The sequence below is a fragment of the Hymenobacter nivis genome, assembly GCF_006439025.1.
GTDB classification, from domain to species: Bacteria; Bacteroidota; Bacteroidia; order Cytophagales; family Hymenobacteraceae; genus Hymenobacter; species Hymenobacter nivis_A.
In genome coordinates this window covers 1-57,671 of the sequence record NZ_RCYZ01000002.1, presented here as the reverse complement: position 1 = coordinate 57,671, position 57,671 = coordinate 1, and the positions used below count along the sequence as shown (strand labels likewise).

At 66.1% G+C, this 57,671-nt stretch carries 42 protein-coding genes (1 of these 42 running past the window's edge); 27 read left to right on the top strand and 15 right to left on the bottom strand.

Annotated elements, in window-relative coordinates:
• The 4 genes from EAH73_RS04620 to uvrB form a co-directional block, all read left to right on the top strand.
• A protein-coding gene (locus EAH73_RS04620; RefSeq protein WP_140465349.1) for a PorT family protein crosses the window boundary here: on the top strand, positions 1-1,131 show its 3' portion. Its footprint begins 525 nt before the window's first position; only the last 1,131 of its 1,656 coding nucleotides appear in the window; the start codon falls outside the window, past its left edge; it ends in the stop codon at positions 1,129-1,131.
• Positions 1,132-1,171: 40 nt separating this feature from the next.
• Positions 1,172-2,176, top strand: coding sequence for a hypothetical protein (locus EAH73_RS04615; protein ID WP_140465348.1), 1,005 nt, complete (start codon positions 1,172-1,174; stop codon positions 2,174-2,176).
• 45 nt (positions 2,177-2,221) lie between these two features.
• Positions 2,222-2,587: a DUF6970 domain-containing protein gene (locus EAH73_RS04610; RefSeq protein WP_140465347.1), complete on the top strand. Its 366-nt coding sequence runs from the start codon at positions 2,222-2,224 to the stop codon at positions 2,585-2,587.
• Between the two features lie 107 nt (positions 2,588-2,694).
• Entirely contained in the window at positions 2,695-4,740 is a 2,046-nt protein-coding gene (gene uvrB / locus EAH73_RS04605; RefSeq protein ID WP_140465346.1) for an excinuclease ABC subunit UvrB, read from the top strand.
• Between the two features lie 235 nt (positions 4,741-4,975).
• Here uvrB and EAH73_RS04600 read toward each other — a convergent pair whose 3' ends face one another.
• From EAH73_RS04600 to EAH73_RS04585, 4 genes are all read right to left on the bottom strand, one after another.
• A complete protein-coding gene (locus tag EAH73_RS04600; protein ID WP_161599452.1) occupies positions 4,976-5,629 on the bottom strand; it encodes an immunoglobulin-like domain-containing protein in 654 nt (217 codons plus the stop codon).
• 25 nt (positions 5,630-5,654) lie between these two features.
• Entirely contained in the window at positions 5,655-7,157 is a 1,503-nt protein-coding gene (locus EAH73_RS04595; RefSeq protein ID WP_140465344.1) for a SusD/RagB family nutrient-binding outer membrane lipoprotein, read from the bottom strand.
• A gap of 19 nt (positions 7,158-7,176) precedes the next feature.
• On the bottom strand, positions 7,177-10,362 hold the full coding sequence (locus EAH73_RS04590; protein ID WP_140465343.1) for a SusC/RagA family TonB-linked outer membrane protein: 3,186 nt from the start codon (positions 10,360-10,362) through the stop codon (positions 7,177-7,179).
• 631 nt (positions 10,363-10,993) lie between these two features.
• Positions 10,994-11,452: a hypothetical protein gene (locus EAH73_RS04585; protein ID WP_140465342.1), complete on the bottom strand. Its 459-nt coding sequence runs from the start codon at positions 11,450-11,452 to the stop codon at positions 10,994-10,996.
• A 779-nt stretch (positions 11,453-12,231) separates the two neighbouring features.
• On the opposite strand from EAH73_RS04585, the gene EAH73_RS04580 reads away from it, so the two are divergent.
• From EAH73_RS04580 to EAH73_RS04570, 3 genes are all read left to right on the top strand, one after another.
• Complete coding sequence (locus EAH73_RS04580; RefSeq protein WP_140465341.1) at positions 12,232-15,609, top strand: SusC/RagA family TonB-linked outer membrane protein; 3,378 nt, start codon at positions 12,232-12,234, stop codon at positions 15,607-15,609.
• 48 nt (positions 15,610-15,657) lie between these two features.
• Positions 15,658-17,109, top strand: coding sequence for a SusD/RagB family nutrient-binding outer membrane lipoprotein (locus EAH73_RS04575; RefSeq protein ID WP_140465340.1), 1,452 nt, complete (start codon positions 15,658-15,660; stop codon positions 17,107-17,109).
• A gap of 112 nt (positions 17,110-17,221) precedes the next feature.
• A complete protein-coding gene (locus EAH73_RS04570; protein WP_140465339.1) occupies positions 17,222-18,589 on the top strand; it encodes a sigma-54-dependent transcriptional regulator in 1,368 nt (455 codons plus the stop codon).
• 159 nt (positions 18,590-18,748) lie between these two features.
• Here EAH73_RS04570 and EAH73_RS04565 read toward each other — a convergent pair whose 3' ends face one another.
• Positions 18,749-19,060 carry a hypothetical protein gene (locus tag EAH73_RS04565; protein WP_140465338.1) on the bottom strand — a complete coding sequence of 104 codons (312 nt, stop codon included), beginning with the start codon at positions 19,058-19,060 and terminating at the stop codon, positions 18,749-18,751.
• A gap of 414 nt (positions 19,061-19,474) precedes the next feature.
• Between EAH73_RS04565 and kdpF the strand changes: the two genes are divergently transcribed.
• The 8 genes from kdpF (at position 19,475) to EAH73_RS04525 (ending at position 30,543) form a co-directional block, all read left to right on the top strand.
• A complete protein-coding gene (kdpF, locus tag EAH73_RS24010) occupies positions 19,475-19,555 on the top strand; it encodes a K(+)-transporting ATPase subunit F (RefSeq protein WP_193560192.1) in 81 nt (26 codons plus the stop codon).
• Positions 19,556-19,598: 43 nt separating this feature from the next.
• Positions 19,599-21,305, top strand: coding sequence for a potassium-transporting ATPase subunit KdpA (gene kdpA, locus EAH73_RS04555; protein ID WP_140465337.1), 1,707 nt, complete (start codon positions 19,599-19,601; stop codon positions 21,303-21,305).
• Positions 21,306-21,397: 92 nt separating this feature from the next.
• Positions 21,398-23,443: a potassium-transporting ATPase subunit KdpB gene (gene kdpB, locus EAH73_RS04550; protein ID WP_140465336.1), complete on the top strand. Its 2,046-nt coding sequence runs from the start codon at positions 21,398-21,400 to the stop codon at positions 23,441-23,443.
• Between the two features lie 79 nt (positions 23,444-23,522).
• Complete coding sequence (gene kdpC / locus EAH73_RS04545) at positions 23,523-24,089, top strand: potassium-transporting ATPase subunit KdpC (protein ID WP_140465335.1); 567 nt, start codon at positions 23,523-23,525, stop codon at positions 24,087-24,089.
• Positions 24,090-24,289: 200 nt separating this feature from the next.
• On the top strand, positions 24,290-25,456 hold the full coding sequence (locus EAH73_RS04540) for a porin (RefSeq protein ID WP_140465334.1): 1,167 nt from the start codon (positions 24,290-24,292) through the stop codon (positions 25,454-25,456).
• 18 nt (positions 25,457-25,474) lie between these two features.
• Positions 25,475-27,451: a KUP/HAK/KT family potassium transporter gene (locus tag EAH73_RS04535; protein WP_140465333.1), complete on the top strand. Its 1,977-nt coding sequence runs from the start codon at positions 25,475-25,477 to the stop codon at positions 27,449-27,451.
• A gap of 39 nt (positions 27,452-27,490) precedes the next feature.
• Complete coding sequence (locus EAH73_RS04530) at positions 27,491-28,663, top strand: sensor protein KdpD (RefSeq protein WP_140465332.1); 1,173 nt, start codon at positions 27,491-27,493, stop codon at positions 28,661-28,663.
• A 134-nt stretch (positions 28,664-28,797) separates the two neighbouring features.
• Positions 28,798-30,543, top strand: coding sequence for an ATP-binding protein (locus EAH73_RS04525; RefSeq protein ID WP_140465331.1), 1,746 nt, complete (start codon positions 28,798-28,800; stop codon positions 30,541-30,543).
• A gap of 59 nt (positions 30,544-30,602) precedes the next feature.
• Here the strand turns inward: EAH73_RS04525 and EAH73_RS04520 are convergent, their stop codons facing one another.
• The 3 genes from EAH73_RS04520 to EAH73_RS04510 all read right to left on the bottom strand — a co-directional run bounded on the left by EAH73_RS04520 (position 30,603) and on the right by EAH73_RS04510 (position 36,873).
• Positions 30,603-31,277 carry a porin family protein gene (locus EAH73_RS04520; RefSeq protein WP_161599451.1) on the bottom strand — a complete coding sequence of 225 codons (675 nt, stop codon included), beginning with the start codon at positions 31,275-31,277 and terminating at the stop codon, positions 30,603-30,605.
• 184 nt (positions 31,278-31,461) lie between these two features.
• On the bottom strand, positions 31,462-33,762 hold the full coding sequence (locus tag EAH73_RS04515; protein ID WP_140465329.1) for a PAS domain S-box protein: 2,301 nt from the start codon (positions 33,760-33,762) through the stop codon (positions 31,462-31,464).
• Between the two features lie 66 nt (positions 33,763-33,828).
• Entirely contained in the window at positions 33,829-36,873 is a 3,045-nt protein-coding gene (locus EAH73_RS04510; RefSeq protein WP_140465328.1) for a CheR family methyltransferase, read from the bottom strand.
• A 202-nt stretch (positions 36,874-37,075) separates the two neighbouring features.
• Between EAH73_RS04510 and EAH73_RS04505 the strand changes: the two genes are divergently transcribed.
• The gene (locus EAH73_RS04505) at positions 37,076-38,095 is read left to right on the top strand and encodes a chemotaxis protein CheB (RefSeq protein WP_161599450.1); all 1,020 of its coding nucleotides are present in this window, start codon (positions 37,076-37,078) and stop codon (positions 38,093-38,095) included.
• Positions 38,096-38,113: 18 nt separating this feature from the next.
• On the opposite strand, the gene EAH73_RS04500 is transcribed toward EAH73_RS04505, so the two are convergent.
• Positions 38,114-39,355, bottom strand: a complete 1,242-nt coding sequence (locus tag EAH73_RS04500) for a carboxypeptidase-like regulatory domain-containing protein (protein WP_140465326.1) — start codon at positions 39,353-39,355, stop codon at positions 38,114-38,116.
• Between the two features lie 144 nt (positions 39,356-39,499).
• On the opposite strand from EAH73_RS04500, the gene EAH73_RS04495 reads away from it, so the two are divergent.
• Positions 39,500-41,995: an MG2 domain-containing protein gene (locus tag EAH73_RS04495; RefSeq protein ID WP_140465325.1), complete on the top strand. Its 2,496-nt coding sequence runs from the start codon at positions 39,500-39,502 to the stop codon at positions 41,993-41,995.
• A gap of 12 nt (positions 41,996-42,007) precedes the next feature.
• Here the strand turns inward: EAH73_RS04495 and EAH73_RS04490 are convergent, their stop codons facing one another.
• The 3 genes from EAH73_RS04490 to EAH73_RS04480 form a co-directional block, all read right to left on the bottom strand.
• A complete protein-coding gene (locus tag EAH73_RS04490; protein WP_140465324.1) occupies positions 42,008-42,457 on the bottom strand; it encodes a hypothetical protein in 450 nt (149 codons plus the stop codon).
• Positions 42,458-42,515: 58 nt separating this feature from the next.
• On the bottom strand, positions 42,516-43,187 hold the full coding sequence (locus EAH73_RS04485; RefSeq protein ID WP_140465323.1) for a hypothetical protein: 672 nt from the start codon (positions 43,185-43,187) through the stop codon (positions 42,516-42,518).
• 131 nt (positions 43,188-43,318) lie between these two features.
• Positions 43,319-44,305: a cation diffusion facilitator family transporter gene (locus EAH73_RS04480; protein ID WP_140465322.1), complete on the bottom strand. Its 987-nt coding sequence runs from the start codon at positions 44,303-44,305 to the stop codon at positions 43,319-43,321.
• Between the two features lie 153 nt (positions 44,306-44,458).
• Here EAH73_RS04480 and EAH73_RS04475 point away from each other — a divergent pair, with 153 nt between their 5' ends.
• From EAH73_RS04475 to EAH73_RS04465, 3 genes are all read left to right on the top strand, one after another.
• A complete protein-coding gene (locus tag EAH73_RS04475; protein WP_140465321.1) occupies positions 44,459-45,841 on the top strand; it encodes an Nramp family divalent metal transporter in 1,383 nt (460 codons plus the stop codon).
• A gap of 264 nt (positions 45,842-46,105) precedes the next feature.
• Positions 46,106-48,523: a TonB-dependent receptor gene (locus EAH73_RS04470; RefSeq protein WP_240047142.1), complete on the top strand. Its 2,418-nt coding sequence runs from the start codon at positions 46,106-46,108 to the stop codon at positions 48,521-48,523.
• A 181-nt stretch (positions 48,524-48,704) separates the two neighbouring features.
• Positions 48,705-49,604 carry a transporter gene (locus EAH73_RS04465; protein ID WP_140465319.1) on the top strand — a complete coding sequence of 300 codons (900 nt, stop codon included), beginning with the start codon at positions 48,705-48,707 and terminating at the stop codon, positions 49,602-49,604.
• A gap of 462 nt (positions 49,605-50,066) precedes the next feature.
• Here EAH73_RS04465 and EAH73_RS04460 read toward each other — a convergent pair whose 3' ends face one another.
• Together EAH73_RS04460 and EAH73_RS04455 are read right to left on the bottom strand one after the other, a co-directional pair.
• On the bottom strand, positions 50,067-50,330 hold the full coding sequence (locus EAH73_RS04460; protein ID WP_140465318.1) for a hypothetical protein: 264 nt from the start codon (positions 50,328-50,330) through the stop codon (positions 50,067-50,069).
• A gap of 56 nt (positions 50,331-50,386) precedes the next feature.
• Entirely contained in the window at positions 50,387-50,671 is a 285-nt protein-coding gene (locus EAH73_RS04455; protein WP_140465317.1) for a hypothetical protein, read from the bottom strand.
• 141 nt (positions 50,672-50,812) lie between these two features.
• Here EAH73_RS04455 and EAH73_RS04450 point away from each other — a divergent pair, with 141 nt between their 5' ends.
• The 3 genes from EAH73_RS04450 to EAH73_RS04440 all read left to right on the top strand — a co-directional run bounded on the left by EAH73_RS04450 (position 50,813) and on the right by EAH73_RS04440 (position 52,444).
• Positions 50,813-51,409, top strand: coding sequence for a thioredoxin family protein (locus EAH73_RS04450; protein WP_140465316.1), 597 nt, complete (start codon positions 50,813-50,815; stop codon positions 51,407-51,409).
• 98 nt (positions 51,410-51,507) lie between these two features.
• Positions 51,508-51,870 (top strand): hypothetical protein, encoded by a 363-nt coding sequence (locus tag EAH73_RS04445; RefSeq protein WP_140465315.1) that lies wholly within the window; start codon positions 51,508-51,510, stop codon positions 51,868-51,870.
• Positions 51,871-51,874: 4 nt separating this feature from the next.
• Positions 51,875-52,444 (top strand): helix-turn-helix domain-containing protein, encoded by a 570-nt coding sequence (locus EAH73_RS04440; protein WP_140465314.1) that lies wholly within the window; start codon positions 51,875-51,877, stop codon positions 52,442-52,444.
• Between the two features lie 97 nt (positions 52,445-52,541).
• Here the strand turns inward: EAH73_RS04440 and EAH73_RS04435 are convergent, their stop codons facing one another.
• A complete protein-coding gene (locus tag EAH73_RS04435) occupies positions 52,542-52,883 on the bottom strand; it encodes a four-helix bundle copper-binding protein (protein ID WP_140465313.1) in 342 nt (113 codons plus the stop codon).
• 201 nt (positions 52,884-53,084) lie between these two features.
• Here EAH73_RS04435 and EAH73_RS04430 point away from each other — a divergent pair, with 201 nt between their 5' ends.
• The 4 genes from EAH73_RS04430 to EAH73_RS04415 form a co-directional block, all read left to right on the top strand.
• Positions 53,085-54,632 carry a hypothetical protein gene (locus tag EAH73_RS04430; protein WP_193560181.1) on the top strand — a complete coding sequence of 516 codons (1,548 nt, stop codon included), beginning with the start codon at positions 53,085-53,087 and terminating at the stop codon, positions 54,630-54,632.
• Between the two features lie 85 nt (positions 54,633-54,717).
• A complete protein-coding gene (locus EAH73_RS04425; protein WP_140465312.1) occupies positions 54,718-56,913 on the top strand; it encodes a B12-binding domain-containing radical SAM protein in 2,196 nt (731 codons plus the stop codon).
• 44 nt (positions 56,914-56,957) lie between these two features.
• On the top strand, positions 56,958-57,212 hold the full coding sequence (locus EAH73_RS04420) for a hypothetical protein (protein WP_140465311.1): 255 nt from the start codon (positions 56,958-56,960) through the stop codon (positions 57,210-57,212).
• 219 nt (positions 57,213-57,431) lie between these two features.
• The coding region (locus EAH73_RS04415; RefSeq protein WP_140465310.1) for a hypothetical protein at positions 57,432-57,671 on the top strand (240 nt) is incomplete at its 3' end.

Genomic DNA, 57,671 nt, shown 5'->3' with positions numbered 1-57,671 from the left:
GCGGCGGGGGCCCCGGCGATGGGCACAGGGCGGAGCAACGCGCCCGGATTAGCTAACGCGGGCAGCAGCCGCGGCGCGGCTTTCGGCGCGGCGGCTGAGGCGGGTGCGGCAGCGCTTGCCAGCTCGGCCACCGGCCGGCACGGCGGCATTTTCCGCACCGCCGCCGCTGCTTACACCGAAGTAACGGCCCAGGGCCCCGGCAACGATGCCGCTGCCGCCGTTGCCACCGCGCCGCTGGCGGCGGAGTGGGACGTGCTGGACCAGCGGTCGGCGGCGCTGCCCAAGGGCCTCGCCACGGCGCTGCCAGTGCGCTTGGCGGCCGTGGCCGTGGCGCCCAACGTGGCCGCCGCGCCCCTCAAGCGCTGGCAGTTTGGGGTCAGCGTGGCGTCGGGGGTGTTTTCGCCCAACGCCGATTTTTCGCAGAACGGCGGCGCGCCAGCGCCTACGGTCAGCATTCCGTACTCGATGGCGGCCAGCACCAACGCGGTGGCATTCAACAACCGCTCGGCGGCCGAGTACCGCCAGTACCTGCGCGGGGGCCTCGACCAGCGCGTGGCCGTGCGGGCCACGCGCCTGCTGGGCGGCCACTGGGCCCTGCGCACGGGCGTCGAACTGGGCCAGCATGAGGCGCAATCGGCCACCAGCACCAGCTTCGTGGGCGAGCAGCTGCCCACTTACTACGCGGCCAGCAACATCACCACCAGCTTTGCCCCCGGGCCCGCGCTGCGCACCACTTCGTTCCGCTACCGCACCGTGGGCGTGCCAGTGGCTGTGCACTACGCCAACCCCGCCAAGCGTGGCTGGAGCGGCTACGGCCACCTCGGGGCCGTGGTGGGGGCCCTGCTGAGCGTGCGCTCGGAAGTGGCCGGCGAGCCCGGCGCTACCAAAGACTACCCACTGGCCGCGCCTGGCTCGCCCTACCGGCGGCTGCTCACCACCCTGCGCGGCGGGGCGGGGGTGCAGTACCGCGCCGGGGCCGGCCGCTGGGCTCTCTCGGCGGGCCCCACGGCCGAGATTGGCGTGCTCTCGCTGAATGCCCAGCCCGTGCAGGATTTTGCCAACCAGCGCCGCCCCTACAGCGTGGGCCTGGAGGCCGCCGTTGACTTTGGGGGCACCGTGAAGATGCCCTAACTCCGCAACATCCCCTTCTCTACCAACCTTTTACTTGCTTATGCGCCGTCGTCTACTACCGCTGCTTTTAGTAATTATTTCGTTGGTGGGACTGGGCCGGCTGGGCTTTAACCTGGCGGCGCGCAACCATCCGGCGTCCCCTGGGGCCCTGGCGCCGGTGAACCCCGTAGTGGGCGACGCCAGCTTCGTGGCCCGCTTCGGCCGGGGCCCCACGGCCGACACGCCCGATGCGCTGCGCATCCAAACGCACCTGGCCTATGCCGAGCAGCAGCTGCGCCAGCGCACTCCGGGGGCCCTGCCGGCCGCCCTGCGCCAGCGCCGCGCCCACTTGCTCGATCTGCTGCACGCCTACTGGCAGGCCGGCGTGTTCCCACAAAACGCATCCCCCGACGGGCAGCGCCACCCCTGCTTCATCGACGGGGCGGGCCGGCTGTGCGCGGTGGGCTATTTGGTGGCCAAAACCGCCGGCCGCCCCGCCGCCGAGCGCATCAACCAGCGCTTCCAATACAGCAACTTGCTGGACATGCGCGACAAGGGCCTCGGCCGCTGGGTGGCCCAAAGCGGCCTGAGCCTGGCCGACTGCGCCCTGATTCAGCCCACGTACGGGCCCAGCTACATACCCGTCGCCACCGGCAACAACATCCCCACCGGCTACGGCACGGCTTCGGCGGTGCTCGTGGGCCTCAACGCGTCGGCCATGGTGCTGAACGCTTCCGACGCGGGCCGCCAAGCCGGACGCTGGCTGCCCTGGCTGACGATGGCCAGCGGCACCACCCAGCTCGTGCTGGGGGCCACCCGGTTTCCAGAAGAGCCGGTGACAACGTTCAACGGCTCGTCGCTGCCCACCAACGAATCGCAGAAACTGCTGTCGATGGCCAACATTGGCGTGGGCACGGCCACGGTACTCTTTGGCGCCTGGAACCTGCTGCACCGCCCGGCGGCCACCTCCCAGGGCCCCCGCACCAGCTGGAACGTGGGCCCCGCCCCTGCCGGCGCCGGGCAGCGCGCCGACGGCATGAGCCTATTCCTGGCCCGGCGGTTTTAACCAACGCCGGGGGCCCTAATGCCCGCGCTTTTCCTGATTTTCGCCATGCGTAACCTTCGAATTTTTTGCTGGGCGGTGGCGAGCAGCTTGCCCCTATTGGCCTTCCAGTGCGGCTCCGCGGCCAGCGAGCCGGCCCCTGATTGCGCGGCCAGCATCCAAACCAAGATTGCCGAACTGCAGACGCTGCCCAAGGGCAACCCGGCCTACGAAATCTGGCAGTACGCCTACCAGGGCCGCAAAGTGTACCTCGTCACGTCTTCGTGCTGCGACCAGTACATCACCCTCTACGACGAGTGCCTGAACGTGCTGTGCGCGCCCAGCGGCGGCCTTACGGGCAAAGGCGATGGGCGCTGCCCGGAATTCTACCAACTGTCTACCGACCGGCAGCTGGTGTGGCGCGACCCGCGCTGAGCAGGGCCCTGGGCGGCGACGCGCACTATTTTTGTTGCAAGCGCAGAAACCCAAGCCCGGCGTTTGGGGTTGGGTAGGTTGGCCTTTTCCGCCGCTTTTCCTCCCGCATGGACTACCAGCTTACTTCCGAATTCAAGCCCACCGGCGACCAGCCCACCGCCATCGCCAAGCTGGTGGAAGGCGTGAACAACGGCGAGCACGCCCAGGTGTTGCTGGGGGCCACCGGCACCGGCAAAACCTTCACGATGGCCAACGTCATCGCCGAAACCGGCAAACCGGCCCTGGTGCTGTGCCACAACAAAACGCTGGCCGCCCAGCTCTACGGCGAGTTCAAGGCGTTTTTCCCCAACAACGCCGTCGAGTACTACATCAGCTACTACGACTACTACCAGCCCGAGGCTTACATCGCCAGCTCCGACGTATTCATCGAGAAGGACTTGGCCATCAACGAGGAGATTGAGAAGCTGCGGCTGCACTGCACCTCCACGCTGCTCAGCGGCCGGCGCGACGTAATTGTGGTGGCCTCCGTGTCGTGCATCTACGGCATCGGCAACCCCGAGGAGTTCGCCAAAAACGTCATTTTCATGAAGCCGGGCATGCGCTACACGCGCAACAACCTGCTGTATCAGTTCGTCCAGATCCTGTACTCGCGCACCGAGGTGGAGTTCACGCGCGGCTCGTTTCGGGTGAAGGGCGACACGGTGGACGTGTTTCCGGCCTACGCCGACTTCGCCTACCGCCTCTATTTCTACGGCGACGAGATTGAGTCGGTGCAGAAGATTGACCCGGTGAGCGGCAAGAAGCTGAGCGACGAGCCCAACGGCGTGGCCCTGTACCCGGCCAACCTGTTCGTGACCGGCAAGGAGACGCTGCAAACCGCCATCCACCAGATCCAGGACGACATGGTGGCCCAGCATAAGTACTTCGAGAAGGAAGGGCGCGACGTGGAAGCCAAGCGCATTCAGGAGCGCACCGAGTTCGACCTGGAGATGATTCGGGAGCTGGGCTACTGCTCGGGCATCGAGAACTACTCGCGCTACTTTGACCAGCGCACGCCGGGGGCCCGTCCCTTCTGTCTGCTTGACTACTTCCCCAAAGACTACCTGCTGGTGGTGGACGAAAGCCACGCCACCATGCCCCAAATCCGAGCCATGTGGGGCGGCGACCGCAGCCGTAAAACGGCCCTCATCGAGTACGGCTTCCGCCTACCCTCGGCCCTCGACAACCGGCCCCTGACGTTCAACGAGTTCGAGAGCATGTACCAGCAGGCCGTGTTCGTGAGCGCCACGCCGGCCGACTACGAACTGGCCCAGGCCGACGGCGTGGTGGTGGAGCAAATCATCCGTCCCACGGGCCTGCTCGACCCCGAAATTGACCTGCGCCCCAGTTCGAACCAGATCGACGACCTGCTCGACGAGGTGGACAACCGCGTGAAGATGGGCGACCGGGTGCTCGTGACGACACTCACCAAGCGCATGGCCGAGGAGCTGAGCAAGTACATGCTGCGCCTGGGCATCAAGGTGGAGTACGTGCACTCCGACGTGAAAACCCTGGACCGGGTGGAGATTTTGCGCAAGCTGCGGCTGGGCGAAATAGACGTGCTCATCGGCGTGAACCTGCTGCGCGAAGGTCTCGACTTGCCCGAAGTAAGCCTGGTGGCCATCCTCGACGCCGACAAGGAAGGCTTCCTGCGCGACCAGCGCAGCCTGATCCAGACCATGGGCCGGGCGGCGCGGAACGACCGCGGCAAGGTCATCCTTTACGCTGACCGCATGACCGGCTCGATGCAGCGCGCCATCGACGAAACCAACCGCCGCCGCGCCACCCAGGCCGCCTACAACGAGCTGCACGGCATCACGCCGCGCACCGTGCGCAAGAGCCACGCCCAGATCATGGGCCAAACCGACCTGGCCGATTACCGCACCGTGGAGGTGCAGGCCGCCGCGGTGGGCTACGCCGACGGCGGGTCCGCTCTGGCCATGGCCGCCGAGCCGGTGGTGGCCATGATGAGCCGCCCCGAGTTGGAAAAGCTCATCAAGCAAACCGAAAAGCAGATGGAAGCCGCCGCTAAGGAGCTCGACTTCCTGCAAGCCGCCAAGCTGCGCGACGAGCTGGGGGCCCTAAAGGGAGTGCTGAAAGGCAAGCGTGACTAACTTTTCTCTGCATAAAAAAAACTCTGGGGCCCCTGCTGTGCGCAGGGGCCCCAGAGTTTTTTTTATGCACTTAGTGGTGGTAGCCGCAGCCGCCCGGGGCCCTAAAGCAACGCGGTAGGCTATTGTTTTTCTTGTCTTTTAACGGGTCAACTTACTCCTACCGGTTGCGAGACAGGGTTCATAAAAAAAGCTGCACAGTGTGCAGCTTTTTTTATGAACCCTGTCTCGCAACTACTTATTGCCGAACTGCCGCACGCACAGTAGAGCCAAATATGGCTGGTGCGCGAATGGCGTAAGCAATGCTCGTCAGCTTACCTGCGGTGAACGTGCCAGCCACAGAAGTAAATGTTGTGTAGCCAAGCCCCGGAATGGTTTGGCCTGGTACCACGATGTGGGTGGCATCAATCTGCACGAAGTAAGCGGGGAATAAATTCGGCGAAGTTGAGAAGCCGAAGTTGTCGAGTTTGTACAGGCCTTTGGTGCCCACTTTGGTCACCGGGGAGGCATCGAAGCCTGACCGGGCAAAGGTGCCACTCTGGTCCAGGTTGTTCACGGCCGGATCGGTCACGATAACCGTGCGCGACCGGGCAATGGTGTCGCCTTCCGTGTTGGCGCCTTTGTACTGGATAACGTAGATGCCGGGCTTGGCCGAGTTCACCGGGTTATTGATGGTGGGGGTAAGGGGCTGGCCACCCAGGTTGGCCGTCACCCCGGGCTCCGTGAAGGTTTCGCCCACGTTGATGACATAATATTCGTTGCCGGCCAGGGTGATTCCCGCGTAGTCCTTGACCCGGGAAATATTGTCGGTTTCGTCCTTTTTGCACCCGCTAAACGCCAACGACGAAGCTGCCGCCGCCAGGCCAAAAAGGGAAAGAGCTAGCTTCCGCATGGCTTTCATAAGTTAAGAGTGAATACTACTGCTTCTTGTCCCACCACACGGGCACCTGCGCCAGCTCGACGGCCGGGGCATTGGCATTGCGGGAGATTTCGGAGAAGGGATAAATCAAGCGCTTGGCGTAGGTTTTGCTCGGCAAGTCGCTGTAGGTAGTGCCCGTGATGAAGGACGGGTACTTGGTGCGGCGCAGCTCCGTCCAGGCCTCAAAGCCCTCGGTGCCGTTGAGGGCCACCCACTTTTGGGTAATAATTTGCTCCAGGCGCGCCTCGCTGAAACCGCCAGCCCCGCTGCCGGCACCGCTATTGAAGGCAATGCCCGTGCTCGCGAGGAAAGTAGCCGGCAATGCCCGGTTAAAATTGGCGAAAGAAGCCGCAATGGCTTGCTCATACAGCGACTGGGCCGTGGCGGTGGTCGTGTAGCCACGCAGGGCGGCTTCGGCTTGCAGGAACAGGCTTTCGGCACCGCTCAGCAGCACCACGGGCGAAGCTGGGCCGGCAATCTTTTGCAGGTTGGGGCGCGAGCGGGTGCTGATATCGCCCGAAGCCCCGCGGATGGCGTCGCCCTGCGGGGTGCCCTGGTGCGGGGTGGTGGAAGCTACATCAGTGGTGCTACCGGGCCGGCTGAAGAAGTCGTCGATGCGCGGGTCGTTGGTCGTGGTCAGGTAGTTGATGCTGGTGGCGCTGGCAATGACGTTGTTGCGGATACCCGAGCCGGCGTACACATCGGTGAGGTAGAACGGATTGCCGTTTTGGTTGGTAGTGGAGAAGCCGCTTATCTGCGCATTCTCACTGGCGCCCAAAAACTGCGCCCCGCTCGTGTACAGTGCCTTAATGCCAGCCTCGGCCACGGCGGGCCGCGCGTACACCTGGCGCAGGTAGATTTTCAGCTTCAATGTGTTGCCAAAGCGCCGCCATTTTTCCATGTTGCCGCTAAAAATCAAATCCTGGCCACCCACGCTGATGGCGCTAGTACCCGTATTGATTTTGGCAATCGACTCGTCAATCAGGGTAATCAGGCCGTCGTACACCACGGTGCCATCATCGAACTTGGGCTGCGTGTTGGCCGCACCCTGCAATGCCTCGGTGAAGGGAATTTTATCGAAGGCATCCGACAGCACCTGGTAGGTGTAGGCCGATTGCAGGCCCGCAATGGCGGCGTAGTTTGAGCTGTCGCCCTTGGCCCGGTCAATCACGTAGCGGTAGTTCTTCAGGCCGCCGGTGAACAGGGCCTGGTAGTCGCGGTCGTTGGTGGTTTGGCCGATGCGGTAGCGGTCGTAGTCCTTGTACTGGTTGGCCGTCAGGCTTTCGGTCCAGTGCTGGGCGAAAAAGTTGCCGATGATGTTGAACGACGCGCCCATAATGTAGGCCACGTTGCCAGTGCCGGCGGGCAGCACCAGGTCGGGGCTGGCGGTAGCCGCCTGGGTGGGGTCGGTGTTGATATCAAGCTGTTTCTCGCAGCTGGCCAGCCCCCCCAAACCCAGCAGCAGGGCTAGAGAAAGCAGACTTTTATGTTTGTTATTCATATCGTCGAGGAAGTAAGGATTAGAAGCTGACGCGGATGTTGGCGCCGTAGCTACGCAGGCTGGGGGCCCCGGTGAAGTCGAAACCCTGCACGTTGCCGTTGCCGAAGTTGGAAATTTCGGGGTCGATGTAGGTGTTCTCCTTGGCCGTCCACAACAGCAGGTTGCGGCCGGTAATTCCCACCGACAGGCTCCCGAACGGTGTCTTGGTCAGCCAGTTGGCGGGCAAGGTGTACGAGAAGGCCACTTCGCGCAGCTTGGCGTACGATGCGTCGATGATGTTGGTACCGGCCGGGCCGCTGGCCCCTTCCAACGCGCCGAAGTAGTTGTAGGCATCCGTCGGCGTGGTGTTGGGCGAGTACGAGCCATCCGAGTTCTGAATCACGCTGTTGGCGACGACGAACGGCTGGCGGTCGTTGATCAGCGTTTCGGGGGCCGTGCCGGCAAAGCGCTGGGTGCCCCGGGTGCGCGAGTAGATGGAGCCGCCCTGCTTGGTATCAAACACCACGGTCAGGTTCAGACCTTTGTAGGCAAACGTGTTGGTGAGGCCGGCCGTGTAGTGCGGCGTAATGGTGCCCAGCGAAGTAATCTGGCTACTCAGCGGCGTGCCGGTAGCGGCCGATACCACCACTTGGCCCAGCTCGTTACGCAGGATGTCGTTGGTCCGGAATACGCCGTAGGGCTCGCCCACGCGGGCCGTGAGGGTTACGCCGCCTAGGCCCCCAATGGCCACGTCAGCGCCGTCGGGCGTAGTCGAAAGCACTTTGCTGACGTTTTTGGAGTAGTTGAGCGACACGTCCCAGGTGAAGCCGCCCGCCTTAACCGGGGTGCCGCTGAGCAATACCTCAATGCCTTTGTTCTGGATTTCGCCCACGTTGCCCACCAGCCCGGTGAAGCCCGAGCCCGGAGGCAGCGGAATGGTGAGAATCTGCTTGGTGCTGCGCGTGTCGTACAGCGAAACGTCGGTGGTGAGGCGGTTGCCGAAGAAGCGCAGCTCCGCGCCCACTTCCACCGATTTCGTAATCTCCGGCTGCAAGGTGCTGCTGCCGATGATGTTACTCTGGGCATAGCCCACCACATTACCGAGCGGGTATTGCAGGTCGCCGCCAGTGTAGCCGTTCGTCACGCTGGCCACGTTGAACACGGAGCGGGTGAGATAAGGGCTGGCGTCGTTGCCCACCTGGGCCACGTTGGCGCGCAGCTTGCCGTAGTTGAAGAACCGGTTTTCCTTCAGGCCCAGCAGGTCGGTGAAGACGAAGCCCGCGTTCACGGCCGGGTAGAAGAAGCTACGGTTGCCGCTGGGCAGCGTGGACGACCAGTCGTTCCGGGCCGTGAGGCCTAGGAATAGGAAGTCGCGGTAGCCGAAGTCAACCGTCGAGTACACGCCCACCAGGCGCCGCAGCGTGTGCGAGAGCGAAGTGTTCAGGTAGCCGTTGTTCTTGTTGTTGTTCAGCGTGGGCCCGATGGAGTTGCTCACCAGGTTGTTAGTACCGATGCCGGTTTGGTCGTAGCGGCGCTGGTTGTAGTTCTGGCCAAGCAGTGCGCTGACGGTCAGATCTTTGGTGATGTTACCGTTGTAGGTAAGGATCACATCCGAGCTAATTTCGCGGTAATTGATCTGAGTTTCAGAATAGTAGCCGGTGCCAGTGGGGTAGCCAGCCGTAGTTGGGTCGCGGCGGGCCGTGAACTGCGAGCGCTGGTCGCTGTACGTGTCCATGCCGAGGCGGTACTTGGCCCGGAAGTGGTCGTTCAGGTCGTACCCAATCTGGGCGTTGCCCACGAGGCGGTTAACGTCGTTGTGAAACTTGTTGTCGTTGATAACCTGCCAGGGGTTTACCGTGTAGGGGCTGTAGAAGCCGTTGATGTCGTTGAACTTGCTGTTGAGGTCGCGCAGCTCCAGCAAGCTGATGTCGCGCGGGGTCTGAATCAGCTGGTCGTAGATGGAGGTGTTGCCCTGGCCGGTTACGGCCTGGTCGCTGCTGGTGTTGGTGTAGGTAGCGCTTACGCTGCTGGTGATTTTGTTGGTCAGGTGCGTTTCGCCGCCTACTTTCACCGAGCTCCGGTCGTACTTGGTGCCGGGCGTAATGCCCGACTGCTGCACATTGGAGCCCGACACGATGTAGTTGGTTTTGGCATCGCCGCCACCCAGCGAGATGCTGTTGTTAAAGGTCTTGCCCACGTTGAAGAATTCGCGGACGTTGTTCGGCAGGGCTACGTAAGGCTTGGAGAGCTGCTGGTTGCCCACAATGTTGCCCCATACGCGGTCCACACCGTCGAAGCGGGGGCCCCAGCTCGTGTTCTCCCGCGTGTCGGAAACGCGGGTGAAACCGTCCTGCGGGAAGCCCTGGCCGAACTCATTCTGCATTTCGGGCAGCCGGAGGATGTTGTCGATAACGTAGGATGAGGTGAAGGTTACCTCGGCCTTTTTGCCGTTCTTAGCTGCTCCCCGGCCCGATTTTGTGGTGATGAGAATGGCGCCCGTGGCTGCCCGCGAACCGTACAATGCCGTAGCGGCCGGCCCTTTCAGAATCGTCACCGATTCCACGTCTTCCGGGTTGATGTCGTTGGCCCGGTTGCCGGTATCCACGCCGTTGTTGAGGTTGTCGCCGGTGCCCACCGAGCTGTTGTCAATCGGGATACCGTCCACCACGTACAGCGGCTGGTTGTTACCCGAGAAGGACTTGTTGCCCCGAATCACCACGCGGGTCGAGCTGCCCACGCCGCCCGAAGCGTTGTTGATCTGCACGCCGGCTACCTTGCCTTGCAGCGAGTTCAGCACGCTGCGGTCGCGGCCCTGCGTCAGCTGGCCCGCCTCAATGGTCTGGGTCGCGTAGCCCAGGGTCTTCTTGTCTTTCTCGATACCCAAGGCAGTAACTACCACCTCGTTAAGCTGCTTGGTATCCGTGGCCAGCGACACGGTGTAGGGGCCGTTGCCGTTGGTAATGGCTTGCTGCGTGCCCACGTAGCCTACCGAGCTAAAGCGCAGCTCGGTAACCCCGCTGGGAACGGACAGAGAGAAGACGCCGTCAGCATTCGTCGAAACCCCAACGGAAGTACCCGGCACCAGCACGGTCACGCCAGGCAAGCCTTCGTTGGTGGCCCGGTCTATCACCCGGCCCGATATAGTGCGTTCCTGCGCTTGCGCCTCAGCAGCTCCAAATGAGCCAAGCAGCAGCAGGAAGACCATCCAGAATAGATTGTTTTTCATTGACTGAATTTGTTTGTTTTGGAAAGGGGTAATGTGATTTTTTGATCGATGTGCCGGGACTAAAAGACAACTTGCGTTGGCTCGCCCCCTCGCTTTAATAGGAAATACAACCTTTAAAGCGGCACCGTGAGGCCTTTATGAAAAGGCGGTTTATTCCCTCCTGCTTGGGTAATAGCAGCACGCATTTTTTACGGGGTACCGTAATGAATTAATTAGCTCAACCGCATGCTATAATTAAATAGCTTGTAGCTAATAAGCTGCCTAATTAATAATGCTTTCGCGGACGGGCCAGCCATAGATTTTGCAGAAAAATCTACGAAAAGCAATAATTAAAGCAGCCTATTGAATCGGGTAGAAATGGCTGCACAAGCCAATTCGCAACTACCGCCAGCCTCTCAATACCGTGCAAAACGCTGGTCACTCACGTAGCCCGCAGCGCCTGCAGTGGGGTATTCAACCGTTGGGGCCCTGCCCCGGAAGCGGGGCCAGCGCTGACGATGCAGGCCCGGCCGACGAGGGCCAGCAGCACCTTCCGGCAGGGTTCGGCCGGTAGCCGGCGAGTACTTGCGCGGAACGTTTTGCTCAACCAACTTCGGGGCGGCGGCGGGCCTGGGCGCGCCAAGGCAAGGGCTTAGTTAGGGCCCTGGTGCGTCGGCCCGCGGAATTCACGGTCGCCGACGAATGAGCATTGTTCCGGGTCGTCGCCATCCAGGGTGTAGTTGATGGTCAGGATGTTGCCATCAACGGTGCCGGTCGCGGATATATTACCGCGGTAGGTGTCTTTGCCAACCGTGTACTGGTAGGGCGTCTTCGGCACCGTAATGTTTTTGCCGTCTACGGTCGCCTCGTACACTTCCCCAATACCGTACAGGTTGGAGATAAATACTTTACCATTGCCAGCATCTGCCTGGTTGTAGATGGTAATGGTGTAGGGGGCCCCCGGAGTGGTTGGACACTTTTCGGTTCCCACGAAATTGCCGGCTATTGGCGAGAGGACGCTGACTTCAGTATCGTCCTTTTTGCAGCCAGAAAATGTAGTTCCTAGCGTTAGTAAACTTATAGCCAGGCCTAAAAGAGGAAGTTTGTTCATAGAGAAGAGTGGTGGGTGGGTGGAAAGATGATTTAGCGTCAATAACACTGCTGCCGCTAAGGTAATTAAATTAAATAGAGGGCAGGATAGCTTGGCCTAATTCGCGGCGCACGGATTCATTTAATGAATTCCGTCGGGGCTAACAGATTAGTGAATTTGGCTTATTTAGCCAAGCCCTCAAAGCAATTTCAGCTGCGCCGGGCAGGGCATTGTGGCTGCGCATTGGCAGGCTTGTGCGCCCGCGCGCTGGTTGGCTGCACAGCGGCCGTGGCCAAATAGGCACCAAGATTTTCTGGGGGGGAAGTGCTAGGCCTAGTGCCTGCATTACCACCTGCGCAGTAAAAAGCACCCGCCGCCGCTAAGGCGGGGCCGGGAAACTGTAGGCCGGCGCTAAATTCTGACCCACTTAAAAGAGCCCGGGGCCCCTGCTGTGCAGCGGGGCCCCGGGCTCTTTGTGCATTTGGCGGTGAAATAATTGACCGTTAGGGGCCCTAGAATAGTACCGTCGAATATTATTTTTCTTGTATTTCAACGATTTAACTTATTCTTAATCAATTGCTCACCATTGGTTGACACAAATTGCTGCTACGGAAAGCAGAGAACAGGCCGGGCGCCGCGGATGGCTAGCAACAATTACGCTCCGCTGAACAGCGGCGAGGGCCCCCAGGGCCCCGATTAATCCCAAAAACAACGCATAAGCGAGGCGCCGATTTTCTCTTTATCAACCCGCCTCATTTTTTCATCCCTCCCCCCTTTTCATTCACCAAACCAAACCAAAAATGAAGCAAACTCTATTATTGTTTGTCCTGCTGCTTGGCGGCCTGTTGCAGCAGGCCCAGGCGCAGAACCGAACCGTTTCGGGGAAAATAACCGACCGGTCCACCAGCCAGGGCTTGCCCGGGGTGACGGTGATTGTGACGGGCCGCCCCACTTTGGGCACCACCAGCAACGCGGAAGGCAACTTCTTGCTGAACGACGTGCCAGCCGATGCCACGGCGCTGACGTTCAGCTTTGTGGGCTACGCCACGCAGGAGCAGCCCATTACCGGGGGCCCCATGCGGGTGGCCCTGGCCGTGGACGCCAAGCAGCTGAGCGAGGTGGTGGTGACGGCCCTGGGCCTCCAGGCCAACCGCGACCAGCTGGGCACGGCCCAGGCCACGGTGCAGGGCTCGGCCCTGGTGAGCTCGGGCGAAACGAGCGTCGTGACCGGCATTTCGGGCAAAACGCCGGGCGTGCTCATCACCCGCTCGTCGGGCGATCCGGGCGCCAGCGCCAACATCCAGATTCGGGGCGCGGCCACCATCACGGGCAACTTGCAGCCGCTGATTGTGGTGGACGGCATTCCGATTTCGAACTCGTCGGTGGGCAACGACGGCATTCTGACCAGCAACGGCGGGGCCGGCTCGAACCAGGTGGACGGCGTGGTGCAGGCCTCGCGCCTCAACGACATCAACCCTGACGACATTGCCTCGATGGAAGTGCTGAAAGGCGCCGCCGCGGCCGCCCTGTGGGGCACCCGCGCCGCCAACGGCGTCATCGTCATCACCACCAAAAAGGGCAAGCTCGGCGACCGCATGCACATTGCCGTGCGCTCGGCCTTCAGCTTCGACCGCATCAACAAGACGCCGGCGTTGCAGCTCAACTACGGCCAGGGGGCCGGTGGCCTGTACGCATTTGGCAACCGCACCAACTGGGGCGACTACATCGGCGACCGCACCGGCGGGGCCGATACCCAGATTACCGACCCCACGGCGGCTGGCTACCGCGGCTTCGTGACCTTCCCCGACGGCAGCACGCAGTACGCCATTGCTAACGGCACGGCGGCCAACCCCCACGGCGGCAAAAACAGCCAGCAGACTTATGACCACGGCCGCGACATTTTCGGCACGGGCTACTACCGCGACAACTCCATCGAGTTCAGCGGCGGCGACGAGAAATCGACGTATTTCCTGAGCGGCAGCAATACCTACACCAAGGGCATTGTGTACAACAACAGCGACAACAACCGCACGACCATCCGCGCGAATGTGACCCGCAACCTATCGGACAAGTTCAGCTCGGCCGTGAACGCGACGTATGCCCGCACTTACTCCAGCCGCATCCAGCAGGGCTCCAACGTCAGCGGTATCTTCCTGGGGGGCCTGCGCACCCCGGGCGACTACAACAACAGCCAGTACTACGGCGACTACACCAGCGCCACCGGCGTCGTCACGACCGGTACCCAGGTGACTTACCGCCAGCCGCTGGGGGCCGGCAACCCCGGCTACGACAACCCCAACTGGACCATCAACCGCGTGACGAACAACTCGCTGGTGAACCGCCTGGTGGGCTCGGCCGAGCTTAACTACCACCCCACCGACTGGCTGAGCTTCCTGAACCGCACGGGCGTGGACACTTACAACGACCGCCGCGAGGCCTTCTTCCCGCGCCAGTCGGCGGCCCAGCTCACGGGCTCCGTAACGGAGGAGAACATCACCGAAACCCAGGTGAACAACGACTTCATCGTGCGGGCCAACCACAACTTCAGCGAGAACTTCTCGATTTCGGGGATTTTGGGCAACAACCTGAACGAGCGGCGCGCCGACCAAGTGGGCGCTTCGGCCACCAACATTGTGAACGTGTTGTCGCCGCCGCAGCTCAACAACTCGCCGGCCACCGCCCGCACCCCTTTCAACCTGAAAACTGTGCTGCGCACGGCGGCCGTGTACGGCGAAGTGGACGTGGCCCTGCTCAACCAGTTTTTCCTGACGGGTACGCTGCGCGGCGAAGCAGCTTCGACGTTTGGCACCGCCACCAAAAACACGTTCTACTTCCCTTCGGGTACGTTTGCCTGGCAGTTCACCAAAGTGGGGGCCCTAGCCGATAAGCAGGGGCTGACCTTCGGCAAGCTGCGCGTGGCCTACGGCCAGGTGGGCGTGCAGCCCGGCCTGTACCAAACCCAGACGTACTACGTGCCCGCCAGCGGCCAGTTCGTGGACGGCTACGGCCCCGCCCTGGACGTGGCGGCCTACGGCGGCGGCTACATTCGCAGCACCACCCAGGGCAACAATACCTTGAAGCCCGAGCGCAAGCAGGAAGTGGAAACCGGTCTGGACCTACGCTTCTTGAAGGACCGCATCAGCTTCAGCGCCACGTACTACAACAACAAAACGACCGACGCCATCCTGGCCATCTCGAAGCCCTACACCACGGGCTTTGCGTCGCAGTACCAGAACGCGGCCGTCATCACCAACAAGGGCATTGAACTGCAGCTGGACGGGGCCATCATCAAGACCCGGGATTTTGGCTTCAACCTGGCCGCCAACTTCTCGCAGAACAAGAACAACGTGGCCAACCTGGCCGGCGTCAGCTCGGTGTTCCTGAACGGCTTCGGCGGCAACTCCGTGAACTCGGTGGCCATCCAGGGCCACCAGCTGGGCACGCTGTACGGCTCGCGCTTCCAGCGCGCCACCGACGGCACCGGGGCCCTCGTGCTCGATGCCCAGGGCTTTGCCCAGCTCGACCCCAGCAACGGCGTGGTGGGCGACCCCAACCCGCAGTGGCGCGGGGGCCTCGGCGCCACCTTCCGCTACAAGGGCGTGTCGCTGTACGCTTTGTTTGACCACGTGCACGCCTTTGACGTGTGGAACGGCACCCGCGGCATCACCAACTACTTCGGCACCTCGGCCAGCAGCGGCACCCGCACCACGCTGAGCGCCGCCGACGCGGCCGCCACCAAAACCTTCGGCGGCGGCACGGTGGCCTCCAAAGTGGGCCAGAATGCCGCCTACGTGGCCAACGCCGACGGCAGCGTGACCTTCCGCGGCACGGTGGCCAACTACGGCGGGGGCCCCGTGGCCCTCGACGAGGACTGGTACACGCTGGGGGCCGGCAGCGGCTTTACTGGCGCCGGCGAGCAGTACGTGGAGCACGTGAACACGACCCGCCTGCGCGAAGTGACGCTCTCCTACTCGCTGAACAGTGCGGGCTTCCGCGACGCTACCAAGCTGCAGTCCATCGACTTCAGCCTGACCGGCCGCAACCTGTACCTGTGGACGAACTACTCGGGCGTGGACCCGGAAACGAACCTGACGGGGGTATCCAACGGCCGTGGCCTGGACTACTTCAACAACCCGAGCACGCGCTCGATCTTGTTCTCCGTCCGCCTCACTTATTAATCCCTCCCGTCTTCTTTATTCGCGGATGCCCCGCGCATCCCTGCTGATATGAAAAAACAACTAAGATTCCTCGTCCCCGGGCTCCTGGCCGCGACGGCACTGGCGGGTTGCGAAAAATTCACTTCCGGCTACGACATCAACCCCAACGTACCGCTGGGGGCCTCTACCTCACTGCTGCTCACGTCGATAGAAGTGGGCACAGGCTTGCAGGAAGAGGCCAACGCAGCCCGCTTGTCCGGCATCTGGACGCAGCAGTTTACTGGGGTGGCCCGCCAGCACGCCGGCCTCGACGTGTACCAAACCCTGGCCTCGGACTACGACGGCGACTGGGGCGACTTCTACCTGAACGTGAGCAACAACGCCCGCCTGGCCGAGGCCAGCGCCGACGTGGACAAGAACCCGCTCGTGAAAGGCATCGTCCAGACAATAGAGGGGTTGTCCATCGGCCAGGCCACTGCGCTATGGGGCGATGTTCCGTACTCGGAAGCCTTCAATGCGACCATCACCCAGCCCAAGTTTGACGCCCAGAAGGACGTGTACACCAGCGTGCAAGCGCTGCTGACCGACGCAGCCGCCAACCTGGCCAAGCCCGGGGCCAGCCCTGGGGCCGCCGATATTTTCTTTGCCGGCAGCAGCTCGAAGTGGCTGGCCGTGGCCAACACGCTGCGCGCCCGCTACGCCCTGCACACCAAGGACTACGCCAACGCCGCCAAGTACGCCGCGCTGGGCGTATCGGCCCCGGCCAACAACCTGATTATGCCCCACGCGGGCACGGCCTACCAGGTGGACCTGAACGTAATCTACTCGTTTCTGGACCAGGACCGCCCCGGCGACATCACCGCCGACGGGGCCTTTGCCACCAAGCTGCTGGCATCGGGCCACACCAACTCCAAAACCACGGAAACGGGCCGCCTGAACTACTTCTACACCAAGACGTTCGTTAACGGCACGGCCACTGGATACGCTTCTGTTGACTACGAGCCCAACATCTACGACGGTGCTTTCACCTCGAGCTCGCCCTACCCCATAGTAACCTACGCCGAAACGCAGCTGATTCTGGCCGAGGCGCAAATTCGGACGGGCAACTTCACGGCGGCGCTGGGGGCCCTAAACGCCGTGCGCGCCTACCACGCCGGCAGCAGCAGCCCCTACGCCGCCAACGGTGCGGTGAAGTACGACGCCTACACGGCCGATGATTTTGCCGCCGGCGGCATCGCTGCCTACGGCGCGGCCAACGCCAACGAGTCGCTGCTGAAGGAGATTCTGACCGAGAAGTACCTGAGCTTGGTGGGCCAGATCGAGCCCTTCAACGACCAGCGCCGGGCCCGGCCGCTGGCCGGCGGCAGCGTGCTGGCCAAGAGCTTGATCGGGGTGACGCCCAAGAAGGGCACTTCGCTGCCCCAGCGGTTCCTGTACCCCCAAATTGAGATTACGACCAACCCCAACACGCCCGCCCAAACCGTGACGGACCTGTTCACGCCCACCAGCGTGAACCAGTAACCGCCCGGGCAGCCGCTTTTTTAGGGCCCCGCACCGCTTGGTGCGGGGCCCTTTTTGCGTAGTGGGCGGGCCGCGTGGCCGTTCTTTGGGGGCCCACTTGCCCCGCCCGCCCATGCCCACCGGCACCATTTTGCTGATTGACGACGAAACCCAGCTGCGCACCGTGGTGGGGCGCCTGCTGGAGTTGGAAGGCTACACCGTGCTGCAAGCCTCCGACGCCCGCCGCGGCCTGCAAGCCCTGCACGACCACGCCGACGAGGTGCTGCTGGTGCTGAGCGACGTGAAGCTGCCCGACGGCCACGGCGTGGAGCTGCTGCCCCGCTACAAGGCCCAGGCCCCCCTGGCCGAAGTGGTGCTGATGACCGCCTACGGCACCGTGGCCGACGGCGTGCGCGCCATGAAGGCGGGGGCCTTCGACTACCTCACCAAGGGCGACTCCGACGACCAGCTGCTGGTGGTGGCCGAGCGGGCCGTGGAAAAAGCGCGCCTCCAGCACCGCGTGGCCGACCTCGAGCGCCAGGTGGCGGGGGCCCAGTCCACGTTCGACGCCATCATCGGGCACGCGCCGGCCCTGGAAGCGGCCAAGCACCTGGCCCGCCAAGTGGCGCCCACCGACGCCACCGTGCTGCTGGGGGGCCCCACGGGCGCGGGCAAGGAGCTCTTTGCCCAGGCCATCCACGGGGCCAGCGGGCGGCGGCAGAAGGCGTTTGTGGCCGTCAATTGCAGCGCCTTTTCGCGCGAATTGCTGGAGTCGGAGCTGTTTGGCTACAAGAAGGGCGCCTTCACGGGGGCCCAGGCCGACAAGAAGGGGCTGATTGAGGAAGCCAACGGCGGCACGCTGTTCCTCGACGAGATTGGCGAGCTGGAGCTAGGCCTGCAAGCCAAGCTGCTGCGGGTGCTCGAAAGCCAGGAGTTCCTGAAAATTGGCGACACCAAGCCCACCCGCGTGAACGTGCGCCTCGTCGCCGCCACCAACCGCAACCTCAAGCAGGAGGCCGACGCCGGGCGCTTCCGGCCCGACTTGTACTACCGCCTTTCGGTGTTTGAGGTGCAAGTGCCGCCCCTCAGTGCCCGCCGCGCCGACGTGCCCGCGCTGGTCGAGTTCTACTCGCGCCAGCTGGCCGCTAAGCTCACCCGGCGGCCCCTGGTGCTCACCGCCGAGGCCCTGCGCGCCCTGCAAGCCTACGCTTGGCCCGGCAACGTGCGCGAACTGCGCAACGTGCTCGAACGCGCTGCCATCCTCACGCCCGCCGGCCAGCCGCTCGACCTCGACGGCCTGCCGTTGGAAATTCAGCTCGCCGCCGCGGCCCCCGCCGGCCCCGCCGCGGCCGACGATGAGCGCAGCCTGCGCCGCGTGGAGGAGCAGCACATCCGCCGCATTTTGCTGGAAGCCGGCGGCAACAAAACCGAGGCCGCCCGGGTGCTCGGCATCGGCCTCACCACGCTCTACCGCAAGGTGCAAGAGTACGGGCTGGGGTAGCGGGGGCCCTGTTCAATACAGCTTCAATACAGCCCCAGGTTACCCCGGGGCCCCTGTGCTTCGGTGCGGCAACCCGCCTGAGAGCCGCGCCCGAAGCGGCAAAGCACCCTACCAAAATGGTAATTCCCCGGCGCCGCCCGCGCCGGGGCCCTAACTAGCCTACCGGGCAATGCCGTGCGGCGGCAGGTCGCCGTTGAATTCGCCGTGGGCGGCCCACAGCTCGTAGGCGGGCACCGACAGGCGCGGGGCCATGAACGCGCGCATGGCGTAGCCCCGGCACTCGAGGCAGTAGCGCAGGAAGTGGGGCTCGGCGCGGCTGGCCACCAGGCCGCGCGCCAGCAAATCGGCCCGGCGGGCGGGGGGCTGCTCGTCGAGCCAAGACAGGAAATCGGTGGCGGTGAGGGGCAGGGCGTTGGCCTGGGCGTAGTAGGCACGGGCGGCAGCGGTGATTTCGGCCAGTAAGTCGGGCATAGAGCAAGCTGGGTGGTAATGCTCCTGGGAATGCCAGTGCCGTGCCAGGGGCCCCAAAAGCCCGCCCATGCCGCCCTGGGGACCCAAGCGGCCGTTCATGCCCGCCGGCACCCTACCGTTTTGGAAAGCACCCTACCAAAACGGTAGGGTGAGCGGGCCGCCAGGGCCCCGGTGTGGGACGCCAAAAAAATATTTATTACTGACAATCTGATTGTTACGCGCAAGAGCAGGTGCCGTGCGGGGAATGGGTGCGCCGTTGGCTTACGGCCCACGCAACCACTTATTCTTCACTAAAAGTTTTCGCCATGGCCCCCGCCCTCATGATTCCGGTCCTCTCTGCCGCCGGCATCGGCTTCTTCTGGCTCTTCTACAAATCGGTCGATTTTTTCGACCACATCTAATCCGCCCCGCGCCATGATGTTCGCCCTTTTGCTGCTTGCCCTTGCCACCTTCGGCTACCTCTGCTACGTGTTGCTGAAACCGGAAAAATTCTAACCGGGGCCCCGGCGCCTTTCGGCGGGGGCCCCACCCTCTTACCATGAACAAAGAACTTCTCGGCATCCTCGTCATTTTCGGCAGCACCGTGCTGCTGGCCGTGCCGCTGGGCCGCTACTTGGCCACCGTGTACCGGGGCGACAAAAGCTGGTCCGATTTCCTGGGGCCCCTGGAGCGCCTCATTTACCGCCTGGGCGGCGTGCGGCCCGAGCGCGAAATGAGCTGGCAGCAGCACCTGGTGGCGCTGCTCACCATCAACTTGGTCTGGTTCATTTGGGCCATGTTCGTGCTCTGCACCCAGGGCAGCCTGCCGCTCAACCCCGACCACAACCCCAGCATGTCGCCCGACCAGGCGTTCAACACGGCCATCTCCTTCCTGGTAAACTGCAACTTGCAGCACTACTCCGGCGAGTCGGGCGCCACGTACTTCTCGCAGGTGTTCTGCCTGATGTTTTTGCAGTTCGTGACGGCCGCCATCGGCATGGCCGCCTGCGTGGTGGTGTTCAACGCCCTGCGCGACCGCACCACCGAGAAGCTGGGCAACTTCTACGTTTACTTCCTCAAGAGCATCACCCGCGTGCTGCTGCCCATTGCGCTGGCCGTGGCGCTGGTGCTCGTGTTTCAGGGCACGCCCATGGGCTGGGCCGGCAAGGCGCCACTCGTGACCGTGCAGGGCGACAGCACCTTCGTGAGCCGGGGCCCCGTGGCCGCCATGGTGGCCATCAAGGAGCTGGGCACCAACGGCGGCGGCTTCTTCGGGGCCAACTCGGCCCACCCGCTCGAAAACCCCACCTACCTCACCAACGCCGTCGAGAACTTCGCCCTGGTGCTCATCCCACTGGCTTTGGTGTTCGCCTTCGGCTACTACATTAAGCGGCCCCGGCTGTCGTACATGGTGTTCGGGGTGATGACGGTGGGCTTCCTGATGCTGCTGGCCCCCACCGTGTACTACGAAACCCACGGCAACCCCGCCATCGCCCACATGGGCGCCGACCAGCGCCTGGGGGCCCTGGAGGGCAAGGAAGTGCGCTTCGGCGCGGCGGCCTCGGCCTACTGGGGCATCACCAACACCGTCATTTCCTGCGGCTCGGTGAACTCCATGCACGACTCGCACATGCCCGTGTCGGGCATGGCCGAGCTGCTGGGCATGATGACCAACGCCTTCTACGGCGGGGTGGGCGTGGGCTTCCTCAACTTCTTCGTGTTCGTCATCATCGCCGTGTTCATTTCGGGCCTGATGGTGGGGCGCACCCCCGAATTCCTGGGCAAGAAGATTGAGGCCCGCGAGATGAAAATTGCCATAGTAGTGGCCCTGCTGCACCCGCTGCTCATCCTAGCCGGCACCGCCATGGCCGCCCACCTCTACGTGGGCAACCCCACGGCCTACGCCGGCTGGCTGGCCAACCCCGGCTACCACGGCTTCTCCGAAATGCTCTACGAGTACACCTCCGCGTCCGCCAACAACGGCTCGGGCTTCGAGGGCCTCGGCGACAACACACTCTGGTGGAATATCAGCACCGGCGTGGTGATGATCCTGGCCCGCTACCTGCCCATCATCGGGCCGGTGGCCATCGCCGGCCTGCTGGCCCGCAAAAAGTACATCCCCGAAAGCGCTGGCACCCTGCGCACCGACACGGGCACCTTCGGCATCATGGTCTTCTTCGTGATCTGGATCATCGCCGCCCTGGCCTTCTTCCCCGCCCTGGCCCTGGGGCCCCTGGCCGAGCACTTTACGCTGTACGCCCGCTAGGGCCCCGCACCCGCCGCGCCGGCCTTCTCCCTTCCTCGCTTTTACCCAAAAAAACCTAACAGCTAGCAGCCCTCGGCCAACAGCTTCCGACAATGGCAACCCAGTCCCAATCCCTTTTTCAACCCGCCCTCGTCCGCGAAGCCATCGGCCAAGCGTTCGTGAAGCTCGACCCGCGCATCATGTTCCGCAATCCGGTCATGTTCACCGTGGAGTTGGGCACGGTGGTCATGTTCTTCGTCACCATCGGCCTGCTCGTGCGGCCCGACGCGGCACAGGGCAGCTTCAGCTACAACGCCACGGTGTTCGTGGTGCTGTTCCTCACGCTGCTGTTCGCCAACTTCGCCGAGGCCATTGCCGAGGCCCGCGGCAAGGCCCAGGCCGACTCGCTCCGCAAAACCCGCCAGGACACGCCCGCCAACGTGCGCCAGCCCGACGGCACGATGACGGCCGTGAGCTCAGCCCAACTGCAAAAAGGCCAGGTGTTCGTGGTCGAAGCCGGGGAGATCATCCCCACCGACGGCGAAATCATCGAGGGCCTGGCCACGATTGACGAGTCGGCCATCACCGGCGAATCGGCCCCGGTCATCCGCGAGGCGGGCGGCGACAAGTCGTCGGTCACGGGCGGCACCAAGGTGCTTTCCGACCGCATCGTGGTGCAGGTGACGACGGCCCCCGGCGAGTCGTTTCTCGACAAGATGATTGCCCTCGTGGAAGGCGCCTCGCGCCAGAAAACGCCCAACGAAATTGCCCTCACCATCCTGCTCGCGGGCTTTACGCTGGTGTTCGTCATCGTGTGCGTCACGCTCCAGCCGTTTGCTGAGTACGCCCGCACCCCGATTGCCATTTCGGCCTTCATCGCCCTGTTTGTGTGCCTGATTCCGACCACGATTGGGGGCCTGCTTTCGGCCATCGGCATCGCCGGCATGGATAGGGCCCTGCGCGCCAACGTCATCACCAAGAGCGGCAAAGCCGTGGAAACGGCCGGCGACATCGACGTGCTGCTGCTGGACAAAACCGGCACCATCACCATCGGCAACCGCAAGGCCACCCACTTCTGGCCCGCCCCCGGCGTGCCGATGCTGGAGTTTGTGGAAAAGGCCACCATCAGCTCGCTCACCGACGAAACCCCGGAGGGCAAGAGCATTGTGGAACTGGCCCGCGACAACAAAGTGAACCCCCAGGCCCTGCAAAGCCGCCTCGACGGGGCCGAGCTTATCAAGTTCACGGCCGAAACCCGCTCCTCGGGCGTGACGCTGGCCGGCGGCACCCGCATCCGCAAGGGCGCCGCCGACGCCATCCGCCGCCTGGCCGAGGCCGCCGGCCAGCCCTACCACGACGACGTAGCCGACCGCGTGAAAGCGGTGGCAAGCAACGGCGGCACGCCGCTGGTGGTGAGCGAAAACGACCGCGTGCTAGGCGTGGTGGAATTGCAGGACATCATCAAGCCCGGCATCCAGGAGCGGTTCGAGCGCCTGCGCAAAATGGGCATCAAAACCGTAATGGTGACCGGCGACAACCCGCTCACCGCCAAGTTCATCGCCGAAAAAGCCGGTGTGGACGACTTCATCGCCGAGGCCAAGCCCGAGGACAAGATGCAGTACATCCGCGCCGAGCAGCAGGCCGGCAAGCTGGTGGCCATGATGGGCGACGGCACCAACGACGCCCCCGCCCTGGCCCAGGCCGACGTGGGGGTGGCCATGAACAGCGGCACCCAGGCCGCCAAGGAAGCCGGCAACATGGTGGACCTCGACAACGACCCCACCAAACTCATTGAGGTGGTGGAAATTGGTAAGCAGCTGCTGATGACGCGCGGCACGCTCACCACGTTCAGCATCGCCAACGATGTGGCCAAGTACTTCGCCATTGTGCCGGCCCTGTTCATGGTGGCCATCCCCGCGCTGGGGGCCCTAAACGTGATGGGCCTGAAGTCGCCGCAGTCGGCCATCCTGAGCGCCGTTATTTTCAACGCCCTCATCATCCCGGCGCTGGTGCCGCTGGCCCTGCGGGGCGTGGCCTACCAGGCCGTGGGCGCCTCGGCCCTGCTGCGCCGCAACCTGCTCATCTACGGCCTCGGCGGCGTCATCGTGCCCTTCATCGGCATCAAGGCCATCGACCTGGTAGTGGGTCTGTTTTTGTAATTAATTCACCGTCAAGGCATAATTGGCCGTCGTGCAGCGCACAGCGAAGCGCTACGGCCCATAGAAACCTCCTTTCCCAATGAAATCCCAACTCTTCATCGCCTTTCGCCTCACCCTCACCCTGCTGGTGCTGTGCTGCGTCGCGTATCCGGCCCTTGTCTGGGCCGCTGCCCAGCTGGCTCCCGGCCGCGGCGAGGGCGTGCAGCTCAGCCGCCAGGGCCGCCTCGTGGGCTTCGCCAACGTGGGCCAGAAGTTTGATAAGCCCCAGTACTTCAACTCGCGCCCCTCGGCGGCCGACTACCACGCTGATGCTTCCAGCGGCTCGAACAAGGGGCCCTCGAACCCCGAGTACCTGGCCCAGGTGAAGGCCCGCCTCGACACCTTTCTGGTGCAAAACCCCGGCGTGAAGGCCGCCGACGTGCCCGCCGAGCTGCTCACCGCCAGCGGCTCTGGCCTCGATCCGCACCTCTCGCCCCAAGGGGCCCTGGTGCAGGTGGCCCGGGTGGCCGCCGCCCGCCACCTGGCCCCGGCCCAGGTGCAGGCCTTGGTGCAGCAGCACGTGGAGGCCGGCCTGCTGGGCCCCGACAAAGTGAACGTGCTCCAGCTCAACCTGGCCCTCGACGCCCTCGCGCCCGCCGGCCGCTAACCGCCTTTCTTCGCTGCGCCATGAAAGCCGCCGTAACGTTTCTGTTTCTGCTGTGGGCCGCCATTGAGCTGACCGTCTGAGCCCCCGGGGCCCTAAATCGTTTCATTCTATTCTTTCCGCACCTGCTAAAAAGTCCTCCCCGCGCGGCCTGCCTGGGCCGCCGGGGAGGCACTAGTTGCTTCTTGTTCCGCTTCTTTTAGATGAAAACTTTTCCGCATTTCCTGCTGCCCAAACCTTTACTGACGGCACTGCTGGCCGCCGGCACCCTGGCCCCCGCTCTGGCCCAAACCGCCCCCACCACCGACCCCGCCCTGGCCGTGCCGCCCGCCGCCGCGCCGGCCCCGCCCGCAGCGCCCGCAGCCCCGGGGCCCCTCACCTACTACGGGTTCGTGGACGCGTACTATGGCTTCGATTTCAACCACGCGGGCACCAACGCCCGGCCCTACTTTTTGTACGCCCACAACCGCCAGAACGAGTTTTCGGTGAACAACGCCATCCTGGGCGCGCGCTACGACAACGGCCGGGTGCGCGGCTCGGTGGCCCTGCACGCGGGCACCTACGTGAGCGCCAACTACGCCACCGAAGACCCCGTGCTTCAGCACATCTACGAGGCCTACGCGGGCTTCCGGCCCTTCAAAAAGGCCTGGCTCGACCTCGGCATCTTTGCCTCGCACATCGGGTTTGAGTCGGCCATTTCGAAGGATAACTGGACGCTGACGCGCTCCATTATGGCCGAAAACTCGCCGTACTACGAGTCGGGGGCCCGGTTTACTTACGAGGTGGCCCCCAAGCTCACGCTCACCGGGCTGGTGCTGAATGGCTGGCAGAACATCCGCGAAACCAACCAGGGCAAGGCCCTGGGCACCCAAATCCAGTGGCGGCCCACGGCCAAGGTGCTGATTAACAGCAGCACGTTTTACGGCAACGAGCAGCCGCAGGACTCGCTCAAGCGCCGGCGCTACTTCCACAATTTCTACATCACCTACGCCGCCGCCCAGCGCCTCAACCTGGCCTTGGTGTTTGATGTGGGCAAGCAGCAGAGTGCCGGCCACCACGGCTACGACACCTGGCACACGGGCTCGGCCTTCGTAAAATACCAGCTGGCCGAGCAGTTTTCGACCACTCTGCGCGGTGAGTACTACTACGCGCAGCGGGGCGTGTTCATCAATGGCATTTCGCCGGCCCCGACCGATGCCCGCTTCCTGGCTGGCGGCACCTCGCTCAACTTAGACTACCTGCCCACGGCCAACGTGGTGTTTCGCATCGAGGGCCGTTACTTGAGGTCAGAAAACGCCATTTTTCAGCACGATAACGGCCCGAGCCGCAACTACGGCAATCTGACTACCAGCATCGCGCTTTCTTTCTAAAATCAACTGCTCCCGGCAATGGTTTCATCCGGCCCTACCCCCGTAGCGGGCGCCCACGCGCCGGCTGCCGCTTTGCACCACCGCATTACGGCGGCCGGGGCCCTCATCGCGCTGGGCATCGTGTACGGCGACATCGGCACCTCGCCGCTCTACACGGTGCGCGGCGTGTTTGTGGGCCGGCCCGTGACGGAGGACGTGGTGCTGGGCACGGTGTCGGCCATTATCTGGACGCTCACGCTGCTCACCACGGTCAAGTACGTGCTCATTGCCATGCGGGCCGACAACCACGGCGAGGGCGGCATTTTGTCGCTCTACGCCCTGCTGCGGCGCCTGCGCCTGCCCTGGCTCTACGTGCCGGCCATTGTGGGGGCGGCAGCGCTGCTGGCCGATAGCATCATCACGCCGCCCATCTCGGTGTCGTCGGCCATTGAGGGCCTGCGGGTGCTCAAGCCCGACCTTGATACGGTGCCTATTGTGCTGGTCATCATCGTGGCGCTGTTTGGGTTTCAGCAGTTTGGCACGGCCATTATTGGCAAGCTGTTTGGGCCCGTGATGGTGGCGTTTTTCTCGATGCTGGCCGCCCTGGGGCTGCCTTACGTGCTGCGCGAGCCCGGCATTCTGCGGGCCCTCAACCCGTACTACGCCCTGCACATGCTCACGCAATTGCCGGGCGCGTTCTGGCTGCTGGGCAGCATTTTTTTGTGCAGCACCGGGGCCGAAGCCCTGTATGCCGACATGGGCCACGTGGGCCGGCGCAACATCTACGTGTCGTGGACTTTCGTGAAGATTTGCCTGGTAATCAACTACCTGGGGCAGGGCGCGTGGCTGCTGCAGCACCTGGGCGCGCCGCTGGGCGAGCGTAACCTGTTTTTTGACATGATACCGCGCTGGGGCCTGCTGCCGGCCATTGGGCTGTGCACGCTGGCCACCATCATTGCCTCGCAGGCGCTCATTTCGGGCTCCTACACGCTCGTTACGGAGGCGCTGCGGCTCAATTTCTGGCCCAAGGTCAAGGTGAGCTACCCCACCGAGTTGCGCGGGCAGGCCTTTGTGCCCTCGCTGACTTGGCTGCTGGGCGCGGGCTGCGTGGGCGTGGTGCTGTACTTCCGTGAGAGCAGCCGCATGGAGGCGGCCTTCGGGCTGGCCGTCACGGTTACCATGCTCAGCACCACGCTGTTGCTGGCCTACTACCTGCGCCTGCGCCGGGTGGCAGCCGGCTGGATCGGGCTGCTGCTGCTGGTGTACGGGGTGGTGGAAGGCTCGTTTTTGGTGGCCAACCTGCGCAAGTTTCCGCAGGGCGGCTGGCTGAGCGTGCTGCTGGGGGCCCTGCTGCTGCTCGTGATGGTGAGCTGGATTCAGGGCCGCCGCCTGCGCCAGGACCTCTACAAGTACCTGCCGCTGGCCGAGTGGCTGCCCCGCCTGCAAAAGCTGAGCGCCGACGAAACGGTGCCCCGCCTGGCCACCAACCTGGTGTACTTCACCGACTCGGAAGACCCCAGCCTGGTCGAGAACGCCATCATTCACAGCATCTTCCGCAAAAGCCCCAAGCGCGCCAGCCTCTACTACCTGCTGCACGTGGTGACTACCGACGAGCCCTACACCCGCGCCTACCACGCCGAGGTGCTGCTGCCCAACGACCTGGTACGCATCACGTTCCGGCTGGGCTTCCGGGTCGACCACGCCATCAACTACATGTTCCGGCAGGTGGTCACGGACTTGGTTCGCAACCACGAAATCGACATTTCCTCGCCCTACGCGTCGCTGCGCAACGAAGGCGAAGTGGGTGATTTTCAATTTGTTATTATCAACCGCACCCTGCCCTACGCCCAGGCCCTGAGCGGCTGGCAGCGGCTGGTGGCGTGGGTGTCGGGGGCGCTGCGCTGGCTGGCGGCCAGCCCCCAGGAAAGCTTCGGCCTCGACAACTCGTCGCTGACCGTGGAGAACATTCCGCTGCTCACGCCCGAGCGCCCCGAGCTGCATTTGCGGCGGGAATAAGGCCGCCGCCACTCCGAAACCCCTATTTCCCCCCTCCCCATGGCTCCCGCCGAAAACGACCTGCGCGACCAATCGGCCGAGCGCTTCCTGCGCCTGGTGCGCGAGAAGCGGCGCGGCACGCTCAAGATATACCTGGGCCTGGCGGCGGGGGTTGGCAAGACCTTCCGCATGTTGCAGGAGGCCAATGACTTGCACGCCCACGGCGTGGACGTGCTGGTGGGCTACATCGAAACCCACGGCCGCGCTGGCACCGTGGCCCAGCTGGGCGAGGTACCGCTGCTGGCCCGCAAGCAGGTGTACTACAAAGGCCACGCGGTGGAGGAATTGGACCTCGACGCCATCGAAAAGCGCCGCCCCCAGGTGGTGATTGTGGACGAGCTGGCCCACTCCAACGTGCCCGGCTCGCGCCATGCCAAGCGCTGGCAAGACGTGGAGGAGCTGGTGAAAAGCGGCATTTCGGTGATAACCGCCGTGAATGTGCAGCACCTCGAAAGCCTGCACGACCAAGTGCTCAAAATAACCGGCACCGACGTGACGGAGCGCATTCCGGACCAGCTGCTGCGCGAGGCCGACGAAGTAGTGAACGTGGACCTGACCGTGGGCGAGCTGCGCGGCCGCCTCGAGCAAGGCAAAATCTACGACGCGGCCAAGGTGCCCACCGCGCTGGCCAACTTCTTCCAGGCCGAAAACCTGCTGCAGCTGCGCCGGCTGGCCGTGCGCGAGGTGGCCCAGCTGCTGGGCCGGCAGGTCGAAACTGAAGCCGGCGGCGCCGCGCCCGTGGCCGCGCTGCGCCGCAACGACGACCGCCTGCTGGCCTGCATCAACTCCAACGCAGCCGCCGCCAAGGAAATCATCCGCAAAACCTCGCGCCTGGCCGACCGCTTTTCGGCCGCCGCCTGGTACGTGCTCTACGTGCAAACGGGCCGCGAAAGCGCCGACCGCATCGGCCTGGCCACCCAGCGCCACCTGCTCAACAACCTCCAGCTGGCCACCGAGCTGGGGGCCCAAATACTGCGCGTGAAGGACGACGACGTGGTGGCCGCCATCCGGCGGGTGGCCGAAGAGAAGCACGCCACCCTGCTCGTGTGCGGCGTGACGGGCGAAAAAACCGCCTGGGAGCGCCTCGCCGGCCGCGGCGGCATCACCCGGTCCTTGGTGCGGGCCGTAGCCACGGCTTCGCCGGACATCGACATTTTTTTAGTAACCTATTGAAAAACAGTTATCAGTGAGCAGTCATCACTGCCACAGGACGGCTGCTTCGCCGCGCTCTGCATGACAGCCTGGGGCCCCCAAACAACCGCCAACTGACAACCGACAACTAGCAACTGACAACTAAAAGCCCCGCCATGAACCTTAAAACCAAGATTACCCTGGGCTTCCTGGCTTTGCTAGTGCTGCTGGGCAGCATCGGCGGCTACGCCTACTACACGGTGCGGGGCCTGAGCACGGGCTCGGGCAACATCCTGACGGCCAACTTCTACTCCGTGGAGCTGGGGCAGCAGATGCTGCAAGCCCTCGACCAGATGGAAATCGCGCCGGGGGCCCCGGGGGCCAGCCCGCGGTTCCAGCAGGCCCTCACCCGCGAGGCAGGCAACATCACGGAGGCCGGCGAGCGGGCCCTGGTCGATTCGCTCACCCAAACCCTGAACGTGTTTCAGCGGCAGCCCACCGTGCCGGCCCTGGAGCAGCTGCGCGCCCAAACCCACCGCGTGATCCGGCTCAATACGCTGGCCCTGAGGCATAAAAATGACCAGCTGGCCCAGCAAGCCAACGGCGCGGGCCGCAACCTGCTGCTGGTGGCCACGCTGGCCGTGCTGCTGGCCTTGCTGCTGGTGGGCAGCGTGCCCGAGGCGGCGGTGCTGCCGCTGCGCAAGCTCACCAACGCCCTGGAGCACGCCACGAGCAGCAACTTCGCGGCCAGCATTCCGGTAGAGAGTTACGACGAGTTTGGGCGCGTGGCGCGGGCCTTTAACCGGATGCTGGTGCAATTGCAGGAGTACCGCACCTCCACCCTGGCCGAGCTCGTGACCGAGCGCAACCGGGCCCGCAGCGTGGTGAACGGCCTCGACGAAGGCCTGCTGCTGCTGGATGAAAACGGCCGCATTTTGCTGGCCAACCCCGTGCTGGGCGAGCTGCTGGGCCTGCCCGTGGCCCAGCTCGTGGACCAGTTGGCCGCCGACGTGGCCCAGCGCAACGACCTGCTGGCCACCATGCTGCGCCCCCTGGGGGCCCCGCGCCGTGCCACGGCCATTGCCGAAACCCCACTGCTAACGGTGACCCGCAACGGCGAGGAAGCCTACTACCGCCTGGCGGTGCAGGACTTGGTGAACTTCAATGAAGCCAGCGACAAAACCGAGTTTGTGGGCCAGGTGCTGACGCTGCGCAACGTGTCGGATTTCAAGAAGCTCGACCAGGTAAAGTCTAATTTCCTGGCCACGGTGTCACACGAGCTGAAGACGCCGCTTTCCAGCATCAACATGAGCCTGAAGCTGCTGCAAACCGACAAGATTGACGCCGCCGAGCGCACGCGCGTCACCGACGGCATCCGGCGCGAAACCCAGCGCCTGCTGCGCCTGGTGGGCGAGCTGCTCGACGTGTCGCGCCTCGACCCGGGGGCCGGCATTGAGCTCAACTTCGGGCCCACCGCGCTGCCCGACGTGGTGGCCTTCGCCACGGCCACCGTGCAGGCCCAAATCGACAATAAGCAGCTGCGCCTGGCCACCGAGCTGCCCGCCGACCTGCCCGCCGTGCGCGCCGACGTGGAGAAGACCACCTGGGTGCTCATCAACCTGCTGGCCAACGCCATCCGCTACTCGCCCACCGGCGAAACGCTGACGGTGCGGGCCGCCCCGGCCGGCAAGTTTGTGCAGCTCACGGTGCAGGACCAGGGCCCCGGCATCGCGGCCGAGCACCACGACAAAATCTTCCAGCGCTTCGCCCAAATCCCCGACAAGACCGGCTACCAGGGCGGCTCGGGCCTGGGCCTGAGCATCGCCCGCGAGTTCATCACCGCCCAGGGCGGCCGCCTGTGGGTGGAGAGCGAGCTGGGCAGCGGCAGCGCCTTTCACTTCACACTACCCGTGGCGGGGTAAGGCATTCAAGCTCCAGAAGCTTATCACAAAGCACTGCCTCACCTCCCGCGCTGGGGGCCCTAATTGCCGATGCCGAAGCCCAGGTACACCTCCAGGCTGCGGGTGTAGATGTTGTTGTCGGAGAGGAACACGGCGCCGCTGTTGTACTGCACGTTGGCGTTCTGCTCGTAGAGGCGGCTGAAGCTCAGGTTGTAGCGAGCGCCGAGGCGGGCCGGGCCCAGCCGGTACTCGAGGCCGCCCACGCCGCCGAGGGCGAAGCGCTGGTAGCGGCTGTCGAGCGATACGTTGGCGCCGTCGCGGGCCACGTTGAGCAGCAGCGAGGCCTGGGGCCCCACGTGGAAGCTCAGGTTCGGCGTGATATTGCCCACGAACAGCACCGGCAAATCGAGGTAGTTGAGGCGCGTGTTGTAGGCATCGGTGGTGCCCAGCGTGGTGCGGTAGCCGCGGCGGGCGTACAGCAGCTCGACCTGCACCGAGGCAAACTTGTTGAGGCCCAGCTGCCCGTAGGCCCCCAGGTGGAAGGCCGGCAGGCGGGCGGCGTCGGGCAGCGCGCTGGCCCCCTCGCCGGTGATGGACGAGAGCGAGTAGCCACCCTTCAGGCCGATGCTGGTGCGGCTGGTGGGGCGCGGCGCAGGGGCGGGCGGCGCGGGTTTGGCGGGCACATCGGGGGCCTGGGCGCGGGCAGCCGGGGCGGCGGCAGTGCCCACGAGCAGGGCCAGGAGCAGTTTTTTCATAAAACGCGGGAAACGAAACGGGGGAATGAACCGGCCCGGATGGCCCGGCCGGCGCGCAAATAGCGCGGGGCCCCCAGGTTTTTGCATGAAGCCCGCCGGGCCAATCGCCCAACCGCCCGCTTGCCCCGACCAACCCCCGCCAAACGGCTCCCGGCCAGCCGGCCGGGGCCCCCTGGGGCCCCCGCTACTCCTCCACCGGCAGCACCAGAAACACGCCCGTGCCCTGCCCCGGCCGGGCGCGGATGGTGAGCGTGCCGCCCAGCAGCCCCGCCCGCGTGCGGATGCCGGCCAGCCCCTGGCCCGGCACGGCCGCCGCCGCATCGAAGCCCCGGCCGTCGTCTTCCACGCTGATGTGCACCTCGGGGCCCTCGCGGGCCACCTGCACAAACACCTCGCGGGCGTGGGCGTGCTTCATCACGTTGCTGAGCAGCTCCTGCACCGCCCGGTACACGGCGGTGGCCAGCAGGGCGGGCAGGGGCGCGTCGAGGTTGTTCAGGTTCAGGTCGATGGCGAGCTGGGCGGCGGGAATGCGGCGGGCCAGCTCGCGCAGGGCGGCGGGCAGGCCCAGGTCCTCAAGCACGCTGGGGGTGAGCTCGAAGGAAATGGTGCGCGTGGCCCGGATGGCCTCGCTGAGCAAGCCCTGCCCGGCCTGCACCGGCTCGGAGGGCGGCAGCGCGTCGAGGTGCAGGCGGGTGGCGTAAAGCAGCTGGCCCACGCCGTTGTGCAGGGCCTCGGCAATGCGGCGGCGCTCCTCCTCCTGGGCCGTGAGCACGGCCGCCAGCAGCACCTGCTGCTGCCGGGCCAAAGCCCGCTTTAGCACTTCCGACTCGGTTACGTCGATGGAAAACACGACGCCCTCCTGGTGGTCGGGGTCCCAAAAGCTGTAGGTGAGGAAATGCACCGGCTGGCCTTCGTACTCGAAGCTGGACACGTAGCTGTTGCTCTGGCCGGCCAGCAGGTGCGTAATCTGGGCCGCTTCCTGCGGGAAGCGCTCGGCGGCCAGCTGGCCCACCAGGGCCCCATCGGCCAGGCCCAGGCGGCGCAGGCCGGCCCCCGCCAGCGCCCGGTAGCGGCCGTTGGGCGCAAGGCGGGCGAGGATGACGGGCAGGTTGTGAAGGATGTTGCCAAGCAGCCGGTACTGGAACCGCAGCGCCTCCTGCGCCTGGGCCTGGGCCGTCACGTCGCGCACCAGCCCGGCCATGCGCAGGGGCTGGCCGGTGGCCGCGTCGTACACGAAGCGGCCGCTGGCGGCCACTTGGCGCACCTCGCCGTTGGGCCGCACGAGGCGGTGCTCCAGCTCAAAGTGGCTGTGCGCCGCCATGGCCTGGCTGATAACGGCTTCCAAAACGGGCCGGTCGGCGAGGTGAACGGTGGCTTTCAGGTCGGCCCACAGCACGCGGGGGGCGGCGGTGCCCAGCACTTGCTGGGCCTCGGCGTCCTGCTCCACCACGTCGCTGGCCAGGTCCCAGCTCCACACACCGGTGGCGGAGGCGGCCAGGGCCAGCTGCAGGCGCTCCTCGCTCTCGCGCAGGCGCTCTTGGCCCAGCCGGCGGTCGGTCACGTCGCGCCAGGTGAGGTGCAGCAGCGCCTCGCCCTGCACCGCCACCGGGTCGAAGGAGAGCTCGTCCCACACGGGCTGGCCGTCCGCGCCGAAGCGGCGCAGCTCCTGGCGGTACCAGCCTTGGTTTTGGGTGTGTTCGGCGCAGGCCAGCAGCGTAGCCAGTACGGGCTGGCCGCCGGGCTGGTCGTCGGGCCAAAAGTCGGCCAGGTGGCGGCCCAGCACCTGGCTTTTGCTGGGCTGGCCGAGCAGGCGCAGGGCCCCGGCGTTGGCGTCTACCAGGAGCAGGTCGCGCAGCAGGGCTTGGCCGTCGTGGCTTTGCTCGAAGGTGGCGCGGAAGCGGGCTTCGCTGGCGGCCAGCGCGTCGGCGGCCTGGCGGCGGGCCGTCACGTCGGTCAGGGCGAGGCGGCAGGGGGCGGAAGTGTATGCTTCGCTGGGGGCGGCGCTCACCAAGCCTTCGAGCTGGGCAAAAAACAGGCCTTCGCCGGGGCCCAGCATGGCCAACTCGCAGGTGTGGCGCTGCCCCGGCGCGGCCCACAGCCGGGCCAGGAACTGGCTGAAGGCCAGCCGCTCGGCCGGGGCCACAAACTGCGCCAGCCGCCGGCCCAGCAGCTGCTGGCGCACGGGGCCCAGCAGCTGGGCCAAGTACAGGTTTAGCCTGGCCAGGGTGCCGTCGGGGGCCAGGGTGCAGTAGCCCACGGGGGCAAAATCGTACAGGTCCATGTACTCGGCGCGGCTGGCTTCGGCGTCGGCCTGGGCCAGCAGCAACTCTTCGTACTGCATTTCCAGCTCAATCTGGTGCACTTGCAGCTCCTGGGCCAGGCGCAGCGCGTCGGCGGGGTCCAGGGGGGCACTGGCTACCAGCCGCTGGCGCTCGGCGCGGGCGCGCAGCTGGGCTTTGGCGGCATGGGGGTCGGGGCGTTTCATGGGCGGGCGCGGGGCGCTGCCAAGAGGCCCCGCGCCCCAAGGTAGCACCCGGTGGCCCCCCGACCACTAGGCCGGCGGGGACGGCACTTCCACGCCCAGCAGCACCTGGCCGGTGGGCTGGCCCTGGCGCAGCAGGCGGCGGCCGTACAGCACCACGCGCCGGGGCCCCAGGCCGGCAAAATTGGCCGTCAGCGCCAGGCCATCGAACTGGTCGTGGGGGTGGGCCAGGTCGAGCAGCTGGGCCAGCTGGGCCCTCAGGGCCGGCTGGTTCCAGGCCCCGCCGCTGAGGGCCGCCAGGGGCTGGCCGCGCACGTCGGCGGCCACCAGGCCAAAGGCCTCGGCAAAGGCGTTGTTGGCCAGGCGCACGCACAGCTGCGCGTCGAGGACCACCGAGGGCTGGGGCACGGCCTCCTGGAGGCTGTCGGCGAAGCGGGCGGTTTCCTGGAGCTGGGCTTCGAGCTGCTTGAGGGCCGTCACGTCGGTGAAGGTGAGCACGGCCCCGTTGATGTAGTTGTCGATGGAGCGGTAGGGCAAAATGCGCATCGTGTACCACGCGCCCCCGGTGGTTTGGATGTTGGCCTCCACGCTGGTGAGGCGGTCGAGCACCTGCTGGGCGTCGCGCAGCAGGTGCTCGTAGCGCAGGTTGGAAGCGAAGTGGGCCAGGGGCCGGCCCACGTCGCTGGGCAGCAGGTTAATAATGTCGCGCACGTGCGGCGTAAACCGCTTTATCGTCAGGTTATTATCCAGAAAGATGATGGCGATTTCGGTGGCGTCGAGCAGGTTTTTCATGTCACTGGCCGTTTGCGAAAACTCCTCCGTTTTGGCCAGGTACTGCATGTTGAGCGTCATCAGCTCCTCGTTCAGGCTCTGCATTTCCTCCTTGTTGGTCATGGCCTCCTCGTTGGTGCTTTGCAGCTCCTCGTTGGCGCTTTGCAGCTCCTCGTTGGCGCTTTTGAGCTCTTCGAGGCTGCTTTCCATCTCCTCCACCGTGGTTTGGAGGCGGCGCTTGGTGTATTGCAGCTCCTGGTCGAGGGCGGCGGCGGCGTCGCGGCTGGCGGCTGCGGCGGGGCCCTCGTCGGGGCCCTCGCCCTTGGCCCGGCGGCCGCGGCGCGGGGTGGGCTGGTCTTCAAAGGCCACCAGCAGCAGGCCGGCCAGGGCCTCGGGGCCCTCGAGGTGCCGCACCGAGAGGCGCACGAGCTGCGGCCCGGTGGCGGTGGCCACCCGCGCCCGGGCCACGGTCACGTCCTTCTGGGTTTGCAGGGCCTGGTGCACGGCCCCGCTGAGTTCCACCCGCAACTCGTCGCGGGCCATTTCAAACAGGTTGAGGGTGCCCACGCCGGGGGCTGGCTCCAGGTACTTGCCGGTGCGGCCGTTCACGTACAGGATTTCGCCCTTGGGCGTAATCACCACCGCCGGCGGGGTGTAGGCGGTGAGCAGGTTTTTTTGCACCAGGGCGGCAAAGGGCCCGCCTGGGCGGGCGGCGGCGGCGGCAGATGGCATGGTGGCGGGGTGGGCCGCCGCCGGCGGCCGGGGCGACAGGGAGAACGGAAAATTGAGCAGCCGGGTGGGCAGGGCGGTGGTTTCGAGGCGCCGCGAAATCTTCCACTTGCCGTCCAGGGGCTGAAACAGGTCCTGGAAGCCGGTCAGGTTTTCGCTGGGGCCCAAAAACAGAATGCCGCCCGGCCGCAGGGCGTAGTGGAACACGGGCAGCAGGTTTCTCTGCAATTCCGCGCTCAGGTAAATCAGCAGGTTGCGGCAGCACAGCAGGTCGAGCTTGGTGAAGGGCGCGTCCTTGTTCACGTCGTGCAGGGCAAATACCACCGTGTCGCGCACCTCCTTGCGGATCTGGTAGTGGCCGTCCTCCAGGTTGAAGAAGCGGGCCAGGCGCTCGGGCGGCACGTCGGCGGCAATGGTGGCCGGGTAGCGCCCGGCGCGGGCAAAGTCGATGGCGTCGGGGGCAATGTCGGTGGCGAAAAGCTGGAGCTTGAGGCCCCGGCTGTGGCCCACGGCGTCGAGGCATTCGAGCAGCAGCATGGCCAGCGAGTACACCTCCTCGCCCGTGGAGCAGCCCGGGGCCCACACGCGCACGGTGCTGCGCGGCTCCTTGGCCAGCACCAGCGGCTGCAAGTGCGCTTGCAGGCTCTGGAAGGCCGCCGGGTCGCGGAAGAACTTCGTCACCCCGATCAGCAGCTCCCGAAACAGCTGCTCTACCTCGGCGGGGTTGTGCTGCAAGTAGCGCACGTAGTCGGCAAACTCCTTGATCTGGTGGGCGTTCATACGCCGCTCGATGCGCCGAAACATCGTGTTGCGCTTGTAAAAGCTGAAGTCGTGCCCCGTGCGCTGGCGGATGAGCACAAATATTTTTTGCAGCGCGTGGGCCGGCTGGGCCGCGGCGGCGGCGGTGGTTAGCGGCAGGCGCGGCCCGGGCCCGCCCGACGCTTGCAGGCGGGCGGCGTAGGCCAGCAGCTCGGTGGGCATTTGGGCGGGGGCGAGGGCAAAATCGACGAACTCGGTGGCCAGCGCCGCCCGCGGCATGGCGTCGAAGGCGGCCGTGGCGGGGTCCTGGGCCACCACCATCCCGAAGTTCTCCATCACCGCCTTCAGGCCCGCGCTGCCGTCGGCCCCCAGGCCCGAAAAGATGATGCACGCGGCCCAGGGCCCCGCGTCCTTGGCCAGGCTTTCCAGAAAGAAATTGATGGGCAGGCGGTGGCCCGGCGGCTGGGTGGGGCGCAGCAAAAACAGGCAGCCGTGCAGCAGGCTCAGGTCGGCGTCGGGCGGGATGACGTACACGTGGTTGGGGCGCACGCGCAGGCCGTCGGTGGCCTCCACCACGGGCAGCGGCGTGAAGTTTTGCAGCACCTGCGGCAGCTGGCTGTAGGGGGTGGGCCCCAAGTGCGTGACGACGACAAACGCCAGCCCGCTGCGCTCGGGCAGGGCCCCGAAGAATTCTTCAAACGCCTCCAGCGAGCCCGCCGAGCCGCACAGCGCCACCACCGGAAACTTGTTGGCCCCGGCCCGGGCCCGGGGGCCCCCGGCGGGCGCCGCAGCGGGCCCGCTGGCGGGGTTGGGCGGGGTGGGCGGCGCGTCGGCCGGGGGCACGGGTTGTTTCATCTAATCAAACACAGGTTTCTTTTGGGGCAATAACTTACCACCGGGCGTCCACACTAAGTACATTCCGCAGGGGATGCTTAGAAACGTCCTGCCAAAGTGCGTATATATTACCAATACTGCCCGCGGCAGCTACCACGCCACCCGGCTGGCCGTACACCCAAAGGTAGGCGCCTGTTGGCGCCCTTTATTTTCTTCCCGCCCCGTGGCCGCTCCTACTCACCTCATCGTCGTCGGCACTTCGGCCGGCGGCATGCCCGCCCTTTTGCAGCTCGTGGCCCAGCTGCCCGCCACCCTGCCCGCCGCCGTGCTGGTGGTGCAGCACCTGGCCCCCGACGCCGATTCGGAGGGCCTGGTGGTGCGCCTGGCTGCCCACACCGCCCTGCGCTGCCAAGTGGCCGGCCACGGGGCCCCGCTGCTGGCCGGCCACCTGTACCTGGCCCCGCCCGACCGCCACTTGCTGGTGAAGCAGGACCGCGTGCTGGTAACTAAGGGCCCCTTCGAGAACGGCTACCGCCCCTCGGCCGATACCCTGTTCCGGGCGGCGGCCGTGGCCTTCGACTCGCACGTGGTGGGCGTGGTGCTCACCGGCATGCTGCACGACGGCACCGCCGGGCTCGAGTTCGTTAAGCGCTGCGGGGGCGTGGCCATGGTGCAGGACCCCGCCGAGGCCGAGTTCCCGAGCATGCCCGAAAGCGCCCTGCGCAACGTGGCCGTGGACCACGTGCTGCCCGTGGCCGCGATGGGGGCCGTGCTGGTGGGGCTGGTGGGCCCCACCCACCCGGGGGGCCCCGCCAACCCCCTCGACGTGCCGGCCGACTTGCAGCTCGAGGCCGCCATTGCCGAGCGCGTGGTGGGCTCGGCCGAACAGGTGGAGCAGCTGGGCAGCCTGGTGCCCTTCACCTGCCCCGACTGCGGCGGCAACCTCTGGGAAGTGAACCACGGCGAGGTGCTGCGCTTCCGCTGCCACACCGGCCACGCCTACACCGCAGCCTCTATGCTGGAGGGCTCGCAGCGCAAAATGGAGGAAACCCTGTGGGTAGCCCTGCGCATGATGGAGGAGCGCAAAAACCTGCTCGCCAGCCTAGCCGCCCGCGGCGACGCGGCCCACGGCACCGCCCGCCACACCGAGCGCCTCGCCGACCTCAAGGGCCACGTCAACCGCATGCGCGAGTTCTTGCTCGACGAGTACGAGGGCGAGGCCCAGGACGCGGCGGTGGATTAGGGGCCCCGGGGCCCCGGCTCACTTCACCAGATTGGGCGCGTAGTCGAGGGGCAGGTTTTCGCCTACTTTTTCGAAGCTCCAGTAGCCGTCCACCTTCACGCTCAGCGGGTTGGCAAGGTAGCCGTTGGGCAGGATGAGCGCCGGGGGCCCCAGCAGCCGCAGCTCCGACACTTCCAGGATGGGGTCGTAGGGGGCCCGGCCCAGGGCCGTTTCGTTTTTGGCGCCCTGCCAGCGGGCCCCAGCGGCGTCCAGCTGGCTGTTGCGGCGGGCCACCGCCACATCGGTCGCGTACAGGGCGTCGGGCTGCTCGCCCTGGTACGTCACCTGCACGGCATCGGCAAACTGGAGCCGGCCGCTGGGGGCCCCGGGCGCGGCCGACGCGCACAGCTGCGCCGCGGCCAGCGGGGCCTTGTACACGCGCGCCAGCAGGCCCGGCTCGGGCACAAATACCGCCGCAAGCGAGTCGCCGGCCGCGGCCACGTGCTCCTGCGCCTGCGCCGACTTGGGCTCCACGACCATTGCCTGCACCAGGAAGCCTTCTTCTGCCAAGTGGCCCTCGCGCACGCTGCGCAGGAAGTGCGGCAGCGAGCCGGCGTAGGCTTTGCGGCGGTTTTCGTCCCAGCGGCGGCGCTTTTTGGCGTCGGCAGTGGGCAGGGCCTCAAACGCGGGCGCGGCCACAAACACGCAGCGGCTGGCGTTGTAGAGGATTTTGAAATCGAAGTTGTGGTACGTGATGCGGTAGCCCAGCGCCTGGTTGACGACGCGCACGCCGCGGGGCGCAGCCGCCGTCAGCTCGCGCCGCTGCTCGTCGTAGTACACCACCAGGTCCTGCGGGTTTTCGATGCGGCACTGCCGCGAAAAGGCGCTGCGGCCCAAGAACTGCTGGAGGAAGCGCTGGTAGTCGGCGGGGCGGTTTTTGGTGGCGTGCACCACCACTTCGTCGAGCTGCGTGGTGGCCGGCAGCACGTTGGCCGCCAGTGTGAGGGACTGCTGCAAGTCCACGGTTTTTTGGTAGAGCTGGTAGCCCACGTACGACACCATGACCTCGTAGTGCCCGCCCGGCACGCCGGCCAGCGCGAAGCGGCCCGTCGAGTCGGTGGTGGTGCCGAAGGTGGTGTTGGCCAGGAATACGCTGGCGTAGGCCAGCGGGCGCTGGGTGCGGGCGTCGCGCACCTGACCGTCCAGCACCAGCTGGGCCCGGGCGGGCAGGGCCCCCAGCGCGGCGGCCAGCAGCAAGAGGGCAACGGTAAAGAGGCGCATGGACAAGGCGGGCGGATGGGCAGTAAATGCGCATGCAGTTTACAACATTTCCGCAGGGCTGCCGGCGCCGGCGGGGGCCCCGGGGCGGGTAGCGGCGGGCAAATTGGCGGCCGCGTTTACCTTTAAGCCTCACCCGCTTCCGTCATGTTCCCGTCAACTTTTCGCCGCCGGCTCGCCGGGGCCGTGGCCGCCGCTGGCGCGCTGGCAGCCGCCGCGTTTCAGCTCCCCGCCGCCGACGCGTCGTTCCCGCACATCGTCAAAAGCCTGGCCGAGTTCTACGGCACGTCGCTGCCCGAAAAAGCTTACCTGCACCTCGACCGCCCGTTCTACGCCGCCGGCGAAACCGTGTGGTTCAAGGCCTACCTGGCCGAGGCCGATTCGCACCGCCCCGACACGCTCAGCAAGGTGCTGTACGTGGACCTGTTGTCGGCCCGGGGCGGCCTGGTGGCCAAGCGCACCCTGCGCCTGCGCGGCGGCCTGGCCCCCGGCGACCTCGCCCTACCCGACACGCTGCCCGCCGGCACCTACCAGCTGCGGGCCTACACCAGCTGGATGCGCAACGCCGGCGCGGCCTTTTTCTTCGCCCGCCCGCTGGTCGTGACCACCACCGCGGGGGCCCCAGCGGCCGACGCGGGGGCCCCGGGGCCCAAAATTGACGTGCAGTTTTTCCCCGAAGGCGGCAACCTGGTGGACGGGCTGGCGAGCGAGGTGGGCTTCCGGGCCGTGGACGGGCGCGGGCGCGGCGTGGCCGTGCAGGGCACCGTGCGCGACGGCCAGGGCCGGCCGGTGGCCAGCTTCGGCAGCCGGCACCTGGGCATGGGCGCTTTTCATTTCGCGCCCGCGCCGGGGCAGCGCTACCGGGCGGTGGTGGCGCTGCCGGGCGGCGGCCAAGCCGAGTACCCGCTGCCGGCCAGCCAGCCCACGGGCTACGCCATTGGGGTGAGCGAAACGGCCGACGATTTTGTGGTCGTCATCCGGCGGCGGCTGGCGGCCGGCGAGGACGCTGGGGGCCCCGCGCTGCTGCTGGCGCAGGTGCGCGGCCACGTGGCCTACGCCGCCCAGGCCCCGGTGGGCGGTGCGGCACCGGTGGTGGCCAAGCTGCCCAAGGCCAAATTTGCCCCCGGCCTGGCGCACATCACCTTGTTCGATGCGCAGGGCACGGCCCAGTGCGAGCGGCTGGTGCTGGTGCCCAACCCGCCCGGCGTGCGCCTGGTGCTCACGCCCGACCGGCCGGCCTACGCGCCGCGCACCGCCGTGCGCCTGCGCCTGGCCGCCACCGACGCCGCCGGCCAGCCCGTGGCGGGCGAGTTTTCGGTGGCCGTGGCGGCGGGCCCCGCCGGGCCGGAGGGCCCCAGCATCGTGTCGCACCTGCTATTAACGTCGGATCTGGCCGGCCCGGTGGAAGACCCGGGCTACTACTTCCGCGAGCCCCAAACGGCCGACACCCGCCAAGCGCTCAACAACTTGCTGCTGACGCAGGGCTGGCGGCGCTTCGTGTGGAAGGAGCTGCTGGCCGGGCAGCGGCCGGGCCGGGAATTTGCCCTGGAGCAGGGCCTGGGCGTGCGCGGCCAGCTGCTGGCGGCCACTGGCCAGCCGGCCGCCGCGCGCGCCGTGGACTACCTGCAAACCAACCCCACCCGCCAGGCCCAAACGCAAACCGATGCCAGCGGGCACTTCCAATTCCGGGGCCTCGGCGGGCTGGACACGGCGCACGTGCTGCTGCGGGCGCCGGTGGCCAAGGGCGAGCGGCCCTACACGCTGCGCCTGCTGGCCCCCCCGCCCGCCGGGGCCCCGCTGCCCACCGCGCCGCTGGCCGCCCAGCTGCCCCCGGGGGCCCTGGCCGACTATGCCCGCCGCGCCCAGCAGCAGCGCGCCCTGGCCCTGCGCGCGCCCATTGCCGCGGGCCAGCCGGTGGCGCTGGACGCCGTGCGCGTGCGCGGCCAGCGGGCCCCGGCCGACGGTGCCGCCCGCCCCTACTCCAACCGCAACGCCGTGGTGCTGCGCGTGGGCGACTTGGCTAGAAACGCCGAGAGCCGCACGCTGATTCAGTACCTGCAAGGGCGCGTGGCGGGCGTGGCCGTGTCGGGCCAAAGCATCAACATCCGCCAAAGCGCCACCTTGCAGGACCAGTCCACGGGCGGGTTTGGCCTGGTGCAGCCGCTGTTTTTGATTGACGGGGCCATTGTGCCGGCCGACTTTTTTGCGTCGTACCCGCTGCGCGACGTTGAAACCATCGACGTGCTGAACCAGAGCGCGGCGGCCATGTTCGGCAGCCAGGCCTACGGGGGCGTCATTGCCGCCTACACGCGCCAGGCCGCCCCGCCGCTCGACGCGGACCCGCAGGTGCAATTTGCCGCCGCCCGCGCCGGTGTGCTTTCGGCCCAAGTGCCGGGCTACTACCGCGCCCGCGAGTTCTACGCCCCGCGCTACGAGGCCCCCAGTGCGCAGCCCGACCCGCGCTACACCACCCTCTACTGGGCCCCCGCCGTGCGCACCGACGCCAGCGGCCAGGCCCAGCTCTCCTTCTTCACCGCCGACGCCAGCGGCCCGTTCCAAATAGTGGCCGAGGGGCTGAGTGCGCAGGGCACGCCGATGCGCGGCAGCGCGGTGCTGGTGGTGCAAGGGGCCCCCGGCAAGTAAGTGGCCGGGGCCCTACGATAGCAGCCGGGCCTGGTGGGCGGCGTTGAGGAGGGCGGGCGCATTTTTGAGGGTGGCCAGCGCCATTTCCTTGGCGGCCTGCTTTAGCTCGTCGGGGCTGATGTCGCGGGTTTCCTCGCGCACCAAGTAGGCCAGGGTTTGGAAGGCGTGGGCCAGGGCCCGGCGGCGCGGCCGCTCGGCCTGCAACTCCTTGCGCACCAAGGCCAGGTGCACCTGAATGCGCTTGCGCCGCACACGAAACACCGATTCCTGCGCCGCGGCGGGCTGCACGGCGTCGAGCAAAGCCACCAGCGGCAGCAGCTTGGTGGCCGTGGTGGCCGCTGCCCCGGCCAGGCGCTGGCGCCGGCCGGGGGCGGCCGCTGCGGCGGGCGCCAGGCCGATGAGGGCGGCGGCGGGGGCCCCATCCCCGGCGGGTTCGTGGTGGTCGTCTGGCGTGCTGGCCATAATGAAAAGTAGGGTGCGCCGGCCAAGGTAAGGGCGCAGCGCCGGGGCCCCTGGCTGCTCAGAAGCGGCGGGCCAGCGTGAGGGTTTCGGAAGGCACGTCGGTTACGCCGCCGCTGCCCTTTTGCTGGGCTACCCGCAGGCCCACCAGCCAGCGCTGCTGGGGCCCCAGGGCCACGTCCAGGTTCAGCGAGGCCAAGTAGCCGCCGTAGACCTTTTGTTCCGAGAGCAGCTGGTACGCCACCACGTTGCCGTCCAGCAAGCTTGCCGAATTGAAACCGTTGAGTTTGTAGTAGCCCGCGAAGCCGCCGGCTCCCACCGCAAAGCGCACCCGCTTGGCGTTGCCAAAGGGGTAGAACAACGCTTCAACTTCCGCGTGGCCGGATTTGTAGTTCTGGTTCGGCAGTTGGTAGATCCAGGGCCCGTAGGGGCCCGAGTCCGAAGGCGTGCCGACCACGCCCACCAAGCGCCCGGCCAGGCCTATTTTGCGCGTCAGCATCGGGGCGTACTCCAGCGCGATGCGGGTGCAGCGGTAGTGCTTATACGAATCGAACGTCGTGCCGACGCCGAGGCGCAGGTAGGCCACCTGGAAGGGCCGCGCCGAAGCGGGCGCGGCGGACGCGGCCGGGGCGGCTTCCAGCGGCGTGGCGCGTTCGGTTTGGGCCAGGGCCCCGGGGGCATGGGCCAGCGCCAATAGCACAACGGGGAGGGCAGCGTAAAGGTGGGTTTTCATAGAGCAGTGGAAAGGGAGGTTATAGCACAAGAGCCGGGGGTGACCGGCCGGGTTGCAAACCTACCGTAAAGGATTGGCCTTTACCTCCGTCCCGGCCTGACAACCGACAACGAACAACTGACAACCAGCCGCTACAGCCGGTGGCGCTCGTTGCGCACGGCGTTGTGCAGGTCCCACACCACTTCGTGCTCGAAGGGGTGCACACGCACCGGGCAGTCGGGCATGCAGCAGAGCGAGCAGGCGGCAAACGTGCACGGGTCGGCATGCACGAACATCTCCACTTCCACCGCAAACTTCTCGCGGATCAGCTCCTCGATGTCGTGCAGCTCGGTGTGCACGTGCTCCAGGCTGAAGTAGTAGGGCATCTGCATGTGGCAGTCGATGTGCAGGTTGGCGCCGTAGCGCTGCACGCGCAGGTTGTGCACGTCGATCCAGGGGGCCCGGCGGTGGGCCTGCAGCTCGGCGATAACCTCCGTGACGACGGCCGTGTCGGTTTCGTCCATCAGGCCCGCCACCGAGCGGCCCACCATGCGCCCGCCGTTCACCAGAATGAAGCCGCCCAGCAGCAGCGCCGCCCCGCCGTCGATGCGCTCGATGCCGGTGGCCGCCACCAGCAGCAGGGCCCCCGACGACACGATGGACGTGAGGGCATCAATGTACAGGTGCTGGCCGTCGCCCACCAGGGCCACCGAATTCAGGGCCTTTCCCTGGCGCACCAGGTACAGGCCCAGGCCCAGGTTGGCCACCGCCGTAATGGCCAGCAGCCCCACGCCCCAGCTGGGCCGGGCCACCGCGTGCGGGTGCAGCAGGCTTCCCGTGGCCGAGTACAGGATGTAGGCCCCGGCAATGAAAATCAGGGCCCCCTCGAAGCCCACCGACAGGTGCTCGATTTTGCCGTGGCCGTAGGGGTGGTTCTCGTCTTTGGGCAGGCCGGCCAGGTACAGGCTGTACAGGGCAAAGCCGCTGGTGAAGATGTTGATGATGCTCTCCAGGGCATCCGTCAGCACCACTTGCGAGCGGGTGAGGTGGTAGGCGTAGAATTTGATGGCCACCAGGGCCACGCTCACCACGAGGGAAAGCAGGCCGAGGCGGGTTTTGGTTTGGGCCAGCGCAGTCATATTGAAAAGCAAAACGGGCCGACAAAGGTCGGGCCCCCGGGGCCCCCGGCCGCTGGTGGGCCCGCAACTTTTCCCTGGATTTCGCGTATTTTAGGGCGTTTAAAATTAATTTTTAGACTAGTCTAAATTTTTACTCTACCTTTGTAGTGTACTATGACTGAGTTTACTCCCGCCACTGCTGTGCCTACTGAATCCCCCACCGTCGCCAATCCGGCCGAGGCCGGCTGGCGCCACGCCCGCCGCGCCAACTCGCTGAGCGAGGTGCACGGCAGCATTGCCGTGCCCGGCGCGGGGGCCTCGTTTTGGCGGAAGCTGCGGGCCTACTGGGGCCCCGGCCTGCTGGTGGCCGTGGGCTACATGGACCCCGGCAACTGGGCCACCGACCTGGCCGGCGGCGCCCGCTACGGCTACACGCTGCTGAGCGTGGTGTTGGTTTCCAGCCTGTTTGCCATGTTTTTGCAGCACCTGGCCGCCAAGCTGGGCATCGTGACGGGCCGCGACCTGGCCCAGGCCTGCCGCGACCACTACTCGCGCCCGGTGAGCCTGGCGCTGTGGGCGATGTGCGAAGTTGCCATCGCCGCCTGCGACCTGGCCGAGGTCATCGGCTCGGCCATTGCGCTCAACCTGCTCTTTGGGCTGCCGCTGGCCTGGGGCGTCGTCCTCACCACGCTCGACGTGCTGGTGGTGCTGTTTTTCCAGCACAAGGGGTTTCGGCTCATCGAAAGCCTGGTTGGGGGCCTTATTCTCCTGATTTTTTTCTGCTTCCTCTACGAAATCGTGGCCTCGCAGCCCGACTGGCGGGCCCTGGCCGGCGGCCTGCTGCCCCGCCCCGAGGTGGTGATGAACCCCGGCATGCTCTACGTGGCCATCGGCATCCTGGGGGCCACCGTGATGCCCCACAACCTGTACCTGCACTCCAGCATCGTGCAAACCCGGGCCTTCGGGCAGGACGAGACGGCCAAGCGCTCGGCCATTAAGTTCTCCACCATCGACTCGACGGTGGCGCTGTTCCTGGCCTTTTTCGTGAACGCGGCCATCCTCGTCACGGCCGCCGCCGCTTTCCACGGCAAGGGCCACGACAGCGTGGCCGACATTGCCGATGCGCACAAGCTGCTCACGCCGGTGCTGGGCGCGGGCGCGGCCTCGGCCCTGTTTGCCGTGGCGCTGCTGGCCTCGGGCCAGAACTCGACGCTGACCGGCACGCTGGCCGGCCAGATTGTGATGGAAGGCTTCCTGGATTTGAAGCTCAAGCCCTGGGTGCGGCGGCTGATTACGCGGCTCATTGCGGTGGTGCCGGCCTTGGTGGTCACCATCTTGTACGGCGAGCGGGGCACCGGGCAGCTGCTGGTGCTCAGCCAGGTTATCCTGTCGCTGCAGCTCAGCTTCGCGGTGGTGCCGCTGGTGCTTTTCACCGGCGACAAGCTGAAAATGGGCGTGTTTGCCAACCGCCCCGGCGTGCAAGTGGCCGCCTGGGCCGTATCGGCCATCATCATCGTGCTGAACGTGTACCTGCTCTGGCAAACCGTGGTGGGCTAGGGCCCTAGGGCGGCTGACTTGCCATCGGCCGCCCGCTAGTTTTTGCGCCGCTGCATCGTTTCCAAAAACCCCGGGGGCCCCACGGTTGCCCGGTAACTGGTAAAAAAGCTGGCTGCCCCGGGGCCCTAATTGCTCCGCGGCGGCCATCCACTCTCCTACCGAAACCTTCCCCTGCCCCGCGGCGGGCCGGCTTCGTCGTGCCTTTTAATATCCAAGAAGATATTTATGAAGATACTTATTCTCGCCCTGCTTTTCATTTCTCAAATGGCTTTTGCCCAGAGTATTGAGCTAAACGGCACGGTGCGCGACGGCAGCCACCAGCCAGTGCCGTTTGCCGGGGTGGGCGTGGTGGGCACGGCCCTGGGGGCCACCGCCGACGCGGCCGGCCGCTACCAGCTGCGCGGGGTGCCGCCGGGGCCCCAGCGGCTGCGGGCCAGCGCCGTGGGCTTCGCACCCGCCGAGCGGGCGGTGGCCGGGGCCCCGGCGCAGGCCCTCGATTTCGTGCTGGTGGCCGCGCCCGCGGGCCTGGCCGAAGTGGTGGTGACGGGCGTGGGCCGGGCCACCGAAATCCGGCGCTCGCCGGTGCCCATCGCGGCCCTGTCGGGCCGGGAAATTCGCCTCAATGCCAACGCCAATGCCATTGATGCGGCGGTGCGCGGCATTCCGGGCCTGAGCGCCGTGACGACGGGCCCCAACATCAGCAAACCTTTTATCCGGGGGCTGGGCTACAACCGGGTACTCACCCTGTTCAACGGCCTGCGCCAGGAAGGGCAGCAGTGGGGCGACGAGCACGGCATTGAGGTGGACGGCTACGGCGTGGACCGCGTGGAGGTGGTGAAGGGCCCGGCCAGCCTGCTCTACGGCTCCGATGCCGTGGCCGGCGTGGTCAACCTCATCCCGGCCCTGCCCCGGGGCCCCGATGGCGAGCTGCACGGCGAGGCCCTGGCCGAGTACCAGGGCGTGAACGGCCTCGTCGGCAACTCGCTGGCTTTCAACTACCAAAAGCACGACTTGCAGGCCAGCCTGCGCGGCAGCCGCCGCCAGGCCCACGACTACCGCAACCCCGTGGATGGCCTGGTGTACAACACCGGCTTCCGGGAGGTGCAGCTGACCGGCATGGTGGGCGTGCAGAAGCAGCGGGGCGGCGCGCACCTCTGGCTCACGGCCTACGACGACCGCCAGGAAATCCCCGACGGCAGCCGCGACTCGCTGAGCCGGCGCTTCACCCGCCAAGTATTCGAGGCCGACCGGGACGACATCAAGGACCGGCCGGTGGTGAGCGCCCACGACCTCAACAGCTACGGCATCAGCAGCTTGCGCCAGCGCATCCAGCACTACCGGGCCTTTGGCACCACCGAGGTGCGCCTGGGGCCCGGCGAGCTGCGCCTGCTGCTGGGCGTGCAGCAAAACCACCGCCAGGAGTTCAACCACCCCACCGCCGCTGCCCAGCCGGGCCTCGACCTGCGCCTGACCACCCTGAACTACCAGGCCCGCTACCTTTTCGATGCCTGGCGCGGCTACGAGTTCACGGCGGGGGCCAACGGCATGAGCCAGGACAACCAGCACCTCAACGCCACCGACTTTCCTATTCCGCCTTTCCGGCTCTTCGATTTGGGTGGCTTCGGGCTGGTGAAAAAGGCGTTTGGGGCCCTGGAGCTGACCGCCGGCCTGCGCTACGACACCCGCCGCGTGCACTGGGATGATTTTTACGTGGGCCCCAACCCGGCCAACGGCTTCGAGCAGGCCGTGGGGGCGGGCGCGCCGGGGGCCACCTTGCAGTTTGCCAGCTTCGGGCGCACCTACACCGGCGCGTCGGCCAGCCTGGGCGGCAGCTACGCCGTGGGCGCGCACCTGGTGCTGCGGGCCAACGTGGCACGCGGCTACCGGGCCCCTAATATTCCCGAAATCGGCTCGAACGGCCTCGACCCCGGCGCGCACATCATCTACCTGGGCAACCGCGATTTCGTGCCCGAGTTCAACGTGCAGGAAGACTTGGGCGTGCTCTGGAAATCGGCCGACTTCGAGGGCAGCGCGGAGGTGTTCTACAACCACGTCAACAACTTCATTTACCAGGCCCGGCAGTACGATGCCCAGGGCCAGCCGCTGCGCGACCCGGTGGGCAACTCTACCTACCAGTTTCAGCAAGCGGCGGCCGACCTCTACGGCGGCGAAGTGGCCTTTAATATTCATCCCCGCGCCCTGCCCTGGGCCAGCCTGCGCACCGGCGCGGCCCTGGTCATCGGCCTCAACCAAAACCCCGAGCTGCGCGCCCGCGTGGGCACGGCCGGCCACTACCTGCCCCTGATACCGGCCCCGTCGGCCCGCACCGAGCTGCGCCTCACCGCCCCCGAGCGGGCCGGTAGCCGCCTCACGGCCAGCTACCTGCGCGTTACGCTGGACGCCACGGGCCCCCAAAACCGCTTCTACGCCGTGGACGGGGCCGAAACCCGCACCCCTGGCTACGTGCTCACGGGCCTGGGCCTGGGCACCAGCCTGCGCACCCGCGGCGGCCGCGAAGCCGTGCAGCTGGTGCTGCAAGCCGACAACCTCTTTGACGTGGCCTACCAGGCCCACCTCAACCGCCTCAAGTACTTCGAGTACTACGCGGCTGCGCCCGGCGGCCGGGCGGGCATTTTCAGCCCCGGCCGCAACCTGAGCGCGAAGGTGGTGGTGCCGTTTTGATTGGGCTGCTGGCGCTTGGCCGTTAGTTGATGGCCTTCCGTTTGGGAAATGCCAGGGGCCCCGGAAGGCACCAAGGGCAACATTTAACCGGGCGCCAGGGCCCGCCCAGGGGCCCTAATCCGGCCGCGGGGGCGGGGGTTGCGTATGCGGGGCACCTTTTAATACCGTTTTAATCTACCCGATGAAACTACGCTACTTAGCCCTGGGCCTGGCGCTGGTGGGGGCCCGCCCGGCGGCCGCCCAAAAACAGGACGTGACCCACAAGACGAGCGGGGCCGAGAAGACGCTGATGAACGACACCATCGACGTGGACAAGAGCCGTTACACGCTCTTTAGGCCCACGCCGCGCAAATACATGCGCCCGATGGTGCCCGACCGCCCCGGCATCACCGAAAGCCCATACTCGGTGGATGCGGGCCATTTCCAGTACGAAACCGACGCCCTGCGCCTGCTCACGCGGCGCGAGGGCAGCGCCTACGGCCACGACTGGTACGTGAACCACGCGCTGGCCAAAATCGGCCTCACCAACCGCACCGATTTGCAGGTCGGCATCGATTCGTACACCGACACCCGCAACTACGACGACGCCGACCCCGGCCCGGGGCAGCTCTACCGCGGCTTCGGCGACGTGACGCTGCGCCTCAAGCACACCATTGCCGGCGACGACGACAGCCGTTGGGCCCTGGGCCTGATTGGCTACGTGACGCTGCCCACCGGGGGCCCCCGCGGCGACGGCGCCGTGGAGTACGGGGCGGTGCTGCCCGTGGTGTTTCAAATTACCAAGCCCTGGAGCATCGGCGGGCAGGTGGCCGCGCAGGTGTACTGGGACCGCGACGCGCAGGGCCGCTACCTCCAGCTCACGCCCACATTTACCACTGATTACCAGTTTAATAAGGTGATTCAGGCCTTCGTGGAGCTGGTGGGCTACTGGGACGTGCGCCAAGCGGCGTGGCGCAGCTCCATCAACGTGGGGCCCCAGCTCGACCTCAGCGACAGCGTGCAGCTGGACTTTGGCACCCACCTGCCCGTCACCCACGGCGTGGACCGCGAATACTTCCTGGGCCTGAGCTTCCGGCGCTGATGCAGTTTTGGTGGTTGGTTATGCAGCGTAATTCCGGCGTTAGCGTACGGTAGGGGCGGGGCTTGCCCCCGCCCGCCGGTTGCGCCACTCCAGCGGTTTCGTTCTACCACGGGCGGGGGCAAGCCCCGCCCCTACCGTACACCAGCCCCGCAGCTGCTGTAGGCAGGACTTGCGTGCGCGGAGCCCCGGCGGGGCGGCCCACCGGTAGTACGCCAGTGCCCCTGCGTGCTAAAGCCCCAGCGGGGCGACCCATCGCCTTGCTGGCCGTGTGGGTCGCCCCGCTGGGGCTTTAGTGCTATTGATCAAAAAATTACTACCGACGGATTGCCCCGCTGGGGCCCTGCGTGCGTGAGCTATTTTACTGAAAGACAGGGGCCCGGGTATTAATCAGCGTGGCCCGACGACTGAAAAGCCACCGGACCGCTTCGTTTTAGACCATCGCCCTGTTTTAGTCCCTCAGGGCTATTTGTCGGCTTTGCCGTCGTGGTTGCTGTCGGTGCGGGTGTCGGCGGCTTCGTAGCCTTGCTCCTGGGTGCCGGTTTTGGCGGGGCGGCGCAGGCCGGCCACGATGGAGTCGCCGCTGGGGTTGGCCTGGATGATTTCGCCGTGCTTGGGGCCGCTCTCCTCCACGTTGGTGGCACCATATTTTTTTTCGCCGCACGAGCTGACGCTAAGGCCGGTGGCCACGGCGGCAACCAGGAGGAGGGGACGGAAGAGGGTTTTCATACGGGTATTAAAAAACAAAAAAAGCCGGGGGTCCGGCGTGAAGAAGCAGCGCGGGGCTAGTGGTCGGCCTTGCCGTCGTGGTTGTGGTCGACGCGATTGTCGGCGTTTTCGTAGAGCTGCTCGCCGGTGGGCGGGGCGGAGGTATTGCGGTGCAGGCCGGCCACGGCCGAATCTTCGCCCATCCCAGCGGGGGGGGTGCCTTCGACGGGCATAAGGGGCTTGGCCGCGCCGTTCTCGACGTTGACGGCGCCGGGGGTGTCGGCGTTGCTGCTGCAGCTAGCCAGGGCCCCAGCGAAGGCTACGGCCAGCAGGACGGGGAGGGAACGCAGGCGATTTTTCATGGCAACGAAGGGCGTAGGGGATGGAAACGAACCGGCGACAACCTTCCGGCGCAAAGATAAACGCAACCTCCGGCCCCGGGTTTAGTTAACACCCCGGCCGCCGGTTATTTTGCCCGGCCGTTTCGCCCTTCTCTCCCGCTTATGTCCGCTTCTGCTGCTGCCGCCCTGCCGGCCCCCGCTTACACTTACGCCGAGTTCCGGGCCCTGGTGGGCACGCTGGCCGCCGAGCACCGCACCACCGGCCCCGACCAGGGCCCCGCCCTGGTGCGCTTCACCGAGCAAAACCAGCAGCACCTCGACCGGGCCTACGCCCTGCCCCTGCTGCCCGCGCTGGTGGACCGCCTGCGCCACCTCGACGCCCCCCAGCGCTGGCTGGTGCTGGCCGAGGCCTGGTGCGGCGACACCGCCCACGAGCTGCCCCTGCTGGCCCACCTGGCCGAGGGCAGCGGCGGCCGCGTGGCCCTGCACGTGATGCTGCGCTCCGAGCACCCCGGCTTTATGGCCGCCCACCAAACCAACGGCAAAAACAGCATCCCCAAGCTGGTGATGCAGGACGCGGCCACCGGCGCCACCGTGGCCGAGTGGGGCCCCCGCCCCGCCGAAGCCCAGGAGCTGGCCCACCGCCTGCACACCGACCCCGAGCAGCACACCGCCGCCATCGTGCGCCAGATGAACGAGTGGTACACCAACGACCAGGGCCAATCGTTGCAGCGCGAGCTGCTGGCGGTGCTGGCGTAGCGGTGGGCACTATTCCGGGGCCCGGGCGCGTTGTAGCGGCCCGGCCCGCGGGGCGCTTATAAATTTCCGTGTAATTTCACCTGTCCAATCCGCCCCTAATGCCCCAGCTCCCGCGCCTGCGCTTTGCCCGTTTCCTGGCCCCCGGGCCGTGGCGGCGGGTGGGTGCGCTGGCCGCCGCCAGCCTCGTGCTGGCCCTGGCGCTGATAGGCTACGTGTTCGGGGCCGATGGGCATTTTTTTGGGCGGCTGGCTCCGGCATTCTTCATCTTTTTCTGGCTCCTGGCGGTTACCTTTCTGGCCGTGGTACCGTTTGTAGGCTGGGCCACCGAGCATTGGTTTGGCCGGGGCTGGGCGGCGGCTTCGCCTGCCCCAGCGGCCCGGCGGCCCCGCCCAGCCCCGGCCCGGGGCCCTGTTCGTTCTGCATCTTCAACCGCCGCCGCAGGGCGGTCTTCAACTCGCTAGTTATATGTCCACGAACCTGCTATACATCAAAAACATGGTGTGCCCGCGTTGCGTTGAAGCTGTGCACACCCTGCTGGAGCGTGCCGGTTACAAGACCAAGGCCGTAACGCTGGGCACCGCCGAGCTCGACGCCACCACCCCCGTGGACCCCGAAACCGTGGCCCCGCTGCTCGAAGCCGCCGGCTTTGAGCTGCTGCGCGGCCGCGCCGAGCAGCTCACCGAGCAAATCAAGACCCTGCTCGCCGACTACCTCGACCACCTGCGCACGGCCCGCTCGCCGCTCACCACCTCGGCCTTCCTCACCGAGCGCCTGGCCGCCACCTACTCGCACCTGAGCAAGGTGTTTTCGCGCACCGCCCACCTCACCATCGAGAAGTACCTCATCCGCCTCAAAATTGAGCACGTGAAGGAGCTGCTCAGCTACGGCGAACTGACCCTGAACCAGATTGCCGACCAGATGCGCTACAGCTCGGGCCAGCACCTGAGCAACCAGTTCCGCCAAGTAACGGGCCACTCGGTGAGCGAATTCCGCCGCCAGTCGCTGCCCGCCCGCCTCTCGCTCGACTCGCTGTAAGGCGTCAGTGCTATACTTATAAAAAGGGGCCCCTACCGATTGGTAAGGGCCCCTTTTTTGCTTGAAATCGGTAGCGCGACCGACGAAGCCCGGCGGGCTAGCTATACGATTTGCAGGCTTCCAGGCAGGCTTTGCAGGCGGCGGCGCATTCCTGGCAGTGCTGGTGCTCGTGCTGGGCGCACTCATCGTGGCACTTCTGGCAAATTTCGATGCACTCCTTAAGCACGTGCTTGGCGTGGTCGGAGCCGCGGGCGATGAAGGCGGCGGTGAGGCGGCAGATGTCGGCGCAGTCGCGGTCGAGGCGGATGCAGGGCACCATCATCTGGATGTTGTCCTCGCCGAGGCAGGCGGTGGCGCAGTGCTCACAGGCCGCTACGCAGCGGGCGAGGGCATCGAGCACATCTTGGTGGGCGGGGCGGGGGGCAGTGGAAATAGCCATGGGCGGGGGATGAGAAAGGATTGAACAAAAAGCGGAGGGGTACCACCTAGGCTGGTTTACGGGGCCGCGGCCGCCGCGGCCGTGCAGCATTTGGCCCAAACCCAACACCATTCGGGCGGGCCCCAAAATCGTGGAGGGCCCCAAGCCGAATTGTGTTGGCCCGCGTGAAAACCGGGTGAGGAGAACGGGCGTTCTACTGCCATGAATACTTCGACGCTTTTCGCTGCTGCTCCCGTCCGCGCCGCGGCCCTGTTGCTGCTCGCCACCGGCCTGCTGGGGACCCCCGCCCGCGCCCAAACCACCATGCCGGGCATGAACATGCCCGCGCCCGCCGACACCACCCGCCCCAAAAAACCGACGGAACCCATGAGCGGCATGGACCACGCGGGCATGAACCACATGGGCATGGGCGGCACCGACGGCGGCCACACCATGTCGGCCGCTACCTCGCGCAACCTGCCCATGAGCCGCAACGGCTCGGCCACCAGCTGGCAGCCCGACGCCACGCCCATGTACATGTGGATGACGCACAAGGGCCCCTGGATGGTGATGGCCCACGGCCAGGCCTACGGCCGCTACACCAGCCAAAACTTCAACCACCGCGGCGGGGGCATAAACCCCGCCACCGGCCGCGGCCACGCCAACGCCGTGGACGGCCCCAACTGGGGCATGGCCATGGCCCAGCGCAACGTGGGGGCCCACGGCCTGCTCAACCTCACGCTGATGATGTCGCTGGATGCGCTGACGGAAACCCGCGGCGGCTACCCGCTGCTGTTCCAAACCGGCGAGAGCTACAAGGGCCAGCCGCTCATCGACAAGCAGCACCCGCACGACCTGTTTTCGGGCCTGAGCGTGGGCTACGTGCACGCTGTTAATCAAGATGTTGATGTGAGCCTGTACCTGGGCTACCCCGGCGAGCCGGCCATCGGGCCGGTGGCGTTCATGCACCGCATTTCGGCCATGCCCAACCCCGACGCGCCCCTCTCCCACCACTGGACCGACGCCACGCACATCACCTTCGGGGTGGCCACGCTGGGCGTGCGCTACAAGCAGTTCAAGCTGGAAGGCAGCAACTTCACCGGCCGCGAGCCCGACCAATACCGCTTCGATTTCGACAAGCCCCGCGCCGACTCCTGGGCCGCGCGCCTGAACTGGAACCCCAGCCGCGAATTCGCTCTGCAAGTGAGCCGCGCCTTCATCAAAAGCCCCGAAGACCTGCACCCCGACGAAAACGTGACCCGCACCACGGCCAGCATTTTGCACAGCCACAGCCTGGGCGCCGACCGCCACTACATCACCTCGGCCCTGGTCTGGGGCATGAACGAGGGCCACGGCCCGCACCCCGAACACGCCGTGCTGGCCGAAACCAACCTCACCCTGGGCCGCCCCACGTTCTACGGCCGCTACGAGTTCGTGCAGAAAGACAGCGAGGAGCTGGACTTCTACGCCTCGGGGCCCAACGACCAGCTGGTGGCCAAGGTCTTCAACGTGCACGCCCTCACGCTGGGCGCCAGCTACCGCCTCGCCAGCCTGGGTGGCCCCCGGGGCCCCGAGGTGCACGTGGGCGGCCAGCTCACGGGCTACTTCATCCCCACCGATTTGCAGGGCCCCCAGTACGGCTTGGCCTACCGGGGCCCCGGCTACGGCCAGCTACCCCTCTCGGCCTCGGTGTACGTGCGCCTGAACGCGCCCTGGATGAGCATGGCCAGCATGATGGGCGGCAGCAAAAGGGGCGGCATGAAGATGTAGGGCCACCGCCCGCCCGCGCCCGCAAATCCCGCCCGACCTTTGCGGCCACTGAACCCGGGGCCCCTTGGCCGGGTTGAAGGCTACCGTGTCGCTCGCTGCTCCCAAAATCCTGCTCATCACCCCGCCGCTCACGCAGCTCAATACGCCGTACCCGGCCACGGCTTACATCAAGGGGTTTTTGAAGGGCCGCGGCTACGACGTGGCGCAGGCTGACCTGGGCTTGCAGCTCGTGCTGCGCCTGTTTTCGGTGGACGGCCTCAAGCGCGTGTTTGCCGAAATTGAGGCCGGCGATTTTGACCTCAGCGACAACGCCAAGCGCATGCTGCGGCTCCAAAACCGCTACCTGGCCACCATCGCGCCGGTCGTGCGCTTCTTGCAGAACAAGGACCTGACCCTGGCCCCGCGCATCTGCCACGGCCGCTTCCTGCCCGAAGCCAGCCGCTTCGACAACGTGGCCGACCTCGAAACCGCCTTCGGCACCATGGGCCTCACCGACCAGGCCCGCCACCTGGCCACGCTGTACTTGGAGGACTTGGCTGACCTCATCAAGGAAACCGTGGGGCCCCACTTCGGCTTCTCGCGCTACGCCGAAAAGCTGGCCCTCTCCGCCACCAGCTTCGAGCCGCTGCACCAAGCCCTGCAAGCGTCCGCCAACCTGCTGGATACCTTGCTGTTGGAAGAACTGGATGCGCTGCTGGCCCGCACGCAGCCCGACGTGGTGGGCTTCACCGTGCCCTTCCCCGGCAACCTCTACGGGGCCCTGCGCCTGGCGCGCCGCATCAAGGAAGTCAGCCCGCACACGAAAACCATCATGGGCGGCGGCTACCCCAACACCGAGCTGCGCACCATCAAGGAGCCGCGCTTTTTCGACTACATCGACCACCTCACCCTCGACGACGGCGAGGGGCCCTGGCTGCGCTTGTTCGATTATTGGGCCGGCAAAATTCCGCAAACCGAGCTGCAACGCACGTTTCTGCGCGACGAAGCCGGGCAGATTCAGTACGTCAACCACCCGCACCCCGACGTGCCGCACCCCGAAGTGGGCACGCCCGACTACTCCGATTTGCCGCTGCGCGACTACCTCTCGGTGCTCGAAGTGCTCAACCCCATGCACCGCCTCTGGAGCGACGGCCGCTGGAACAAGCTCACCGTGGCCCACGGCTGCTATTGGAAGCGCTGCTCGTTTTGCGACGTCACGCTCGACTACATCAGCCGCTACGAAACCGCGCCGGCCACCTTGCTCGTGGACCGCATCGAACAAATCATTGCCCAAACCGGCCAAACCGGCTTCCACTTCGTGGACGAGGCCGCCCCGCCCCTGGCCCTGCGCGACTTGGCCGTGGAGCTGCTCCGGCGCCGCGTGGCCATCACGTGGTGGGGAAACATCCGGTTCGAAAAAACCTTCTCGCCCGACCTCTGCCGGCTGCTGGCCGCCTCGGGCTGCATTGCCATCAGTGGGGGCCTGGAGGTGGCCTCCGACCGCCTGCTGGCGCTGATGGAGAAGGGCGTTACCCTCGCCCAGGTGGCGCGCGTCACCGACGGTTTCACCCAGGCCGGCATCATGGTGCACGCCTACCTCATGTACGGCTTCCCCACCCAAACCGCTCAAGAAACCATTGATTCTTTGGAAGTTGTGCGGCAGCTTTTCGCGGCCGGCGTGGTGCAGAGCGGCTACTGGCACCGCTTCTCGATGACGGCCCACTCGCCGGTGGGGAAGAACCCGGCCAAGTACCAAGTAGCCGCCGTGGGCCCCGAGCCCGCCGGCTTCGCCTGGAACGACCTCTGGCACGACGACCCGCTGGGCACCGACCACGAAGCCTTCGGCCCCGGCCTGGCCAAAAGCCTCTACAACTACCTCCACGGCGTGGCCCTCGACGAGCCGCTGGGCTTCTGGTTCGACTTCAAAACGCCCAAAACCACCACCCCGCGCCAACTGGTAGCCCAGGCCCTGCAAGCCCCCGAAAAGCCCGACTTCGCCAAGCAAAACCAGCGCCTGTTCTGGCTCGGCAACGCCCCCGAGCTGCGCGTGGAAGCCGGCAAAAAAGGCGCCCGCGCCGTGCTCACCTGCTACGAGCAAGCTGAGGATTTTGAGGTGAAAGCGCCCGAGGCGGCCGGCCGCTGGCTCCACGACTTGCTCGTGCGCCTAACCCACGACTACGACACCAAGCTGCTGCTCAAAGAAGCCGCCGCCACTTTCCCCGCCACCGCCGGCTCCTTCGAGGCCTTCCTCATCAGCCCCGCCTGGCAACTGCTGCGCGAAAAAGGCCTGCTGCTGCTGTAGCGCAGCNGCGCCTGTTCTGGCTCGGCAACGCCCCCGAGCTGCGCGTGGAAGCCGGCAAAAAAGGCGCCCGCGCCGTGCTCACCTGCTACGAGCAAGCTGAGGATTTTGAGGTGAAAGCGCCCGAGGCGGCCGGCCGCTGGCTCCACGACTTGCTCGTGCGCCTAACCCACGACTACGACACCAAGCTGCTGCTCAAAGAAGCCGCCGCCACTTTCCCCGCCACCGCCGGCTCCTTCGAGGCCTTCCTCATCAGCCCCGCCTGGCAACTGCTGCGCGAAAAAGGCCTGCTGCTGCTGTAGCGCAGCGTAGTGCGGACTTTAGCTGCGCTGACCTTCGGTTGCAGTCCGCGGCGTTCGCTTCGTCTTGCCAATTACTGGGCAGCGAATGTTCGCGGCGCTTGCTTCGCCCTGCCGATAACTGGGTAGCAACCGTTCAGAACTGCGGACTGCAACCGAAGGTCAGCGCAGCTAAAGTCCACACTACATCGTGCTACGGGCGCCGGGCCTAGCTTCGCACCCGTGTCGCGCCTCTCCAAAACCTTATCCGCCCTCGCCCGCCTGGCCCGCAACCCGTGGCTGCTAAACAGCGTGCTGGCCGCCGACACCGCCGCGTGGCAGCGGCAAGCCCTGGCGCACGCCACCCGCTGGAGCGTGGGGCCCCAGGGCCTGCCAGTAGTGCCGCTCCGCCACTTCCTCCCCCCCGGCGGCACCGATACCGCAGCTCCCTTTGCCTTCGAGGAGGGCGGCTCGCTGCCCACC

Excerpts from the sequence above, each read along its gene's own strand:
- EAH73_RS04510 (WP_140465328.1), bottom strand. The coding sequence starts at position 36,873 with ATGAAACAACCCGTGCCCCCGGCCGACGCGCCGCCCACCCCGCCCAAC.
- EAH73_RS04485 (WP_140465323.1), bottom strand. The coding sequence starts at position 43,187 with ATGAAAACCCACCTTTACGCTGCCCTCCCCGTTGTGCTATTGGCGCTG.
- kdpA (WP_140465337.1), top strand. The coding sequence starts at position 19,599 with ATGAACAAAGAACTTCTCGGCATCCTCGTCATTTTCGGCAGCACCGTG.
- EAH73_RS04575 (WP_140465340.1), top strand. The coding sequence starts at position 15,658 with ATGAAAAAACAACTAAGATTCCTCGTCCCCGGGCTCCTGGCCGCGACG.
- EAH73_RS04430 (WP_193560181.1), top strand. The coding sequence starts at position 53,085 with ATGAATACTTCGACGCTTTTCGCTGCTGCTCCCGTCCGCGCCGCGGCC.
- EAH73_RS04570 (WP_140465339.1), top strand. The coding sequence starts at position 17,222 with ATGCCCACCGGCACCATTTTGCTGATTGACGACGAAACCCAGCTGCGC.
- kdpC (WP_140465335.1), top strand. The coding sequence starts at position 23,523 with ATGAAATCCCAACTCTTCATCGCCTTTCGCCTCACCCTCACCCTGCTG.
- EAH73_RS04490 (WP_140465324.1), bottom strand. The coding sequence starts at position 42,457 with ATGGCCAGCACGCCAGACGACCACCACGAACCCGCCGGGGATGGGGCC.
- EAH73_RS04515 (WP_140465329.1), bottom strand. The coding sequence starts at position 33,762 with ATGAAACGCCCCGACCCCCATGCCGCCAAAGCCCAGCTGCGCGCCCGC.
- EAH73_RS04450 (WP_140465316.1), top strand. The coding sequence starts at position 50,813 with ATGTCCGCTTCTGCTGCTGCCGCCCTGCCGGCCCCCGCTTACACTTAC.
- EAH73_RS04455 (WP_140465317.1), bottom strand. The coding sequence starts at position 50,671 with ATGAAAAATCGCCTGCGTTCCCTCCCCGTCCTGCTGGCCGTAGCCTTC.
- EAH73_RS04595 (WP_140465344.1), bottom strand. The coding sequence starts at position 7,157 with ATGAATAACAAACATAAAAGTCTGCTTTCTCTAGCCCTGCTGCTGGGT.
- EAH73_RS04525 (WP_140465331.1), top strand. The coding sequence starts at position 28,798 with ATGAACCTTAAAACCAAGATTACCCTGGGCTTCCTGGCTTTGCTAGTG.
- EAH73_RS04465 (WP_140465319.1), top strand. The coding sequence starts at position 48,705 with ATGAAACTACGCTACTTAGCCCTGGGCCTGGCGCTGGTGGGGGCCCGC.
- EAH73_RS04580 (WP_140465341.1), top strand. The coding sequence starts at position 12,232 with ATGAAGCAAACTCTATTATTGTTTGTCCTGCTGCTTGGCGGCCTGTTG.
- EAH73_RS04535 (WP_140465333.1), top strand. The coding sequence starts at position 25,475 with ATGGTTTCATCCGGCCCTACCCCCGTAGCGGGCGCCCACGCGCCGGCT.
- EAH73_RS04480 (WP_140465322.1), bottom strand. The coding sequence starts at position 44,305 with ATGACTGCGCTGGCCCAAACCAAAACCCGCCTCGGCCTGCTTTCCCTC.
- EAH73_RS04460 (WP_140465318.1), bottom strand. The coding sequence starts at position 50,330 with ATGAAAACCCTCTTCCGTCCCCTCCTCCTGGTTGCCGCCGTGGCCACC.
- EAH73_RS04470 (WP_240047142.1), top strand. The coding sequence starts at position 46,106 with ATGGCTTTTGCCCAGAGTATTGAGCTAAACGGCACGGTGCGCGACGGC.
- EAH73_RS04565 (WP_140465338.1), bottom strand. The coding sequence starts at position 19,060 with ATGCCCGACTTACTGGCCGAAATCACCGCTGCCGCCCGTGCCTACTAC.
- EAH73_RS04435 (WP_140465313.1), bottom strand. The coding sequence starts at position 52,883 with ATGGCTATTTCCACTGCCCCCCGCCCCGCCCACCAAGATGTGCTCGAT.
- EAH73_RS04495 (WP_140465325.1), top strand. The coding sequence starts at position 39,500 with ATGTTCCCGTCAACTTTTCGCCGCCGGCTCGCCGGGGCCGTGGCCGCC.
- EAH73_RS04540 (WP_140465334.1), top strand. The coding sequence starts at position 24,290 with ATGAAAACTTTTCCGCATTTCCTGCTGCCCAAACCTTTACTGACGGCA.
- EAH73_RS04475 (WP_140465321.1), top strand. The coding sequence starts at position 44,459 with ATGACTGAGTTTACTCCCGCCACTGCTGTGCCTACTGAATCCCCCACC.
- kdpB (WP_140465336.1), top strand. The coding sequence starts at position 21,398 with ATGGCAACCCAGTCCCAATCCCTTTTTCAACCCGCCCTCGTCCGCGAA.
- uvrB (WP_140465346.1), top strand. The coding sequence starts at position 2,695 with ATGGACTACCAGCTTACTTCCGAATTCAAGCCCACCGGCGACCAGCCC.
- EAH73_RS04440 (WP_140465314.1), top strand. The coding sequence starts at position 51,875 with ATGTCCACGAACCTGCTATACATCAAAAACATGGTGTGCCCGCGTTGC.
- EAH73_RS04520 (WP_161599451.1), bottom strand. The coding sequence starts at position 31,277 with ATGAAAAAACTGCTCCTGGCCCTGCTCGTGGGCACTGCCGCCGCCCCG.
- kdpF (WP_193560192.1), top strand. The coding sequence starts at position 19,475 with ATGATGTTCGCCCTTTTGCTGCTTGCCCTTGCCACCTTCGGCTACCTC.
- EAH73_RS04590 (WP_140465343.1), bottom strand. The coding sequence starts at position 10,362 with ATGAAAAACAATCTATTCTGGATGGTCTTCCTGCTGCTGCTTGGCTCA.
- EAH73_RS04500 (WP_140465326.1), bottom strand. The coding sequence starts at position 39,355 with ATGCGCCTCTTTACCGTTGCCCTCTTGCTGCTGGCCGCCGCGCTGGGG.
- EAH73_RS04610 (WP_140465347.1), top strand. The coding sequence starts at position 2,222 with ATGCGTAACCTTCGAATTTTTTGCTGGGCGGTGGCGAGCAGCTTGCCC.
- EAH73_RS04585 (WP_140465342.1), bottom strand. The coding sequence starts at position 11,452 with ATGAACAAACTTCCTCTTTTAGGCCTGGCTATAAGTTTACTAACGCTA.
- EAH73_RS04445 (WP_140465315.1), top strand. The coding sequence starts at position 51,508 with ATGCCCCAGCTCCCGCGCCTGCGCTTTGCCCGTTTCCTGGCCCCCGGG.
- EAH73_RS04615 (WP_140465348.1), top strand. The coding sequence starts at position 1,172 with ATGCGCCGTCGTCTACTACCGCTGCTTTTAGTAATTATTTCGTTGGTG.
- EAH73_RS04530 (WP_140465332.1), top strand. The coding sequence starts at position 27,491 with ATGGCTCCCGCCGAAAACGACCTGCGCGACCAATCGGCCGAGCGCTTC.
- EAH73_RS04600 (WP_161599452.1), bottom strand. The coding sequence starts at position 5,629 with ATGCGGAAGCTAGCTCTTTCCCTTTTTGGCCTGGCGGCGGCAGCTTCG.